General features: G+C 37.1%; 60 protein-coding genes and 4 pseudogenes (1 of these 64 running past the window's edge). 60 read left to right on the forward strand and 4 right to left on the reverse strand.

Annotated elements, in window-relative coordinates; translation table 11 throughout:
- Positions 1-112 precede the first annotated feature (112 nt).
- The 58 genes and pseudogenes from H8700_RS02980 (at position 113) to H8700_RS03265 (ending at position 50969) form a co-directional block, all read left to right on the forward strand.
- The gene (locus H8700_RS02980) at positions 113-388 is read left to right on the forward strand and encodes an SIMPL domain-containing protein (protein WP_249302999.1); all 276 of its coding nucleotides are present in this window, start codon (positions 113-115) and stop codon (positions 386-388) included.
- A gap of 114 nt (positions 389-502) precedes the next feature.
- Positions 503-1339: a PAS domain-containing protein gene (locus tag H8700_RS02985; protein WP_330606276.1), complete on the forward strand. Its 837-nt coding sequence runs from the start codon at positions 503-505 to the stop codon at positions 1337-1339.
- Positions 1340-1343: 4 nt separating this feature from the next.
- Positions 1344-1694, forward strand: a complete 351-nt coding sequence (locus H8700_RS02990; protein WP_249303001.1) for a DUF4186 domain-containing protein — start codon at positions 1344-1346, stop codon at positions 1692-1694.
- Between the two features lie 26 nt (positions 1695-1720).
- Entirely contained in the window at positions 1721-2092 is a 372-nt protein-coding gene (locus H8700_RS02995; protein WP_249303003.1) for a VOC family protein, read from the forward strand.
- Positions 2093-2115: 23 nt separating this feature from the next.
- The gene (locus H8700_RS03000; RefSeq protein WP_249303005.1) at positions 2116-2589 is read left to right on the forward strand and encodes a YaiI/YqxD family protein; all 474 of its coding nucleotides are present in this window, start codon (positions 2116-2118) and stop codon (positions 2587-2589) included.
- Positions 2576-2794 (forward strand): aspartate dehydrogenase, encoded by a 219-nt coding sequence (locus H8700_RS03005; RefSeq protein WP_249303009.1) that lies wholly within the window; start codon positions 2576-2578, stop codon positions 2792-2794. Before H8700_RS03000 ends, H8700_RS03005 begins: the two co-directional genes overlap by 14 nt.
- 1 nt (position 2795) lies before the next feature.
- Positions 2796-3137, forward strand: a complete 342-nt coding sequence (locus H8700_RS03010; protein ID WP_015521632.1) for an arsenate reductase family protein — start codon at positions 2796-2798, stop codon at positions 3135-3137.
- Complete coding sequence (locus tag H8700_RS03015) at positions 3138-3662, forward strand: O-acetyl-ADP-ribose deacetylase (RefSeq protein ID WP_249303010.1); 525 nt, start codon at positions 3138-3140, stop codon at positions 3660-3662. It abuts the gene before it with no gap.
- A 63-nt stretch (positions 3663-3725) separates the two neighbouring features.
- Complete coding sequence (locus H8700_RS03020) at positions 3726-5627, forward strand: P-loop NTPase fold protein (RefSeq protein WP_249303012.1); 1902 nt, start codon at positions 3726-3728, stop codon at positions 5625-5627.
- A 27-nt stretch (positions 5628-5654) separates the two neighbouring features.
- Positions 5655-5858, forward strand: a pseudogene (locus tag H8700_RS12385) (hypothetical protein); the annotation flags it as partial.
- A 107-nt stretch (positions 5859-5965) separates the two neighbouring features.
- On the forward strand, positions 5966-6490 hold the full coding sequence (locus H8700_RS03030) for a flavodoxin family protein (RefSeq protein ID WP_249303014.1): 525 nt from the start codon (positions 5966-5968) through the stop codon (positions 6488-6490).
- A gap of 40 nt (positions 6491-6530) precedes the next feature.
- The gene (locus tag H8700_RS03035) at positions 6531-7340 is read left to right on the forward strand and encodes a hypothetical protein (RefSeq protein WP_249303016.1); all 810 of its coding nucleotides are present in this window, start codon (positions 6531-6533) and stop codon (positions 7338-7340) included.
- A gap of 54 nt (positions 7341-7394) precedes the next feature.
- Positions 7395-7562, forward strand: a pseudogene (locus tag H8700_RS03040) (winged helix-turn-helix transcriptional regulator); the annotation flags it as partial.
- Between the two features lie 64 nt (positions 7563-7626).
- A complete protein-coding gene (locus H8700_RS03045; protein ID WP_249303018.1) occupies positions 7627-8067 on the forward strand; it encodes a hypothetical protein in 441 nt (146 codons plus the stop codon).
- A 176-nt stretch (positions 8068-8243) separates the two neighbouring features.
- Positions 8244-8717, forward strand: a complete 474-nt coding sequence (locus tag H8700_RS03050) for a GNAT family N-acetyltransferase (protein WP_249303020.1) — start codon at positions 8244-8246, stop codon at positions 8715-8717.
- Positions 8718-8773: 56 nt separating this feature from the next.
- Entirely contained in the window at positions 8774-9073 is a 300-nt protein-coding gene (locus tag H8700_RS03055) for a GNAT family N-acetyltransferase (RefSeq protein WP_249303026.1), read from the forward strand.
- A gap of 229 nt (positions 9074-9302) precedes the next feature.
- Positions 9303-9710 (forward strand): Fur family transcriptional regulator, encoded by a 408-nt coding sequence (locus tag H8700_RS03060; protein ID WP_249303028.1) that lies wholly within the window; start codon positions 9303-9305, stop codon positions 9708-9710.
- Positions 9711-9764: 54 nt separating this feature from the next.
- Positions 9765-9956, forward strand: a pseudogene (locus tag H8700_RS03065) (rubrerythrin family protein); the annotation flags it as partial.
- A gap of 27 nt (positions 9957-9983) precedes the next feature.
- Positions 9984-10928, forward strand: coding sequence for an L-lactate dehydrogenase (locus H8700_RS03070; RefSeq protein WP_330606279.1), 945 nt, complete (start codon positions 9984-9986; stop codon positions 10926-10928).
- Positions 10929-10955: 27 nt separating this feature from the next.
- Complete coding sequence (locus tag H8700_RS03075) at positions 10956-11330, forward strand: desulfoferrodoxin family protein (protein ID WP_022216261.1); 375 nt, start codon at positions 10956-10958, stop codon at positions 11328-11330.
- Between the two features lie 90 nt (positions 11331-11420).
- Complete coding sequence (locus H8700_RS03080; RefSeq protein WP_012740305.1) at positions 11421-11576, forward strand: rubredoxin; 156 nt, start codon at positions 11421-11423, stop codon at positions 11574-11576.
- A 24-nt stretch (positions 11577-11600) separates the two neighbouring features.
- Complete coding sequence (locus H8700_RS03085) at positions 11601-12833, forward strand: HD-GYP domain-containing protein (protein ID WP_249303030.1); 1233 nt, start codon at positions 11601-11603, stop codon at positions 12831-12833.
- Between the two features lie 106 nt (positions 12834-12939).
- The gene (locus tag H8700_RS03090; protein ID WP_249303032.1) at positions 12940-13338 is read left to right on the forward strand and encodes a bacteriohemerythrin; all 399 of its coding nucleotides are present in this window, start codon (positions 12940-12942) and stop codon (positions 13336-13338) included.
- 165 nt (positions 13339-13503) lie between these two features.
- Positions 13504-13770 (forward strand): annotated as a pseudogene (locus tag H8700_RS03095) (lysine--tRNA ligase); the annotation flags it as partial.
- A gap of 208 nt (positions 13771-13978) precedes the next feature.
- Positions 13979-14188 (forward strand): hypothetical protein, encoded by a 210-nt coding sequence (locus H8700_RS03100; RefSeq protein ID WP_249303034.1) that lies wholly within the window; start codon positions 13979-13981, stop codon positions 14186-14188.
- Positions 14189-14199: 11 nt separating this feature from the next.
- Complete coding sequence (locus H8700_RS03105) at positions 14200-14361, forward strand: hypothetical protein (RefSeq protein WP_249303036.1); 162 nt, start codon at positions 14200-14202, stop codon at positions 14359-14361.
- Positions 14362-14479: 118 nt separating this feature from the next.
- Complete coding sequence (locus tag H8700_RS03110; RefSeq protein ID WP_249303038.1) at positions 14480-15166, forward strand: helix-turn-helix transcriptional regulator; 687 nt, start codon at positions 14480-14482, stop codon at positions 15164-15166.
- A gap of 249 nt (positions 15167-15415) precedes the next feature.
- Positions 15416-16705, forward strand: coding sequence for a hypothetical protein (locus tag H8700_RS03115; RefSeq protein WP_249303040.1), 1290 nt, complete (start codon positions 15416-15418; stop codon positions 16703-16705).
- Between the two features lie 20 nt (positions 16706-16725).
- The gene (locus tag H8700_RS03120; protein ID WP_249303042.1) at positions 16726-16992 is read left to right on the forward strand and encodes a hypothetical protein; all 267 of its coding nucleotides are present in this window, start codon (positions 16726-16728) and stop codon (positions 16990-16992) included.
- Positions 16982-17347: a hypothetical protein gene (locus tag H8700_RS03125; RefSeq protein WP_249303044.1), complete on the forward strand. Its 366-nt coding sequence runs from the start codon at positions 16982-16984 to the stop codon at positions 17345-17347. The genes H8700_RS03120 and H8700_RS03125 overlap by 11 nt, the downstream gene beginning before the upstream one ends.
- Positions 17348-17379: 32 nt before the next feature.
- On the forward strand, positions 17380-17709 hold the full coding sequence (locus H8700_RS03130; RefSeq protein ID WP_249303046.1) for an HIRAN domain-containing protein: 330 nt from the start codon (positions 17380-17382) through the stop codon (positions 17707-17709).
- A 439-nt stretch (positions 17710-18148) separates the two neighbouring features.
- Positions 18149-19516 (forward strand): MATE family efflux transporter, encoded by a 1368-nt coding sequence (locus H8700_RS03135; RefSeq protein ID WP_249303048.1) that lies wholly within the window; start codon positions 18149-18151, stop codon positions 19514-19516.
- Positions 19517-19528: 12 nt separating this feature from the next.
- Positions 19529-20137 carry a cytidylate kinase-like family protein gene (locus H8700_RS03140; RefSeq protein ID WP_249303050.1) on the forward strand — a complete coding sequence of 203 codons (609 nt, stop codon included), beginning with the start codon at positions 19529-19531 and terminating at the stop codon, positions 20135-20137.
- A gap of 102 nt (positions 20138-20239) precedes the next feature.
- Entirely contained in the window at positions 20240-21217 is a 978-nt protein-coding gene (gene holA, locus H8700_RS03145; protein WP_249303052.1) for a DNA polymerase III subunit delta, read from the forward strand.
- Between the two features lie 370 nt (positions 21218-21587).
- Positions 21588-21746 carry a hypothetical protein gene (locus H8700_RS03150; protein ID WP_249303053.1) on the forward strand — a complete coding sequence of 53 codons (159 nt, stop codon included), beginning with the start codon at positions 21588-21590 and terminating at the stop codon, positions 21744-21746.
- 141 nt (positions 21747-21887) lie between these two features.
- Positions 21888-22781, forward strand: coding sequence for a hypothetical protein (locus H8700_RS03155; RefSeq protein WP_249303054.1), 894 nt, complete (start codon positions 21888-21890; stop codon positions 22779-22781).
- A 379-nt stretch (positions 22782-23160) separates the two neighbouring features.
- Positions 23161-27747 (forward strand): glutamate synthase large subunit, encoded by a 4587-nt coding sequence (gene gltB / locus H8700_RS03160; protein ID WP_249303055.1) that lies wholly within the window; start codon positions 23161-23163, stop codon positions 27745-27747.
- A 122-nt stretch (positions 27748-27869) separates the two neighbouring features.
- A complete protein-coding gene (locus H8700_RS03165) occupies positions 27870-29351 on the forward strand; it encodes a glutamate synthase subunit beta (RefSeq protein ID WP_022141267.1) in 1482 nt (493 codons plus the stop codon).
- A gap of 324 nt (positions 29352-29675) precedes the next feature.
- The gene (locus H8700_RS03170) at positions 29676-29831 is read left to right on the forward strand and encodes a hypothetical protein (RefSeq protein ID WP_249303056.1); all 156 of its coding nucleotides are present in this window, start codon (positions 29676-29678) and stop codon (positions 29829-29831) included.
- A gap of 173 nt (positions 29832-30004) precedes the next feature.
- Positions 30005-30697 carry a F0F1 ATP synthase subunit A gene (locus H8700_RS03175; RefSeq protein WP_249303057.1) on the forward strand — a complete coding sequence of 231 codons (693 nt, stop codon included), beginning with the start codon at positions 30005-30007 and terminating at the stop codon, positions 30695-30697.
- 23 nt (positions 30698-30720) lie between these two features.
- Entirely contained in the window at positions 30721-30945 is a 225-nt protein-coding gene (gene atpE, locus H8700_RS03180; RefSeq protein WP_022141265.1) for an ATP synthase F0 subunit C, read from the forward strand.
- Positions 30946-30994: 49 nt separating this feature from the next.
- The gene (atpF, locus tag H8700_RS03185; RefSeq protein WP_249303059.1) at positions 30995-31492 is read left to right on the forward strand and encodes a F0F1 ATP synthase subunit B; all 498 of its coding nucleotides are present in this window, start codon (positions 30995-30997) and stop codon (positions 31490-31492) included.
- Positions 31473-31976, forward strand: coding sequence for an ATP synthase F1 subunit delta (gene atpH, locus H8700_RS03190; protein ID WP_249303062.1), 504 nt, complete (start codon positions 31473-31475; stop codon positions 31974-31976). The genes atpF and atpH overlap by 20 nt, the downstream gene beginning before the upstream one ends.
- A 4-nt stretch (positions 31977-31980) precedes the next feature.
- On the forward strand, positions 31981-33489 hold the full coding sequence (gene atpA / locus H8700_RS03195; RefSeq protein ID WP_249303065.1) for a F0F1 ATP synthase subunit alpha: 1509 nt from the start codon (positions 31981-31983) through the stop codon (positions 33487-33489).
- 66 nt (positions 33490-33555) lie between these two features.
- Positions 33556-34449, forward strand: a complete 894-nt coding sequence (gene atpG / locus H8700_RS03200; protein ID WP_249303070.1) for an ATP synthase F1 subunit gamma — start codon at positions 33556-33558, stop codon at positions 34447-34449.
- A 100-nt stretch (positions 34450-34549) separates the two neighbouring features.
- On the forward strand, positions 34550-35947 hold the full coding sequence (atpD, locus tag H8700_RS03205; protein WP_022141260.1) for a F0F1 ATP synthase subunit beta: 1398 nt from the start codon (positions 34550-34552) through the stop codon (positions 35945-35947).
- A 53-nt stretch (positions 35948-36000) separates the two neighbouring features.
- The gene (gene atpC, locus H8700_RS03210; RefSeq protein WP_249303073.1) at positions 36001-36417 is read left to right on the forward strand and encodes an ATP synthase F1 subunit epsilon; all 417 of its coding nucleotides are present in this window, start codon (positions 36001-36003) and stop codon (positions 36415-36417) included.
- A gap of 284 nt (positions 36418-36701) precedes the next feature.
- Entirely contained in the window at positions 36702-38012 is a 1311-nt protein-coding gene (locus tag H8700_RS03215) for a glutamine synthetase family protein (RefSeq protein ID WP_249303120.1), read from the forward strand.
- A gap of 34 nt (positions 38013-38046) precedes the next feature.
- Positions 38047-38607 carry an ANTAR domain-containing response regulator gene (locus H8700_RS03220; RefSeq protein ID WP_022141257.1) on the forward strand — a complete coding sequence of 187 codons (561 nt, stop codon included), beginning with the start codon at positions 38047-38049 and terminating at the stop codon, positions 38605-38607.
- A gap of 1 nt (position 38608) precedes the next feature.
- A complete protein-coding gene (locus H8700_RS03225; protein ID WP_249303075.1) occupies positions 38609-39709 on the forward strand; it encodes a carbamoyl phosphate synthase small subunit in 1101 nt (366 codons plus the stop codon).
- The gene (carB, locus tag H8700_RS03230) at positions 39709-42933 is read left to right on the forward strand and encodes a carbamoyl-phosphate synthase large subunit (protein ID WP_249303080.1); all 3225 of its coding nucleotides are present in this window, start codon (positions 39709-39711) and stop codon (positions 42931-42933) included. The genes H8700_RS03225 and carB overlap by 1 nt, the downstream gene beginning before the upstream one ends.
- A 346-nt stretch (positions 42934-43279) precedes the next feature.
- Entirely contained in the window at positions 43280-43678 is a 399-nt protein-coding gene (locus tag H8700_RS03235) for a hypothetical protein (protein ID WP_249303082.1), read from the forward strand.
- Between the two features lie 79 nt (positions 43679-43757).
- Positions 43758-45209, forward strand: a complete 1452-nt coding sequence (locus tag H8700_RS03240; protein ID WP_249303084.1) for a hypothetical protein — start codon at positions 43758-43760, stop codon at positions 45207-45209.
- 12 nt (positions 45210-45221) lie between these two features.
- Complete coding sequence (locus H8700_RS03245; RefSeq protein WP_249303086.1) at positions 45222-46370, forward strand: hypothetical protein; 1149 nt, start codon at positions 45222-45224, stop codon at positions 46368-46370.
- Position 46371: 1 nt separating this feature from the next.
- A complete protein-coding gene (locus tag H8700_RS03250) occupies positions 46372-48426 on the forward strand; it encodes a hypothetical protein (RefSeq protein ID WP_249303088.1) in 2055 nt (684 codons plus the stop codon).
- A 118-nt stretch (positions 48427-48544) separates the two neighbouring features.
- On the forward strand, positions 48545-49414 hold the full coding sequence (locus H8700_RS03255; protein ID WP_249303089.1) for an ATP-binding cassette domain-containing protein: 870 nt from the start codon (positions 48545-48547) through the stop codon (positions 49412-49414).
- 155 nt (positions 49415-49569) lie between these two features.
- The gene (locus H8700_RS03260) at positions 49570-50541 is read left to right on the forward strand and encodes a 4-alpha-glucanotransferase (protein WP_249303090.1); all 972 of its coding nucleotides are present in this window, start codon (positions 49570-49572) and stop codon (positions 50539-50541) included.
- Positions 50542-50588: 47 nt separating this feature from the next.
- Positions 50589-50969, forward strand: coding sequence for a type 2 periplasmic-binding domain-containing protein (locus H8700_RS03265; RefSeq protein WP_249303091.1), 381 nt, complete (start codon positions 50589-50591; stop codon positions 50967-50969).
- 250 nt (positions 50970-51219) lie between these two features.
- On the opposite strand, the gene arcC is transcribed toward H8700_RS03265, so the two are convergent.
- From arcC to H8700_RS03280, 4 genes are all read right to left on the reverse strand, one after another.
- Complete coding sequence (arcC, locus tag H8700_RS03270; protein ID WP_249303094.1) at positions 51220-52155, reverse strand: carbamate kinase; 936 nt, start codon at positions 52153-52155, stop codon at positions 51220-51222.
- A gap of 82 nt (positions 52156-52237) precedes the next feature.
- Positions 52238-52612, reverse strand: a complete 375-nt coding sequence (locus H8700_RS12525; RefSeq protein WP_408610843.1) for a DUF2752 domain-containing protein — start codon at positions 52610-52612, stop codon at positions 52238-52240.
- Positions 52613-52616: 4 nt separating this feature from the next.
- Positions 52617-52973, reverse strand: coding sequence for a DUF4234 domain-containing protein (locus H8700_RS03275; protein WP_022141246.1), 357 nt, complete (start codon positions 52971-52973; stop codon positions 52617-52619).
- 348 nt (positions 52974-53321) lie between these two features.
- Complete coding sequence (locus tag H8700_RS03280) at positions 53322-55430, reverse strand: glutamine synthetase III family protein (protein ID WP_249303099.1); 2109 nt, start codon at positions 55428-55430, stop codon at positions 53322-53324.
- 505 nt (positions 55431-55935) lie between these two features.
- On the opposite strand from H8700_RS03280, the gene H8700_RS03285 reads away from it, so the two are divergent.
- The gene (locus H8700_RS03285) at positions 55936-57348 is read left to right on the forward strand and encodes an AI-2E family transporter (protein WP_249303101.1); all 1413 of its coding nucleotides are present in this window, start codon (positions 55936-55938) and stop codon (positions 57346-57348) included.
- Positions 57349-57356: 8 nt separating this feature from the next.
- On the forward strand, positions 57357-57671 hold the beginning of the coding sequence (locus H8700_RS03290) for a YicC/YloC family endoribonuclease (RefSeq protein ID WP_249303102.1). Its footprint extends 564 nt past the window's final position; only the first 315 of its 879 coding nucleotides appear in the window; it begins with the start codon at positions 57357-57359; the stop codon falls past the right edge of the window.

Consider the following 57671-nt stretch of genomic DNA (forward strand, 5'->3'; position numbering starts at 1 on the left):
GTAAACGGACGTTTCCAACACTTTGCTTCTGATTACGGATTTGCAGTAAAACCCTGTATTGCCGGGCGTCCACAAACAAAAGCGAAAGTAGAAGCTCCGATGAAGCTTTTAGATGAAATGTAAAAATGAGCTGTTACATAAAGCAATTGAGGATTCCATTCAAAAGGCACAGGTACTTACAACAGCAGCGAATGTGAAACTGGGTGAAATACAGGCGATTGATTATTCCTGGGGAGAGATAGATTTTGTAACAAAGCCAATGAATGAAATGAGATTAATGGAGTGTACGGAATGTGAAATGAGTGCACCGGCAGCATATGACATAGATATTGAAGCAGACGATATAGATGTTACTGATACAGTAACTGTAGTCTGGGAAATATTTTAGGTCTGAGAAAATCTATGGCATTGTGTTTGTTGAAGAGGGGTAAATGGTGGTATAATTCTATTGTTGATAGATAGCAATAACAGGTGATTTTTTGAAACAACGGAGGCGATTAAGATGAAGTTTGGAATGAGAACACCGGGTATAAAGAAATCAATAAAGGCAAGAACAACAGGAAAAGCCAAGCGAGCTGTTAAGAAAGTTTTAATTCCAGGGTACGGAAAAAAAGGTGCAGGATGGATTAAGAATCCAAAGAAAGCAGCTTACAATAAGGTTTATAAGAAGACAAAAATCCATAAAAAGATAGATGGACAGCTTTTACAGATGAACAAGAAGTTTAGTGATCTCAAGATGAAACAGAAGGATAAGATTACAGGCTGGGTGTATGAAGAATACAAAAAATATGTAACAGAACATGAAAAAGCACCTGATTCATTAGCTGATGAACAGATTGTTGAAGCTGTACTTGATAAGATAAATGAGGCACAAATCTGGATACCAGATGGAGAGATATACGATTATTATCGGAGAAAGAAACCACAACTTCAGAAGAGGCTTGATAATGAAAAGTTGATTGAGTTTAAATCATATGTCAGTTTTTATAAGAGCATTGTTGATCAGGACAGGGCATCCGTTGTTATATGCAATCTCAAACATGAGATTATCTACATGAATCCGGCAGCTGTTACCAGCTATGCGAAGCGAGGCGGCGACAAACTTATCGGAAGAAGCCTGTTAGACTGCCATAATCCGGAATCAAGAGATAGAATACAGCAGGTAGTGGACTGGTTTGCAGCAGATGAAAGCCATAATATCGTTTATACTTTTCATAATGAGAAACAGAATAAAGATGTTTACATGGTGGCACTCAGAGATGAGGGTAAGCTGATAGGATATTATGAGAAACATGAATATCGAAATTCAGAAACCATGAAACCATACGATTTGTGGTGATGATATGACGAAGGATGAATGGTACAGGCAGTTATTTGAGCGGCTGGATAATTCCAAGTTCCGAAGCAGTTTTCACTTGAAACAGAAAGATATTGATTACATAAATGAGAAGGGACTTGATACCATCAGACAACACGCTATGGACTTTATTGCAAAGAGGGAAGCTCCGGCATATATAGCGAATGATGGCAAGCAGACACCAATGCGTGGTCATCCGGTATTTATTGCCCAGCACGCAACGGCAACATGCTGCAGAGAGTGCATCCGGAAGTGGCATAAAATGCAGCCAGGCAAGGAATTGAGTCAGGTACAGCAGGATTACCTTGTAGATGTAATTATGACATGGATTCAATGAGAAATGGAGAGGCAGGAGCATATAATATGAGTTTGAAAAATGTATTGATTATTGTTGATAACATTGACGAATCAATTGATTTTTATGAAGAATTGTTTGGATTGCGTGTGATTACAAGGATGGAAGGCAATGTGATAATGTCAGAGGGGCTTGTATTACAGGATGTAGATGTATGGTATGACAGTACAAAAATACCTACAACTCCACATAACAATATGACAGAACTATATTTTGAAGATAATGATATAGAAGGTATTATTGAAAAACTGGAGTCCGGCAAGTATGTTGTAAGTTATGTTACGGATTTAATGGAACTTGAAGGTGGACAGAAGCTTGTAAGATTTTATGATCCATCAGGAAATCTTATAGAAGCACGAACACCAATTAACTATAACTGATATGAAATGGATTTAAGGAGAAAATGCAGATATTTGTAGATGCAGATGCGTGTCCGGCAGTGGGCATTGTAGAAGAAATAGCAGAGAAATATAACATTTCAGCCACCTTGTTATGTGATACGAATCATATTTTGTATTCTGATTACAGCGAGGTGATTGTGGTAGGTGCAGGAGCAGATGCAGTAGATTATAAACTGATCAGCATTTGTCATAAAGGGGATGTAGTAGTATCTCAGGATTATGGCGTCGCTGCTATGGCACTTGGGAAGGGTGCATATGCTATTCACCAATCCGGCAAGTGGTACACGAATGAGAACATAGATCAGATGCTTATGGAGCGGCATCTTAACAAGAAGGCAAGACGCAGCTCTCATAAAAATCACATAAAGGGACCAAGGAAGCGTACAGAAGATGATGATGTACGCTTCGCACAGTCCTTTGAAAAACTAATACTGATGGCAAAGTCAAAAGAAGGTGCTCAGAGTGGGACTATTTAAGAAAAAGAAAGTTACAAAGACATATGATAAAGAAAATAAGAAACCGGTAATCAAAGCGAGCATATGTAATGGTGAACAGGTTGCAGGCTTTAAGGACATTCATACAGGTAAAATAGAAGAGGTTATGCTGATTAAGAACCAGGCAGACCTTGATGCATTCAAGAAAATGTATGGAATAGACGGAGAGATAGAGAAGGAATATTGATATGAACATACAGATATTTGGAACAAAGAAATGCAATGATACTAAGAAGGCGGAGCGTTTTTTCAAGGAGCGGGGCATAAAGTATCAGTTCATTGATATGAAAGAAAAAGGTATGAGCAAAGGAGAATTTAATTCGGTAGCTCAGGCAAATGGTGGATTAGAAAATATGGTTAACTGGGATGGCAAGGACAAGGATTTACTTGCTCTTATTAAGTATATCGCAGATGAAGATAAGCTTGAAAAGGTGCTTGAGAATCCACAAGTAATTAAAACACCAGTAGTAAGAAACGGAAAGCAATCAACACTTGGTTATCAGCCGGATATCTGGAAAGGATGGAACTAAATGTACTTAATTAAGACTTTAATGGGAGATATAACAAAAGTAACAGATGTGCAGGCAATTGTGAATGCAGCAAACAACTCTCTTCTTGGCGGAGGCGGTGTAGATGGTGCAATTCATAAAGCAGCAGGATCGGAGCTCCTGGCGGAGTGCAGGACACTTCATGGATGTGAGACTGGAGGAGCAAAGATAACAAAAGCCTATAATCTGCCATGTGATTATGTGATACATACTGTAGGACCGATATGGAATGGTGGAAGGAATAGAGAAGAGGAACTTCTTGCTAACTGCTATTTTAATTCCATGAAGCTGGCAATGGATAATGGAATCAGGTCTATTGCATTTCCTTCTATATCAACGGGAGTATATAGTTTTCCGGTTGAGTTGGCGGCAAAGATTGCGGTACATACAGTAAACAGATTCTTGCAGGATAATCTGGACAGCTTTGATCTGGTGGAGTGGGTGCTATTTGATACTCATACTGAATCAGTGTATGAAGCTGAGGTTGATAAGATGTATGAGAGATAGAAAATATGGAAAGTTCCAATGATGCGTAAATAAAGAATTATCTTGGTATAGTTGGAGGCAAGAATGAATCTGATTGAAGAATTAAAAAGTTATTGTGATATAAATAATCCTGTTGGGGCTTTGATGTTATCAGGAGAGTGGGGATGTGGTAAAACATATTTTATAAAAAAATTCATAAAATCAGTGAAAGATAAATATGTTTTTGTGTGCATTAGTTTATTTGGTATAGACTCTTTGGATAAACTAAGAGTTGAGGTGAAGAAAAAATGGTTAGAGAAAGCAAGTGAATTGGACAAACTGAATGGAACTAAGGTCTCAAAGATTGCAGATTTATATAAAAAAGTATTTGGTACGATTAAGGAGGTTTTGCCTGAAAATTGGCAAAAAAAAGGAGAAGTAGTTTCATCTATTATGGATTTAGTTAATTTTGTGCCTATAAGTAACAGAATGTCTGATAAGAAAGTTATACTTGTTTTTGATGATTTAGAGAGGTCAAACATTTCTTGTACAGATCTTCTGGGATGTATTAATGATTACTGTGAAAATCAGGACTTTAATACTATTATTATTGCAAATGAAGGAAAAATAAAAGATAGTTCAAAAAATGAATTATCATATCATGAAATAAAAGAAAAAATTGTGCAAAGAGTTATTCACTTTGTCCCTGATTATGAAGAGATTGTCTCTGATACTATAGAATTAATGCCTTTGGGGATAGAATATAAGGGGATTCTCAGAAAAAACAAGCAATCATTGGTTAAAATTTTATCAGGCGATTTTAATGATAATGCAATCATTGAACAGTATAGGACTGAAAATTACAAGTTTGATGGTAATAAGAAAAGAGAAGAATATCAAAAGGAAGAGGAAAAACTTCGAGAATTGTTAGCACAAAGACCACATAATGTACGAAGTTTTAAATGTGCTATTCAAGACTTTGAACGTGTATATAATAAACTGGTTAACGCTGGTATTCAAGATTGTAGTAATTGGCTTCTTTCTTTTACATGCTTTATGATGGCAAATAAGGCAGGATTGATTTGGAAAAATTCTAAATACGGAAATTTGTTTTTATACATTGATGTAGAAAAGCTTTATCCGGATGTATTTAACAGTAATTTTATTGTTAATGGATTTTCTGAGTGGATTATTCACGGTGAATGGAATGATGAAGTTATCACGAAAGAAATACAGTTGTTTTTGAAAAAAAAGAATGCAGCTACTCCGCTTGAAATTCTTAAAACGCATAATCTACCTGAAGTTAATGAAGAAGTAATTGATGAAGGATTTAAGGATTTATTAGTAGAAGCATATGAAGGAAAAATGTCGTTAGATGAGTATATTCTGTTCCTTAATAATTGTTGTTATTCTAGAAGATATGACATTGATTTACCTGCAATTGATTGGGAAAATGTGCGAGAAGGTATTAACAAGCAAATAAAATATTTAATTAATTCTGAGGTAAAAGATAGTCATTCTCACATGATGATTGGGGATGACAGTAAGGAATATTTTACAGAAGATGAATGGTCAGCATATCAGATTATAAAAGAGTTTAGAGATAATGATGTGTGGATTTATGAAAAGAATAAAAGGCTCTATATTGATTTGATTAGTTCAGACTTAAATGAGGCTTTCAGAAATTTGAGTAATAAGAGATACAATGCGTTTTCTGTTGAGATGGAGTCCGCAACTATTAATGCATTTAAGAATGCTGATAATATGGATAAAAATCATTTTTCTGGGTGGTTTGTTGGAATTTGGGGACATTATAGTGATATAGAAGAGATTGATGGACAAATCACAACAATGGCACTTAAAAAGTTAAGAGAAGATTTGAATTCTGTAATGCAGGATTATAAAGAAAAAAATAAGAATATAGCTGCGAAACATACTCAAAAATTCATTAAAAAACTTGATGATATTATAACACCAGAAAGTAAAGATGTACCCATAGAGCAGTAACGGTCTCTCTGTGACAAATATGAGAGTAAGCCTGTAAGGAATCCTGAGAGGGAAAAGCCTAAGTGGGAGGATACTATCACAAACCGAATGTTGCATTGGTCATATACGCTGGAGCAGAAAGAGGAAGTGAAGAAAGCTCTTGCTGCAGGCGTTCCCAAAGCAACGATTCTTACTTACTTCTATCCAGAGGTAACTGTGGAGAAGATGAGTTCATATCGGAAGAAGCAGTAAATGTTATCGCATAGGCATGTTTACTATGGTATAATGTGCCTATGTGAGAAAAATTATTATTTAGAACTTATTTGCTTATATGATAAGCAGAATGGAGGCTTTGCGAGATGAAAGTAATCATTATAAATGGAAGTGCAAGAAAAGGAAACACTCTTACAGCGATTGAGGCTTTTGTAAAAGGAGCATCTGAAAAAAACGAAATTGAAATCATTGAACCTGACAAACTTAATATTGCACCATGCAAGGGCTGTGGTGCCTGTCAATGTTTTAAGGGATGTGTAGATAAGGATGATACAAATCCTACAATTGATAAAATTGCTGCCGCAGATATGATCCTTTTTGCAACACCGGTTTATTGGTGGGGAATGTCAGCACAATTGAAACTTATCATTGATAAGTGTTATTGTCGGGGAATGCAGTTAAAAAATAAAAAAGTTGGCACGATTGTTGTAGGCGGTTCTCCAGTTGACAGTATCCAGTATGAGTTGATTGATAAGCAGTTTGACTGTATGGCAAAATATCTTTCATGGGATTTGCTTTTCCAGAAGTCATATTATGCAACAGCAAAGGATGAGCTTTCTAAAAATCAGGATGCTATGAAAGAGCTTGAGAATATTGGAAAAGATTTATAAAGCTTGTGATGAAAATCAGGAATTGAAGGAGAATTATTTTTTGAAAATTAATAAAAATGTATTAAAAAAAGATCTCAAAGAGATTAATGCAATCGAAAAATTATTCCAGTATTTTATATCAGAACAAGTTGAAGTCGAAAATGGAAAAAGTGCAAAGATATTATATGAAGAATTAGGGTGGAACCATAATGTAAGTTATGATGTAATTAATTCATTTTGGATAACTTTTTCAAATGTAATGAGATTAAAATATCCGGGCAAATATCGTATAGCAAAAGCAGGGAATGTAAAAATTTATAAACATCATAATACTGATTGGGGATATGATTCGTTTCCAGAAAAATACTTCAAAGAAAACTCAGAGGAAAGAGGTCAAGTAAATGATTTATGTAAAGAATATCCAGATATTTTAAAATTGGCAGATATGTGTCATACTGTAGCGAATTTTATGCCTTGTCCAGAAAGGTTTAATTCTGTAAAAGGACTATTAGGTGATGTAAGAGATTACTTACCGTTGATGATTGATAAGATACAACTATGTGTTGATGCTGGAAAAGACCTAGAGTATTATCACTTAGGTAGTTTACAAAAAGTAGACAATAAAATCGTTAAAGATTGGCATAGCTTTTTTATTAAAAACCAAGAAAAATATTGTTTGAGTATGTATTACCAAGTCAAAAAAAACAGAATTAGTGGAATTACGTTTTTTAAAGGTCAATCTTTATCTTATCCATGTCCACTAGAAAAAGAAGAGGTAGAAGAATGCTTGAAAACCATGTTGGACAAAATAAACAAAAGAGCAGATCTAATACTTAAGAGATATAATGAAGAACATAAATCAAATAGTTAAATTTCTGTTTGTCTGACTCACAACAATTTAATATCAAACTAATACAAGCACTTTAGTTTAAGACAAATGATGAGTGATGGACTGGCATATCGCCACGATTACCATGAGCAGCCACCGAGAGTTGAATACGGATTAACGGAACTCGGAACAAAAATGCTTCCAATTGTTAATTCACTTGCTGACTTTGGTAACTACTATAAATCACTTATTGAACAGAATTAAGTACGTTAGTATTTGAAAAGCTCGAACAATCGGGATTTTAAGAATTGTCTAGGAGATATGATTTATGAAAAAAACACATTTAATAATTGTAAATATAATTCTTTTAATGTGGTATTTTCTTTCAATGATAGGATTGAAGATTGGAGACAAATACTTGATAACAGGTGCATTTGAGGAAGAATGGCTATTTATGCTTATTCCGACAATTACATTCGTTTTAATGTTAGTTACAAAAAATGTTGGAAGGAATATACATTTGATATGGTTGGCAGGGTGGTTTGTCACTCAGTTCTTAAGCCATGAATGGTATACTTTATTTGGAAGAGGATTTATGGGAGAAATGGACAAGAAGATTGCCTATTTTTCAGAATGCATTCAATTAATAAATGTGGATGGAAGATATGTTCCTGATGTATATCATATTGTATTACATATTTTGATAATTATTGCATTTGTTGTGACCTTGCTTTATAGAGAAGAAAAAACATTAGTTGACGAAGTGTGAAAATTCCAGTTTACAGAACTGAATCAAAAGAGCTCGAAGGAGCTCTTTTTCCTTTTTTATAATAGTATCATTATGGTATAATAGAGACATTAAAATCGAAGTTTGTAAGGAACAGAAACTTTGAATTTGTAGAGCTTGTAAGTTTTTATTTACTTAACGTAGGAGGACGGCTGAATATGGCTGATTTAGAATTTATTAGATGTTCTGGCATAAATGAAGACTTTATTATGAACTGTCAGCTATTAGATATGGATTTAGATAGGCGTGTAGGAAGAGTGATTAGGAGAGACAAATACAAACAGTACAATCAGCTCGATGAAATTAAAGAGGCTATAGTTGTATATGTTGATGGCAGAGCCGCTGGTGCAGGAGCAATTAGAGAATATCAGTATGATGATATTGATGATGCAACCGAACTGAAAAGAGTATTTGTCAGAGATGAATTTCAGGGAAAAGGAATAGGAACCAAGCTGGTTCTTGAATTAATTGAGTGGGCAAAAGAGCTGGGTTACAAGAGGTTGATTCTTGAAACTGGAGAACTGCTACAAGAATCATGTCATGTATATCGAAAAGTAGGATTTGAAAAAATGGATAATTATGGTCCCTACATTTCGATGCCAGAATCATTGTGTATGATGAAAGAATTGTAGTTGATAACTTCCAGTTTGCCTGGGAGTTGTTGTAAGTAGATATAAGAGAGCTAACAATGTTTATAAAGATTTATGATGAGATATCACAGGAAGCGAAGGCGATACGGAAATCAGTATTCATGAAAGAGCAGGGATTTAAGTATGAATTTGATGAGACAGATCATCTGGCGAAACATATGCTGCTTTTCGAGGACGATATTCCAGTAGCTACTTGCAGATTCTTTTTCTCTGTTGAAAGAGATTGCTATGTGATTGGCAGGATTGCGGTTAGTAAAGAATTTCGAGGGAAGCAATATGGTGAAAAGATGTTGCAGGGTGCGGAAAAACAGTTAGTGATCTCGGGGGTAAAAGAATAGAATTGTTTGCACAGTGTCGTGTGGCAGAGTTTTACAAGAAACAAGGATATATGGAGCTGAATGATATTCAGGTGGACGAAGATTGTCCACATACTTGGATGCGGAAGGAGGTGTAATTATTGTCAGAGACGGCAAATAGTAATAATGAGAATTATTACTATTTTTATTGACAACAGGATGATAGTGGTATATAATCCTTATTAAGAACTAATCCTAATAAGGAGGACTGATGACAAGTAGGAGAAATACCATTCAAAAAGATCTTGTAAGAAATACCGTATACGAAATGAGAAGACACGTTACGGCAAATGAAGTGTATGAATTTATAAAAGAAGCATATCCAACAATTGGAAAAGGAACTGTATATAGAAATCTTGATATATTGGTAGAGGAAGGTGCATTAAGAAAGGTTGAAGTTCCGGATGGACCGAACCGATTTGATTTTACATTGAAAAATCACTACCATGTAAGATGTATAAAGTGCGGTGAAATTTTTGATGTGGATATGGATCCAATACCGGATTTGCTGGAAAGAATTCATAACACTCATGGAATTGAATTTGTGGATTATGATATTTCATTTAAAGGCATTTGCCCAAAATGCAGGGAGAAGGTAAAGGAGGAACAGCATGGATAGGAAAGCAATGTATAAGTTGAGTTATGGACTGAGGAAGAGATACCAATAAGTTTGAAGCACCATGAGGAAAGATATCGCGCACTTCTTAAGAATATTGAAACTGCACAGGTATTTGAAAAGAGCGAAGTTAAGGTATGGGAATGCCGTAACTGTGGACATATTGTGGTAGGAACAAAAGCCCCTGAGGTATGTCCGGTATGTAATCATCCACAGAGTTATTTTGAAGTACATGAAGAGAATTATTAAGGAGATGAGATTATTACGAAGAAGAAAGTGATTAATTCAAAAAAAGCAGTAATGATAGGCTGTGGCTTTGTTGGTTCTGCATCGGTATTTGCTCTGATGCAGAGTGGCTTGTTTACAGAGATTGTCCTTATCGATGCAGATAAGAACAAGGCAGAAGGAGAAGCGATGGATATCAGTCATGGTATTCCATTTGCAAGTCCGATGAAAATATATGCCGGAGATTATGATGATGTGGCTGATGCTGCAATTGTTGTCATATCTGCCGGAGCGGGACAGAAACCGGGAGAGACAAGGCTTGATCTCGTAAATAAAAATGTAGCAATATTTAAGTCAATCATTCCTGAAATAGCAAAGAGAAATTTTGCAGGTATCATGCTTGTAGTTGCGAATCCGGTAGATATCCTTACTCAGGTGGCCATAAAGTTATCAGGACTTCCAGAAAACAGGGTTATTGGATCGGGTACTGTGTTAGATAGTGCCAGATTAAGATATAAGCTTGGTGAGCATTTATCTGTAGACAGCAGGAGTGTTCATGCATTTATAGTAGGTGAGCATGGAGACAGCGAAGTTGTAGCATGGTCATCAGCCAATGTATCTGGTGTTCCATTAAGTGAAATGTGTGAAATGCGTGGACATTACAAGCACAAGGAAAACACGGCAGAAATAGCTACAGCAGTCAAGAACAGTGCTTATGAGATTATAAACAAAAAGCACGCTACATATTATGGAATTGCAATGTCTGTAAAAAGAATCTGCGAAGTGATTATGAGAGATGAAAAATCAATACTTCCTGTATCACACATGATTCATGGAGTATATGATATTGACGGAGTATCGTTAAGTATGCCAGCTATTGTAGGTGCAGATGGTATTGAGTCTGATATACCTATTAATTTAAGTGGCGAGGAAGCGTTAAAGCTTAAGGAATCTACAGATTCATTGAAAAAGATTATGGAGACAATTGAATTATAAATTTTACACATGGAAGGAGAAAAAGACATGGAAGTAAAGTATTATATTTGTAAGCATTGTGGAAACATTGTTGAAAAGGTAAAGGATAAGGGTGTACCTGTAATTTGTTGCGGAGAACCTATGCAGGAATTAAAAGCTGGAGTGACAGATGCTGCTGTCGAGAAGCATGTACCTGTATATACGATAGAAGGCAGTCATGTTCATGTCGTGGTCGGAGAGACAAAACATCCAATGCTTGAAGAGCATTTCATTGAGTGGATTACATTAAATACAAACCAGGGAATATACAGAAAACAGTTAAATCCAGGGCAGGAGCCGGTAGCAGATTTTTGTCTTTGCGATGGCGAACAGGTAGAAGAAGTATATGCATATTGTAACCTGCATGGATTATGGAAATGCTAAAAGCATTTATACATATTAAGGTTACAGAACAACACAAATATAACAGTAATATAGGCTGTGTATTAATATATTTACAAGGAGGAACAACGAATGAAATACGTATGTGATGTTTGTGGATGGGAATACGATGAGGAGAAGGGCTATCCAGAAGGTGGTATTGCACCTGGTACAAAGTGGGAGGATATTCCAGAAGATTTTGAATGTCCGTTATGCTCTGTAGGAAAAGACCAGTTCTCAGAAGCATAAATGTATTAGGATAGGATTATACCAATGAAAGAAGAATTAAGTATAGATATCATCGGACTTGCAGGAGCCTGTTCTTATGCTTTGGACTGTATAGAAGCAGAGTTGGTAAATATCAAAAACAAACATGGAAAAAGAGTGGCTTATATAAGTATACGTATGGCTGAATATTGGAAAATTCAAGGTGATGAATTACAAGATTTAGCCATGTGTGCTTTACTGCATGATAATGCTTTGACACAATATATTTCGGAAGAACTGAAAAAGGATTCCGTCATTAATTGTAAAAAAGATTTATCCGAGAAAAAAACAAATCTTCATTGTATTTATGGTGAAAAAAATATTACTAAAATTCCATTTAAAACAGATGTGTCAAATGTGATTTTGTATCATCATGAACATGCCGATGGAACTGGTCCTTTTCAAAAAAAGTGGAATGAAATTCCATTGTTTGCAAGGATTATTCATCTTGCAGATACCATTGATATTATAGGAAATAACACGGGATCTGGAAATAACAGTTGGAATTTTATATGTCAGTACCTTTTAAAAAATAGGGATGGATTATTCGATTCAGAATGTGTGAATGCCTTTTTTCATGCATTCACACATTCTGAATCTTTTATATGTTTAAGTGATAATTCTTTTGAAATGAAGCTATGGGAGATTATCCCAAGACAAAAACAGGTTTTTGATTGGAAAACGTGTAAAAATGTCGCAGATTTTTTTGCAAAGATTGTAGATTATAAATCTTCTTTTACAAGCAGACATTCTATAGGAGTGGCTGAAAAAGCAGCTTTTTTTGCTCAATATATCGGATATGATTCTATTAATGTGCAAAAAATTTATCTGGCTGGTGCACTGCATGATATTGGGAAGATGGCAGTAGGCAATGAAATTTTGGAAAAACCGGATAAGCTTACGGATGATGAATTTTCAAAAATGAAGAATCATGCTGGCTATACATACCTTATATTATCAGAGGTTAATGATTTTGAAGAAATACGAGACTGGGCAGCTTTCCATCATGAAAAATTAAATGGAAAAGGGTATCCTTTTGGAAAAACCGCAGCTGAATTAAATGAGCCGGAACGTATTATGGCATGTATTGATATTTATCAGGCATTAACCGAGGACAGACCATATAAGAAAGGTTTATCGCACGAAAAAACGTGTGAGATGCTCGATGACATGGCGCAGAAAGGTTTTGTTGATTCTGATATTTCCAAGAAAATTAGGGAATGTTTTGGTGGGATCTAACATTAAAAACGAGAAAATATAGGAAATTCATGAGAAATGCATTTGCCTATTATGAATAGTATTGAACAGGTTCATAAAACAAATAAACTGAAAGTGGGATTAATTTATGTATGAAATGAAACCAGAATATTATATCGGTATAGATATGATAGACGAAGAACACAAGCAGTTATTTAAATATGCAGATGAGGCATATAAACTGCTTCATGATGAGTTTACACCGGATAAATATGATAGGATTGATATAATATTAGAAAATCTCCAAAATTATACAGTAAAACACTTTAGTGATGAAGAGCAGTATATGGAATCTATTAATTATAAGAAGATATTTACACAGAAAGTTCAACATCAGGAATTTATACATAAACTCGATGAATTTATGGAACATCACAATGATGAGGTAGAAGATCAAGATGAACAGATTATGGGAATTTTAAAATATCTCACAGAGTGGTTAATTAATCACATTCTGTATGTCGATGGTCAAATTCCAAAAGGCTGATATAGTAAGAAAGGCTGTTATTTTTTAGAGAGTAGCAGCCTTTTTATTTTGAATATAAAATATGACACATACACTTGACAATATGCATACGTAGAGGAAACGCATCAAGTGCTTGCTAAGCGAAACTTTGTGCTGGCAGTAAGAGGAGGTATCTTTGGTGATAAACCAACTTCTTACTATGTTCTAAAGCTCACATTAAATGATGGAACTGACCAGAAACGCACGATTTTAAGCTGTATTCATGAGTACTATGAGCCGGAACAGCTCGTTGGAAAGACATGTGTAGCAATCACAAATCTTCCTACAAGAATGATGATGGGAATCCCATCAGAAGGAATGTTGATTTCAGCAGTGTACGAGTATGACGGACACGAAGGACTGAATCTGCTTATGTTAGATGACGCAATTCCTGCTGGAGCTAAGCTGTATTAAGAGAATAAAATTAAAGATTGTATTACTTAGAGGACATTTTCTAAAAAAATTTAGAAGATGTCCTTTTTGGTGCAATTTAATCACAATACAGAACGTTAATTCGATGCGCAAGAGATGATTATTGGACAGTATAAAGTGTTATAAATAAAGCAGAAAGAAGCTAAAATGAAAAATGAGTTAACAATGAACTTTTACGGAGGTGGCTATTATGCATATACTAGCGTTTATTTTAATATTTGTTGTCGGTTCAATTATTGCTGCTTGTGATGGGGATTATTCAGGAATAGCTGCAATCGGTAAATTTGTAGGATTTTTTGTATTGCTATTCGCAGTATTATGGTTATTTACCCAGCCTGTTTTATTGATAATTGCTATTGTTGTACTGGTTTTAATTGTGATATGTTGTTCTTCAAAGTAGAGGTGGTTTTTATGATTATGTATGCACAATTGATAGGACATAGTCCAAAAGAACGTATGGTATTATCCTACGATGTTGAGAAAGATGTGGCAAATAGCGGAATGTCATTTGATGAATACATTAAAAAAGTATTGGCTATGAATCCTGAATTTGAAAGAGTATATTGCAGATAAAAGTAATAGTGTACCAATAGTTGGACTTGCGGACATGATAGGAACTTCTCTTATATGATTATTTATGGTCTCATATAAGAGAAGTTTTTAGTTTTATCGGGGAGTTAGGAGGTGCGATATGTCTAAATCATCAAATCAGAAATTGAAACTGATATATCTTATGAAAATTCTTCTGGAGTGGACGGATGAAACGCACAGTATTACCATGCCGGAGAGTATTGAAGCACTCGCAGCATATGATATAAGTGCGGAATGCAAAAGTTTGTATAATGATAATGAAAATTTAAGGGTGTATGGTCTGGATGTTATAGGAACGCAGGAAGACAGGACATATTCCTATCATATAGGGAACAGACAGTTTGAACTTGCAAAATTAAAATTATTGGTTGATTCTGTGCAGTCGGCAAAATTTATCACAGCTAAGAAGTCAAATGAACTTATAAAAAAGATAGAAGGACTTGCCAGTAAGTACGAAGCATCACAGCTACATAGGCAGGCATTTAAATCATTTGATATGGTTGCATACGCCAGAAAAATGTTTGGCATGTATGGAGGTAAAGAAGAGTGGGTGTGCATTGAGTGCGACAATTCTTTTGCTGGTGTAATGATAGACCGCTTTGGAAAAGATGTGTCAATGATCAGATTGGATGATAAACGCTTTGTAGTCAATGTTGAGGTTGCAGTCAGCAGGCAGTTTTTAGCGTGGATCATAGGTCTTGGTGAGGGAGTAACGCTTGCTGGACCGGATAGTGTTGTTGAAATGATGAATGCTGAAATTGACAGATTGATAAAACAATATAAATAATAAGAACGTAAATTCGATATGCAAGGTGTGTTTATGGGACACCTTAGTTTTTATAATAAGAATCAGATAAGAGATAAACTCTTACTGGTTCTTATTTTTTTGGGGAGCAGGTGAGGTGGCAGAGTGGCAAGGTTATGGTATTGAATTAGAAAAACAGTATTACATGCTAAGGAATGTAGAGGATGCTGCATTATGTGTGAATATTATGAAGTATGCAGAAATGATGGAACATTAGAATAGGAGGTGCCTATGGGAACGGATTCTTTATATTACATAATGGATTATAGTGGTAACTATTATAGGACTAATAAAGCAGATCAGTTGGTAGCTGTGGCAGGAGAACAGGACGCAACAGTATTTACATTTGCACAGGCGAACAGCCGTATATGTGTAGGAAAGAAAGCATCATTTTATTGTATGGTTCCGGTTGAAGAGACAGGGGAAGATATGAGTGGGGCAGTATCCGGAAGGGATGAAATAGACGACAATTCCGGTGCATTGCCTGTAGAAGAACGGGAAGAAAATGATGATGAATATATTTCACCGATAAAAGAATTAACATATGATGAGGTAACAGAACCGATTGAGAAAAGTGTTGCATCGTATGACCTGTCGGAAATGGACTGGGCAGAATATCTTACTCATTTTACATATCTTGTGGAAGGACTGAAAGATTATAAGGATGAGCTCTCAAAAAAGCATTCGGATATAGACCAGAAGATATGTGATATTCTTCACTATATTGAATTATGTGAGACTGATGAGAATGAAGCTGCTGATCTGGTTGAACTACTGAGGGTGTGCAGGGAAAACAGAAGAGATATCAAGGATGAATTGCAGAGAATCGAGTATTTTCAAACCGGCTTTGGAACGAATGCCAATGTCACTAGGGCGAAGCAGGCATTAAAAAGTATCAAAGGATTGGAAACAAGAAAGTATAAACCTAGAAAATACGAAGAGCTGTTTGAAAATTGCGTGCTTAAAGACAGGCGGTTGCAAAGAGAGGACATACATAGAAAAGCTGATATTAGTTTAGATGCAAAGCAAAGACACAGTGTTGAACCGACATTTAATGAAAAGGATGGTGAAGAAACAATGGCAGAAGAAAGAAGTTACACCCCATTTGATGGAAAAGAGAATGACTGGGTTTCATTTGCAAGGCAGCAGGCGGAGTTCTATAGAAATGCCGGGCAGTATCTAACAAATCTGCAGATAGATATCAAAGAGCTGGATGCTGAGATTGAAAAAATTCTTTTGGAAACAGAAGATGCTAATTGCAATGTGGCTCAGGGATATAAGGTATTTAAGAGACTTAAAGAACTGAGAATTGAGAAGAAAGCAAAATTGAAAGAACTTAATTGTCTATATGTATTAACAGATTATATTGATTGTGAATCCCTGGCTGATACCTGTGAAGATAATCTGGCAGAAATTGAAGATATAATGGAAGTCCCTGAACATAGTGAATTGACAAAAATGCAGTCTGTAGATAACGGACAGGAAGAGAATATGCATATAGTAGAAGATATGGTTGGTTGAAAATAAGGAGGATAATTACCATGACAAATAAGACAATATTAAGAGAAATTCATAGAGAAAATAAATCTATAAATAGAAATTTACAGAGACTGGCAAATATAGGATTGATAGGTCTGCTTGGAAAAAGCGCTGAGGTGGCAAAGAAAACAGATGATTCTGTTGGAAAGACACTGGCAAAGACTGGGTTAATACTAGTGGTAGTGTCAGAGATAGTACTTATGATAGCGGATATTATTGATTACAGAGAAGAGAAAATAGAACAGCAACTTGAAGAAGATGATGAATAAGCAGGCAAGCGGAAGCTGTTATTGTTATCTGCATAAACCATATACGGGAAGTAGTACATCCCATAGCAGTTCATCATATAGCAATAAATCGTCGAGTAGTACTTCTGAGAGTAGTACAAGTAGCTCTGGCTCAAGCAGTGGTTACAATAGTAAATCAAATTCTACAAACAAGCCATCATATAGCAGTGGCACAAAGAAAAGCACAACGGCAAAGAAGAGTACATATGACTCTTATGATGATGGCTATGATGATATCTATATGGATGGCGATTATGACTATGATAGATATGACAGAGACAGCGATTATGCGGATGGTGTAGATGATGCAATGGATGAGTACGGAGAAGACTGGTAAAGCTGATAAAGTTTTGCGGAAAGGAGACTATTATGGAAGAACTTTATTTTACAATAGCAGGTTGCAGCCATTATTTTGGCAGTGATTTTATGGAAAAAGGAATGAAAGTAAAACTTGAAAAAGAGCCGGATAATGAGTACGACAAGGAAGCAATACAGGTAAAGATAAAAGGACTTGGAAAGATAGGATATGTGGCTAACAGCCCTTTTACTGTTAAAGGTGAGTCTATGAGTGCTGGCAGGCTGTATGACAAGATTGGAGATAAGGCGAAAGGAAAGGTTGTGTTTGTAGTTGATGGTGGGGTTGTGTGTATGATTGTCGATACAGGAGTAGATAAAAATTTGAATACCGAATATTATTGATAGTGAGTTACAATAAATTGATGCGGATAGGACAAATATTTGTGTTCTATCCGCATTTTAGCATCAAAAAGAATTGGATAGACTATAGGGGTAGATTGTACAGCGTTAAGTTAAAAAAATAAATGCGAGAAATCGAATTACAAATGTGAGAATTGAGAAAAAATGCAAGAAAATTTTGTTTGACTTTTTCAAAAAAGAAAAATATAATACTTTTAAACGAGTAGCAGACTAGCGTAAATCCAGTCTTGCTACCCTTTTTTGTGTGCACCTGCTGTCACACATTATGAAAATATATCATGCAGTTTAAAGTGTGTAGCTTATCAGCGTAAGTCCGGCTTGTGAGGTAAGTACACATTTTTTTTATGCAGAAAAAGGAGGCTAAATCTTCTCCTCGCCAAAGGGTTCGGATTTTGCTTCACAAAACAAGGAGGATTATAAGATGGCAGAAAGTAACAAGATGAAGGAGATGCCGGTAAATAAGCTCATGGTACAGATGGGAATACCGATGATCTTATCTATGGCATTGCAGGCGGTTTACAACATTGTAGACAGTGCCTTTGTTGGAAACATGAGATCAGGAAGTGATACAGCACTAAATGCGCTGACACTGGTGTTCCCGGTTCAGATGCTCATGGTGGCAGTCGGAATCGGAACAGGTGTGGGAACCAATGCACTTCTTGCAAGAACACTTGGTCAGGGAAATGAGAAAAAAGCTGCAAAAGTTGCGGGAAACAGTTTATTTCTTGGAGTAATTATTTATGTGGTATGTCTATTGTTCGGGATTTTTGGAGTAAAATCATACATCTCATCACAGACCGTTGATCCGGAAGTGATTTCAGTGGGAACAAGCTACTTAAGAATATGCTGTGTGATTTCATTTGGAATTATTTTCTTTTCATTATTTGAAAAACTCTTACAGGCGACAGGGCATTCACTATATTCTACAATCGGTCAGGTTGTGGGTGCAGTGGTAAATATTATCCTTGATCCGATCATGATTTATGGTATTGGACCGGTTCCTGAAATGGGAGTGAGGGGAGCTGCATATGCAACTGTTATTGGACAGGTTGCGTCTGCAATATTATTGTTTGTATTTCATATGAAACTGAATAAGGAAATTGAACATGATGTAAAGTATATGAAGCCGGACAGCGGAATAATCAAGGAAATATATGCAATTGGACTTCCTGCAATTATTGCACAGGCACTTATGTCTATCATGGTATATGTGATGAATCTGATTTTGAAATTCAGTCCTTCCGCACAGACCGCATACGGATTGTTCTATAAAGTACAGCAGTTTGTATTATTCCTCGCCTTTGGGCTTAGAGATGCAATCACTCCGATTATTGCATTTGCTTATGGTATGAGAAGTAAAAAGAGAATGCAGGATGGAATCAGGTATGGACTGCTCTATACCATTGCATTAATGATTCTGGGAATTGCAATTACGGAATTCTTCCCTGGAGCTTTTGCAACTTTGTTCAATGCAGGACAGTCAAGGGAATATTTTATCGGAGCAATGAGGATAATCTCAATAAGTTTTCTGTTTGCCGGAATAAATGTTGCTTATCAGGGGATTTATCAGGCACTGGATGGTGGAATTGAATCATTGGTAATCTCTCTTCTGAGACAGCTTATCATTATTCTGCCACTGGCTGGAATTTTTTCTCTGTTTGTCAGAAATGGTCAGATGGGAGTTTCTCTGATCTGGTGGGCATTCCCAATAACTGAGGTTATTTCATGCCTGGTAGGATACGTATTTTTAAAGAGAATCAGAAAAAATAAAGTAGATGTTTTGAATTAGGAGGAATAAAAAATGACAAAAAGAATTATTACAATCAGCAGGGAATTTGGAAGCGGTGGTCGATTTATCGGTGAAGTAGTGGCAAAGAAACTTAGTGTTGCATATTACGACAAAGATATCATTGGACGGATTGCAGAACAGTCAGGCTTATCACCGGAGTATATTAAGGAAAATGCGGAGTTATCTCCCAAGAAAGGTTTATTTGCATATGCATTTGCCGGACGTGATATTACAGGAAAGTCCATAGAAGATATGGTATATGCGGCACAGAGAAAAGTCATTTTGGAGTTGGCTGGAAAGGAGCCTTGTGTAATCGTTGGAAGAAATGCTGATTACATTCTGAAAGACAGGGATGATGTGTTAAATGTTTTTATTCATGGGGATATGCCGGAAAAAACACAGCGTATCATGGGCTTATATAATGTTGAAGAGAAGGAAGCTGTAAAAATGATGGCAGACACAGATAAAAGGCGTATGACAAATTATAACTTTTACACGGAGCAGAAATGGGGTAAAGCCAGTAATTATACGTTGTGTCTGAACAGTTCACAGCTTGGATATGACAGGTGTGAGAAGATAATTATGGAATGCTGTAAACAGACTTATGGAAAAATCTGTTAGTGAGATAGAAAAGGAGTGCCGGGATGAAATTAAAAGATAATATTCTTTTTTTATCATGTGAATGGGTGTATAATGAAAAAAATATCATTGAGGAGAAAAGGAATGCAGCACCTTAAAGAGGACATTCAAAAGAAAGAATTTCATAACACATATCTTTTATATGGAGAAGAGGAATATCTGGTTCATTTTTACCGGGACAAGTTAAAGGAAACCATTCTGGATGGGGCCGACGAGATGAATTATTCGTATTTTCAGGGTGGTTCGATCGATCTTTTAGAAGTAAAGGAAATTGCACAGACACTTCCGTTTTTTCAAGAACATAGGCTAATCGTAATGGAGGATTCCAAACTTTGTAAAAATGCAAATGATTTTGCAGATGTTATTGAAAGTGTGCCGGACAGTACCATTTTTGTTTTTGTGGAAAAAGAAGTGAATAAAAGAACTAAACTTTATAAGTATATTCAAAAAAATGGCATCGCTGTGGAACTGAATGCAATGAGTGATCAGGAAACATTACAGTTTGTTGCAGTTCATTTAGGCAAAGCCGGCAAGAAGATTCGTCAAAATACTGCGCAATATTTTTTAGAGCAGGTAGATAATTCTCTTTTAAATATTCAGAACGAGTTGGAAAAATTGATTGCTTATACGATGGGGAGAGAAGAAATTACCAAAGAGGATATTGATGCTGTTTGCAGTATACAAGTGACAGGACAGATCTTTAAAATGTTAGATGCAGTTGCCGGTGGAAAAAAAACAGAGGCGATCCGATTATATCATGATCTGTTGGAACTAAAAGAAAATCCGATGTCTATTTTATATTTGCTAACCAGACATTTTAATATTTTGTTGCAGATCAAAAGCTGCAAGCAGTCCGGTAAGGGAGAATTGGCTAAAAAGATTGGCATTCCGCCATTTTCTGTAGGCAAGTACCAAATGCAGGCAAAGCATTTTACACAAGAAAATTTAAAAGAAATGCTGACAGCATGTATTGATACGGAATATGATTTTAAACGCGGAAATATCAATGATCAGATTGGTGTTGAACTTTTGTTGACAAGTTTTGTACAGCAGGCAGGATAGAAATTCCTTTGGGCAGATAAGATGAATTATCAGAATCTGCTCAAAGGAATTTTTGCTTTTATTAAGAAATAACTCTAAAATCCAAGTGTCTTTTGTTTGCAGCATTTTGTACGGTATTTGATACAGTCATGCATGAATTTTACATAAGAGAGTAAGCTTTTTTTGTATGCAAAATTATAACGTTATTGACAAGAAAGATTATAAGAAAAATATGGAAGCAGTTACAAATATTTCTTGCGTTATATAAAGATATAGTTTATAATTTAATAAAGAATTTATCTAAGCTATAGATATGGAGATGTTGTTATATTATCAGAGGAAAGAGGTTATACCAATGGAGAAATAATTCAACTTCCAAGAGTATATAAGGATGAATTTAAAAGTAAAGCTTACCAAAGTAAAGAAAGGAAAATATAAGAACTATTGGAAGTTTACCATTACGAGACAAAAAAAGATAACAAGGTATAAGGTTGTAGCGGTTGATCCATCAGGAAATCAGGCAAAGAGAATCATCTATTTGAAGAAGTAAAACGGAGAAAATGTTTTCTGCAATTATATTTAGCCGTTGTCGGAAAGATTATTTAGGAAAGAAGAGTCTAAAAATGAATAGGAAGTCCGACAGCGTATGGCAACAGATTTATAATAGGATTGTTAGAAAAGGGGGATACATATGAAAATGAAAAAATCAATACTATACACAATACTTGCAACATTAGCAATAGGATGCCTCAGTATAGGTGACAGCTCACAAAGTAAAGCATTGGAAACAGAAAATGTCATTGCACCAAAGACTACACGGGAGGCTAAAGAATATTCATCAACTTCTGAAATAATTACTGTAATACCAAGACCGGAAATGACACCGGCAGCACCGGTCATAATACAGCCGGGGCAATCTATGCCAAGTACAGCACCACAACGAACTGCTTCACCGGATATACCATTAAATCCGGAAGAAAAGGATGAAAATGGAAAGTATGTTGTAAGAATTTATATGAATTATGGCTATGGAAATTTTCAAATATTGTCTGAGACAAGAAGTTGTGATAATGGAGAAATAATCCAACTTCCAAGATTTTATGAAAATGAAATTATAGATTATTGGGTCTGTCAATATCAGGATCAGACAGTACGCAAAGAACTATGGATAAAAGACAATAAGGTGCAGGATAGTAGTATAGAAGTCAATGGAAGTATGAAACTTACAGCATATGTTGAATGTATGTTTCCTGCAATAAATTCATCCTCTCCTATACCAACTAAGTCTTCCAATACCCATAAATCAAATTCAGCTATTGACCGCCAAAAGCCTGTATTCAAAAATCTGATCAACAAAAAGACATATTATAAGAAAAAAGTCATTGCATATGTAAAAGACAACAAAGCGATCAAGAAAGTAACAATCAATGGAAAGAAAGTAAAACTTACCAAAGTAAAGAAAGGAAAATATAAAAACTATTGGAAGTTTACCATTACGAGACAAAAAAAGATAACAAGGTATAAGGTCGTAGCGATTGATCCATCAGGAAATCAGGCAAAGCGAACGATATATCTGAAAAAGTAAGAAAGGTAATCAGACAAGTTCAAAATCCAAGAATTGTATATTTGGTGGAGTTCATGTTAATCAAAGCCGCTTTTTGTAATAAAGTCTCAAAAGACTGAAAATTTCTTAACAAATGGTTATATAAAAGCAGATAGTTACTTCATTGACTTTTATATAATAAAAAATTGCAATAACAAATAGGAACATCTGTTTGCAAAACAGAAGAAAATAAACTGTAAATTGAATATACTTAATTAAATTAAAAAATAATGCATTATGACAAAATAAAACTTGCTTTTTGATGCGAAAAACGTTATAATGCAAACAGTTGATGAACAAAGGGGTTCAGCAAGTCTATTTGCTGAACCCTTTTTTTGTGTTTATAGGAGGTAATGGTAACATGCAGAAAAGAGAAGAGAATGCAAATCGTATTCTGAATGCTTCAGATGTGATCGATCATGCAAAGAAAGGTCTTTATGATCCGCGTTTTGAGCATGACAACTGTGGTATCGGTGCTATCGTAAATATTAAAGGTAACAAGACACACGATACGGTATCCGGTGCATTAGATATTGTAGAAAAGTTAGAGCATCGTGCAGGTAAAGATGCAGAAGGAAAGACCGGTGACGGTGTAGGTATTCTGCTTCAGATCTCGCATAAGTTCTTTAAAAAAGCAGTCAAACCGCTTGGCATCGAATTAGGAGAAGAAAGAGATTATGGTATTGGAATGTTTTTCTTCCCACAGGATGAATTAAAGAAGAACCAGGCAAAGAAGATGTTTGAGGTTATCATTGAGAAAGAAGGCTTGGAATTTCTCGGATGGAGAGAAGTTCCGATCGTGCCTGAGATTCTTGGTCATAAAGCATTAGAATGTATGCCATGCATCATGCAGGCCTTTGTGAAAAGACCGGAAGAAGTAGAGCGTGGTCTTGAATTCGACCGTAAGCTTTATGTAGCACGTCGTGTTTTTGAACAGAGTAACGATGATACTTATGTGGTATCCTTTTCAAGCAGAACGATCGTATATAAAGGTATGTTCTTAGTTGGTCAGCTTCGTCAGTTCTTTGAAGATCTGCGTGATCCGGATTATGTATCTGCGATCGCTATCGTACATTCTCGTTTTAGTACGAACACAAATCCAAGCTGGATGCGTGCTCATCCAAACCGTTTCATCGTGCATAATGGCGAGATCAACACGATCGTTGGTAATGCAGATAAGATGCTTGCCCGTGAAGAGACCATGGAGTCACCGTATCTTTCCAGTGAACTTCATAAGATTCTTCCGGTTGTAAATCCAAACGGTTCCGATTCCGCAAGATTGGATAATACTTTGGAATTCTTAGTGATGAGTGGTATGGATCTTCCGTTAGCTGTTATGATCACTATTCCGGAACCATGGGAAAATGATATGAGTATCAGCCAGAAGAAGCGTGACTTTTATCAGTATTATGCAACAATGATGGAGCCATGGGATGGTCCCGCATCAATCCTTTTCTCGGATGGAGATATCATGGGAGCCGTACTTGACCGTAACGGTCTTCGCCCATCCCGTTATTATATTACAACAGATGACCAGTTGATCTTATCATCTGAAGTCGGTGTGTTTGAGATTCCACCCGAAAAGATCGTAAAGAAAGACCGACTCAGACCGGGACGTATGCTTCTTGTAGATACAGTCAAAGGAGAACTCGTAGATGATGATGTCTTAAAAGAAAGTTATGCATCACGCCAGCCATATGGTGAGTGGTTAAACAGTAACTTAGTTACTTTAAAGGAACTTCATATTCCAAATAAGAAAGTAGAAGAGTTTTCCGATGAAGAGAGAGCCAGATTGCAAAAAGCATTTGGTTATACATTTGAAGAATATAAAACTTCTATCCTTCCGATGGCACAGAATGGAAGTGAGCCGATCGGAGCAATGGGTACGGATTCTCCACTTCCTATGCTTTCTGATAAGCCACAGCCACTCTTTAACTACTTTAAACAGTTGTTTGCCCAGGTAACCAACCCACCGATCGATTCGATCCGTGAAGAGATCGTTACATCGACCAGCGTATATATCGGAGAAGATGGTAACCTTTTAGTAGAAGATGCTGATAATTGTAAAGTATTAAAGATCAGAAATCCAATCTTAACAGATACCGATATGTTAAAGATCAAATATATCAATAAAGAAGGATTTAAGAGTGAAGTTCTTCCGATTACGTATTATAAGAATACTTCTTTGAAAAAAGCATTGGATCATCTTCGTCTTGAAGCCGATCGTGCGTATAAAGAAGGAGTAAACATCCTGATCTTAAGTGACAGGGGAGTCGATGAAAACCATGTTGCGATTCCATCTCTTTTAGCGGTATCGGCAATGCAGCAATATCTTGTCACAACGAAGAAGAGAACACGTGTTGCCATGATCTTAGAGACAGCAGAGCCAAGAGAAGTACATCATTTTGCTACGCTGTTAGGTTATGGCGCCTGTGCGATCAACCCATATCTTGCACATAGTACGATCAAGGAACTGATCGACAATAAGATGCTTGATAAGGATTATTATGCAGCCGTTAATGATTATGATTCTGCGGTATTGCATGGTATTGTAAAGATCGCTTCTAAAATGGGTATTTCAACGATCCAGTCTTATCAGGGTTCTAAGATCTTTGAGGCGATTGGCATTTCGGAAGATGTCATTGAGAAATATTTTACCGATACCGTATGCTGTGTGGGTGGTATCACATTGGAAGATATCGAAAAACAGGTAGATAAACAGCATTCTTCTGCATTTGATCCGTTAGGACTCAGCGTTGACCTGAACTTAGAAAGCCGTGGACAGCATAAAGCAAGAGGTCATCAGGAAGAACATTTGTATAATCCGGAAACGATCCATCTGTTACAGCAGGCTGCATGGACCGGAAGCTATGATCTGTTTAAAATGTATTCAAAGACGATCGATGAGAAAGACAGCAATGTAACATTAAGAAGTTTATTAGACTTTAACTATCCGAAGAAATCCATTCCGATCGAGGAAGTAGAAAGTGTTGATGAGATTGTAAAGCGTTTTAAGACAGGTGCGATGTCTTATGGTTCGATTTCACAGGAAGCACATGAAACACTTGCGATCGCCATGAATCATTTGCATGGTAAGTCAAACAGTGGTGAAGGTGGCGAGAGTTTAGAAAGACTTTTGACTGCAGGAACGGAAACAGACAGATGTTCTGCGATCAAGCAGGTAGCATCCGGTCGTTTTGGTGTAACATCACGCTACTTAGTCAGTGCAAAAGAGATCCAGATCAAGATGGCACAGGGTGCAAAACCGGGTGAAGGTGGTCATCTGCCGGGTGGCAAAGTATATCCGTGGGTTGCTAAGACCAGACATTCTACGCCAGGTGTCAGCCTGATCTCACCACCACCACATCATGATATCTATTCGATCGAAGATCTGGCACAGTTGATCTATGACTTAAAGAACAGCAACAAAGATGCAAGAATCTCTGTTAAGCTTGTATCAGAAGCCGGTGTCGGTACCGTTGCTGCCGGCGTTGCAAAAGCCGGTGCAGCAGTTATCCTGATCTCCGGTTATGATGGCGGTACCGGAGCAGCTCCAAGAAGCTCAATCTATAATGCAGGCCTTCCATGGGAATTAGGTCTTGCAGAGACACATCAGACATTGATCATGAACGGACTTCGTTCTCGTGTCCGTATTGAGACAGATGGTAAGCTTATGACAGGACGTGATGTATTAGTTGCCGCATTGCTTGGTGCGGAAGAATTCGGTTTTGCCACAGCTCCGTTGATCACAATGGGATGTGTAATGATGCGTGTATGTAACTTAGATACCTGTCCGGTTGGTGTGGCAACACAGAATCCGGAGCTTCGTAAGCGTTTCAAGGGTAAACCGGAATATGTAGAAAACTTCATGAAGTTTATTGCACAGGAACTTCGTGAATATATGGCTAAGCTTGGTATCCGTAAAGTGGATGATCTGATCGGACGTACCGATCTTTTGAGGGTCAAGGACGATGAAAATGCGAAAGCGAAGAAAGTTGATCTGAGTGCGATCTTAGATTCTTCTTTTGCCAATGAAAGAAAAGAAAATAAATACATCGAAAAGAACAAATATGATTTTGAATTAGAAAAGACGATCGATGAAAAAGTATTCCTGCCAAAATTCAAGAAAGCATTACAGTCGGGTGAAAAGACAAAGATTTCCGTGGATGTTACAAATATCAACCGAACTCTTGGTACAATCTTAGGATCAGAGATCACAAAGAAATTCTCTGATAAGTTAGAAGAAGATACATTGACAGTAGAATGTCACGGAAGCGGTGGTCAAAGTTTTGGGGCATTCATTCCAAAAGGTCTGACATTAGAGCTTGTCGGTGATTCGAATGATTATCTTGGAAAAGGCTTGTCAGGCGGTAAGATCGTTGTATATCCACCGGCAGGTTCGAACTTCAAAGCAGAGGATAATATTATTATCGGTAATGTTGCATTATATGGTGCGACAAGCGGTAAAGCATTTATCAATGGTATTGCCGGGGAACGTTTCTGTGTCCGCAACTCAGGTGCAACAGCCGTTGTGGAAGGTGTTGGCGATCATGGATGTGAATATATGACCGGAGGACGTGTTGTGGTTCTCGGACCAACCGGTAAGAACTTTGCAGCCGGCATGAGCGGTGGTGTCGCCTATGTACTCGATGAAAACAGTGACCTTTATCTGAAATTAAACAAAGAACTTGTTTCTTCTGAAATCGTTTCTGATAAATACGACGTATTGGAATTAAAGGAAATGATCGAAGAGCATGTTGCAGCAACCGGATCAAAGAGAGGAAAAGAAATCTTAGATAACTTTAGCGAATACCTTCCTAAATTTAAGAAGATCATCTCTTATGATTACAGTAAGATGCTTCAGCTGATCGCAAAGATGGAAGAACATGGTCTTGGTTATGAACAGGCACAGATCGAAGCATTTTATGCACATAAAAAACAGGCATAATATATAGAAGAAACAGATCGAAAATGTCTTAATGCAGGGAATATGCTTGCAAATAAACAGTTTGCATCGCATTTCCCAATGCATCATAAAGCGTAAGGATCGATTCAGAATGGAGGACTATTATGGGTAAACCAACCGGATTTATGGAATATGATAGAAAAGATAATAAAGCAGTAGAACCTCTGGAACGTATTAAGAACTTTAATGAGTTCCATACACCTATGAGTGACAAGGATCGTGCAACACAGGCAGCAAGATGTATGAACTGTGGTGTTCCGTTTTGTCAGTCAGGTATGATGATCAATGGCATGGCATCAGGCTGTCCGTTAAACAATTTAGTACCGGAATGGAATGATCTGTTGTTCCATGGAAACTTAGAAAAAGCACTTCAGATGCTTCGCCAGACAAATAACTTCCCAGAGTTTACATCCAGAGTCTGCCCGGCACTTTGCGAAGCTGCCTGTACCTGCGGACTCAATGGAGAACCGGTCAGTTGTAAAGCAAATGAAAATGCGATCATTGAATATGGTTATGCAAATGGTCTGATGAAAGCAAAGCCGCCAAAGGTCAGAACCGGAAAGAAAGTAGCCATTGTCGGTTCCGGTCCTTCCGGTCTTGCTGCAGCAGATCAGTTAAATAAAAGAGGACATGATGTCACGGTTTATGAAAGAAACGATCATATCGGCGGACTGTTGATGTATGGTATTCCGAACATGAAACTGGAAAAATGGGTGATCGACCGCAAGCAGAAAGTCATGGAAGAAGAAGGCATTCATTTTATTGTGAATACCAATGTAGGAAAAGATGTCAAAGCAGAAACACTGTTAAAAGAATATGATAGTGTGATCTTATGCTGTGGTGCCTCTCATCCGCGTGATATCAAGGCACCGGGAAGAGAAGCGCAGGGAATTTACTTTGCGGTAGATTTCTTAACACGCTCTACGAAGCATGTACTCACGGGCAAGAAAGAAGGATGGGTTGATACCAAAGGCAAAAATGTTGTTGTGATCGGTGGTGGAGATACCGGTAATGACTGTGTTGGTACTGCAGTCCGTCAGGGGGCAAAATCTGTCGTACAGATTGAAATGATGCCAAAGCTGCCGGATCAGAGAGCAGCAAACAATCCTTGGCCGGAATGGCCCAGAGTATGTAAGACAGATTATGGTCAGGAAGAAGCAATCGCTGTCTATGGAAAAGATCCGCGTATTTATCAGGCAACGGTCAAAGAGTTTATCGCTGACAAGAATGGTGTCTTAAAGAAAGTAAAACTTGTAAAGTTAGAACCAAAGAAAGATCCAAAGACCGGTCGTATGAATATGACTGAGATTCAGGGAAGTGAGTTTGAACTTCCGGCAGATTATGTTCTGATCGCAGCAGGATTCCTTGGTACAGAGGACTATATTGCAAAAGCATTTAAAGTAAAACTGAATGCACGTACCAATGTAGAAACGAAACCGGGAAAATATCAGACATCTGTGGATAAAATCTTTACGGCAGGTGATATGCATCGTGGTCAGTCTTTGGTAGTATGGGGCATTAATGAAGGGCGTCATGTAGCCAGAGAAGTCGATGAAAAACTGATGGGGTATACGAATTTACCGTAGACCTTATAATTTGATAGAAAACAATCCTATAAACACACAAAAAGGGCAGCAGAAATGTTGTCTTTTTTGTGTTTACGGAAAAATAGGAAAGAGAGCTTTTTATCAAAAGTATATTGTCAGAACAGATGAATGAAAGAAAGAGGAATAAGAAGACAATGGGAAGGTATATTTTCTTTGCAAACCGAGAAATTGTATAAAAAATAAGAATGATATTATGAAGAAAACAGAAAAGTCAAGAAAAATAGGAAGGAAATGGAAGTAGAATTTAAAAAAGAAAGAAATGACAGATAGGCTGTTTTTTTGTAGGTATTTCATGAAAAAATAATGGGTTTTAGAGAATATCCTTATCAAATATCGCTAAATGCAAAAATAGAACGCAAAGCCAAAAAAAGAAAAGAAGCAAAACAAATAAAAAAAGCAAAAAAATCAGAATATATTTTTATAATCTGCACAAAAAAAACGGTATTTTATGGTGGTTGACATAAAATTGACAAAATGCAAAACATAAATTACAATGCAAACGACTTGTTAAAGGGGACGGGATCAGGGACCTATTTGACAAGTTTTTTATTTTTGCACGAATATTCATTTTTTAATCTAACAAGTCATAAAAAAGAAGATTTTTGCAAAAAAATTGATAAAGAAAGGAAGCGATGATTACGGGAAATCTGGCAGGTGACTTATTAAAGGAATTAAATTGTGATACCGCATTTACCATCCCTGTATTTGGCGGGATTAAAGTTCCGGAGTCAGTTGTCGTTACATGGATCATTATGGCAGTGCTGCTTATAGTATCGTTCTTACTGACGAGAAATTTAAGCGTGGAGAATCCAGGCAGGAGACAAAAGATGATGGAGGCAGCTGTGAGTGCCGGATATGGCTTTTTTGAAGATATTCTTGGAGAAGAAGGGAAAGAATACATACCATATCTGATCTCGGTTATGTTATATATCGGCGTTGCAAATCTGATCGGTCTGGTCGGGCTGAAACCACCGACAAAAGACATGGGTGTAACGGCAGGATTAGCGGTCATGAGTATTATTCTGATCGAAATGGCAGGGATAAGAAAGAAAGGAACAAAAGGCTGGCTTAAAAGTTTTGCACAGCCGGTATGGGTGATCGCTCCCATTAATATATTGGAAGTTTTCATCAGACCATTGTCGCTGTGTATGCGTCTTTTTGGTAATGTATTAGGCGCATTTGTTGTTATGGAACTGATTAAATTAATATTGCCTGTTTTGTTACCGATTCCGTTTAGTTTTTATTTTGATATTTTTGACGGATTGATCCAGGCATATGTGTTTGTATTTTTAACATCATTATTTTTGAAAGAAGCTTTAGAATAAACAAAGAAAAAGGAGATACGATTATGTCAACATTATTAGCAATAGGAGCAGGTGTAGCAGTTTTAACAGGTATTGGAGCAGGTGTAGGTATTGGTATTGCAACTTCAAAAGCAGTCGATGCGATCGCAAGACAGCCGGAAGCTGACGGAAAGATCAGCAAAACATTGATCCTTGGTTGTGCACTTGCAGAAGCAACAGCAATCTATGGTTTTGTTATCGCTTTATTGATAATTTTGTTATTACGATAAACATAGCAAATCCGGGATACCGGAAATCATGGAAAGGATGGAATAGAGGATGTTAAGATTAGATGGCATTGTCTTTACCATGATCAATCTGATCGTTCTGTATTTGATATTGAGACATTTCCTGATCGGCCCGATTCGAAATATTATGCAAAAAAGAGATGAAATGCTTGCAAAGCAGTTTGCGGATGCCAAAGCAAAAGAAGAACAGGCAGCTGAAATGAAAACGCAATATGAAGCATTGATGCATGATGCAAAAGAAGAATCAAACAGAATTTTGGAAAATGCCAAAGCAAGAGCCGACAGTGAATATGAGAAAAGACTGGATCAGGCAAAGAAAGAAGCAGATAAAGTGGTGCAAAGAGCAAATGTGGCTGCAAGTCAGGAAAAAGAAAAAATGCTTGGTGATGTGCAGTCGCAGATCAGTGCATTGGCGTTGACAGCCGCAAGAAAAGTATTGCTTGACGGTGACACAAAAGAACAAAATGCAGCTTTTTACCGGGAATTTACGAAAAAAGCAGGTGAAACATATGACACAGATATCGAATAACTATGGATTGGTTTTGCTGGAGTCTGCTATTTTGGCAAATGAGATTGAAGATACAAAAAAAGTAATCTTTGAGCAGCCGATGCTTTTAGAAGCTCTTAAAAGTCCTATTGTGAGTCTTGCAGAAAAAGAAAAAATCATTGATGCTGTTTTCCCGGAAGGAATCAGAAAATTTCTAAAGGTTGTTGCAGTGCATCATGATTTTAATAAGATTCAGGATATTTTTGCGGCATATGACAAGCATAGAAGAAAAAAAGAGCAGGAGATCCTTGCAACAATCTATTATGTGCAAAAACCCGATACAAGAGAAATAGAACAGATACAGGAAACGTTAGCGAAACGATTTCATGCCCAAAAAGTAACGATCGAATGGATCGAGAAAAAGAAATTGATCGGTGGCTTTATCATACAGGTTGGCGACATCGAAATGGACTGGAGCATGGAAGGTCGTTTGCGGCAATTAGAGAATAAATTAACCAGGAGGTGATACTGTGAGTGCGATCAACTCAGAAGAAGTGATCTCTATTTTGAAAACAGAGATTGAAAATTTTGATCTGGAATTTAAAGAGCATGAAGTTGGTACCGTAATCTGGGTAGGAGACGGAATTGCTACGATTTACGGAATAGAGCATGCAATGTATGGCGAGATCGTTATTTTCGAAAATGGTGTCAAAGGAATGGTACAGGATATTCAAAGAGACCAGATCGGTTGTATCATTTTGGGAAGAGATAACGGGATCAAGGAAGGTACAAAAGTAACAAGAACAAAAAAGATGGCAGGCATTCCGGTAGGAGAGGCTTATCTTGGAAGAATCGTGGATGCTTTGGGTGCACCGATTGATGGAAAAGGTCCGATCGCTGCAAAAGACTATCGTCCGATTGAGCATGAGGCACCGGGAATTGTAGATCGAAAGTCCGTCGACCAGCCGTTAGAAACCGGTATTTTATCAATTGATTCTATGTTCCCGATTGGTCGCGGACAGCGTGAACTTATCATTGGAGATCGACAGACAGGGAAAACATCCATTGCGATCGATACGATATTGAACCAGAAAGGGAAAGATGTTATCTGTATCTATGTTGCAATCGGTCAGAAAGCATCTACAGTTGCAAAAATCGTAAATACATTACAAAAACATGATGCACTGGATTATTCGATCGTGCTTTCTGCGACAGCAAGTGATTCTGCATCCTTAGAATATATTGCACCATATTCCGGCACAGCATTGGCGGAGTATTTCATGTATCAGGGAAAAGATGTACTGATCGTTTATGATGATCTGTCTAAACATGCGGTAGCATATCGAGCATTATCTCTTTTGTTAGAAAGATCACCGGGACGTGAAGCATATCCGGGAGACGTATTTTATTTGCATTCCAGACTGTTGGAGCGTTCAAGCAAATTAAGTGAAGAACTTGGAGGTGGCTCGATCACGGCACTTCCTATTATTGAAACACAGGCTGGCGATGTATCAGCCTATATCCCGACAAATGTGATCTCTATTACGGATGGTCAGATTTTCTTAGAGAGTGATCTGTTCTTTTCCGGTATGCGTCCGGCAGTCAATGTTGGGCTTTCTGTATCACGAGTGGGTGGAGCGGCACAGACAAAAGCCATGAAAAAAGCATCCGGAACAATCCGAATTGATCTGGCACAGTTTCGTGAGATGGAAGTTTTTACGCAGTTTAGCTCTGATTTGGATGATACAACGAAGGCACAGTTACGATATGGCAAAGGGTTGATGGAACTGTTAAAACAGCCATTATGCCAGCCGATGGATTTAGCAAGCCAGGTTATTACATTGGTATCGGCAACACATAAAGTTTTTATGGATGTAGACGAAAAGAAGATCAAAGAATTTCAGCATAAAATGCTTTCATTTTTTGAAACATCTCATTCGGAGATCGTTACACAGATCAATACCCAAAAAGTTCTGACAGATGAATTGACACAGGCGATCGTAACGGCAGCAAAAGAATTTAAAGAGATGGAACCGTAACATAAAAATGTTATGTGAAAAAAACTTTGCCTAAAAAAGACTTTGGCAAAGGAATGGAGGATGAGTATGGCAAATACGAAAGAAATCCAGAAGCGTATGAAAAGTATACAGGATACCATGAAGATCACAAATGCAATGTATATGATCTCTTCTTCCAAACTTCGCAATGCAAAGCAGCGGTTAGAAGATACAGAACCGTATTTTTATTCTTTGCAAATGGCATTTAACCGTTTTCTTCGCCATGTGCCGGATACAGAAAGTGTTTTCTTTGGATATGGCAGAGAACAGGCAGAAGAAAAGAAACGAAAAGGATATTTAGTGATCACGGCAGATAAAGGTCTTGCAGGGGCGTATAATCACAATGTGATCAAGAAAGCACATGAACTTTTTGAGCAGAGTGAGCATAACAGGCTCTTTGTAGTAGGAGAGCTGGGCAGACAATATTTTGCAAGAGAGGGACTGGATGTAGATACTAATTTTCAATATACAGTACAAAATCCCTCTTTGCATCGTGCCAGAGTGATCGTAGAACGTATCATGGAACTGTATATGCAAAATGAAGTAGATGAGATTGACATTGTATATACCAAGATGGAAAATGCTTTTTTAGTAGAGACAGAAGTATTAAAGCTATTGCCTTTGGATAAAGAAGATTTTGAAAGTGCCGTACCGGTAGATGTTTATCAGGAAGAGTTAAAAGCAGAGCCTTCTTTGGAATCTGTTTTGGATCATATGGTTCCTAATTATGTAACCGGTTTTGTATATGGAGCTTTAGTGGAATCGTATGCCAGTGAACAGAATTCGCGGATGATGGCAATGGAAGCAGCATCAAAAAGTGCAAAAGAAATGCTGCAATTACTTCAGGTTGAATATAATCGCGTACGCCAGGCAGCGATCACACAGGAAATTACAGAAGTGATCAGTGGTGCAAAAGCACAAAAACGTAAGAAGAAAAAATAAAGGTACTCATAGAATTTTCTGAACGTAGAATCCAGCCAAAAGGATTCGTTTTGAGAAGATAACGAGAGTACAGAATAACAGGAAAGGAGATCTGCTTGATATGAAAAAAGGAAAGATCGTTCAGGTAATGGGACCTGTTATAGATGTCGAGTTTCCGAATAATGACATTCCATTTATTAAGGATGCCTTAGAAGTAGAAAACCAGGGAAAACGCAGTGTGATGGAAGTGGCACAGCATATAGGAAATAATACGGTACGCTGTATTATGCTCGCTTCGAGTGAAGGTCTTTGCAAGGATATGGAAGTGGTTGCAAACGGTGGAGGAATTCAGGTTCCTGTTGGTGAAAAAACATTAGGAAGATTGTTTAATGTTCTTGGGGATACGATCGATAATGGAGAATCTCTGGCAACAGAAAAGAAGTGGTGTATCCATAGAGAACCACCGACATTTGAAGAACAAAGTCCTGTGGTAGAGATTTTAGAGACAGGTATTAAGGTTATTGATCTGCTCGCACCATATGCCAAAGGAGGAAAGATCGGTCTGTTTGGCGGTGCCGGCGTAGGCAAAACCGTTCTGATCCAGGAATTGATCCGAAATATTGCAACAGAACATGGTGGTTATTCCATTTTTACCGGTGTAGGAGAGCGTTCCCGTGAGGGAAATGATCTCTGGTCAGAAATGAAAGATTCCGGTGTACTTGATAAGACTGCGTTAGTGTTTGGACAGATGAATGAGCCGCCGGGAGCAAGAATGCGTGTTGCAGAGACCGGTCTTACGATGGCTGAATATTTCCGTGATGAAGAAAAACAGAATGTATTGCTTTTTATTGATAATATTTTCCGTTTTGTGCAGGCAGGTTCAGAAGTGTCCGCTCTTCTTGGACGTATGCCTTCTGCTGTAGGATATCAGCCGACACTTGCTACAGAAGTGGGTGAATTGCAAGAGCGTATTGCATCTACAAAGAATGGATCTGTTACATCGGTACAGGCTGTCTACGTGCCTGCGGATGATCTGACGGATCCGGCTCCGGCAACAACATTTGCCCATCTGGATGCAACCACCGTTCTTTCACGAAAGATCGTAGAGCAGGGTATTTATCCTGCAGTCGATCCACTGGAGTCAAATTCGCGTATTCTCGAAGAAGACATCGTTGGAAAAGAGCATTATGAGACAGCAAGACGTGTACAGGAAATCTTACAAAAATATAAAGAATTGCAGGATATTATCGCAATTCTGGGTATGGAAGAACTTTCCAAAGAAGATAAGATCACGGTTTATCGTGCGAGAAAGATCCAGCGTTTCCTGTCACAGCCATTCCATGTTGCTGAAACGTTTACCGGTGTTCCGGGAAAATATGTTCCGTTAAAAGAAACGATACGTGGATTTAAAGCGATCATAGACGGAGAAATGGATGCTTATCCGGAAAGTGCATTCTTTAATGTAGGAACGATTGATGAAGTGATCGAAAAAGCAGCCCGTGAATCACAGTCAGCCTGACAGAAAATGTGAATCAAAGCAGGAAGGAACTTCTTAGGAAGGGAGAACATAAGATGGAAAGTTTTTTGGTAAAAGTGATCGCCTGTGACAGAGTTTTTTATGACGGAAAATGTTATCAGGTGACGATTCCGTTAGAGGATGGTGGAAAAGGTATCATGGCACACCATGAAAATATGGTCTTTTCGATCGAACCGGGACAATTACGGCTTTTGCTGGAAGATGGTATCTGGCAGGAAGGTGTCGTTGGAGCAGGATTTTGTCAGGTAGTCAACAACCGTGTTACGATCATCGTTGATACCGCAGAATATCCCGAAGAAGTAGATATCCGTCGTGCAAACGAAGCCAAAGAAAGAGCAAAAGAACAGCTTCGTCAAAAGCAGAGCATTCAGGAATATTACCGTTCACAGGCATCACTTGCAAGAGCGATGGCAAGACTTCGTTACAGTACAAAAGATGATATCAATGTATGAAAATTTTGAAAGATATATTAACTCAAAAATCCAGGCGTTGCACGCTTGGATTTTTGTTTCTTTTGGATTGTGACAGAAAAAGTATAAATATTAGTGATATTATTATAAATATGCAAAAAAAGCTTTTGACAAAAGCACGAAAAAAAGCTATAATAGATGAAATGTGTAAGCATATATCGAAAAAAGAAAATTTGTGATTTTTTACAAATTTTTTTTGCCCTGCTTTAAGCAGACAGATAAGCACGTTTGGTTAAAAATTTAGGCAGAAAGGAATGGTGTTTAGAATGGCAAAGTATTCCAAACAGGATATTCTTGACCTGATCGAAGAAGAAGATATTGAATTTATTCGTTTACAGTTTACAGACATTGCCGGAAATTTAAAAAATATGGCAGCAACGATCGATCAGATTGATAAGATCTTAAATGGTAAGTGTAAGTTTGACTGTGCTGCGATTGACGGATTTCGTGGAAAAGGATACGAGGAACTGTTTTTAATTCCGGATCTGGATACTTTCGTGATCTTCCCATGGAGACCACAGCATGGAAAAGTAGCACGTTTTATTTGTGACGTGGTAAAACCGGATGGTACTCCTTTTGAAGGAGACAGCAGATATATTTTAAAAAGAGCGATCAATCAGGCAAAAGAGATGGGATTTGAACTTGATGTTGCGATCAAGAGTGAATTCTTTTTGTTTGATTTGGACGAAAACGGAGAGCCGACCAATCATACAACTGAGAAGGGCGGCTATTTTGATATAGGGCCGACAGATGGCGGTGAGAATACGCGACGTGATATGGTTCTTTATCTTGCGGATATGGGAATAGAAGTCGAATCTTCTTATCATTCGGATGAAGCAGCCCAGCATGTACTGGATCTGAGCCATGTAGATGCACTTTCGATGGCAGACGATATTATGACAACACGTCTGGTAGTCAGAACCGTTGCCAGAAGACATGGATGCCATGGAACTTTTATGCCTAAGCCAAAGGAAAATGTAAAAGGTTCCGGAGCACATTATACCTTTTCTGTATGCAAAGATGGTAAGAATATTTTCAGTGATTCATCGGATGAACTTGGTGTCAGCAAAGAAGGATATCAGTTTATGACAGGAATACTCAGACATATTGCAAGTATGACATTAGTCAATAACCCAATCGTAAATTCTTATAAACGTTTGATACCGGGATATTTAGCACCGATCAGTGTAGGCTGGTCTTCAACAAACAGCAGTCCTTTGATCCGCTTAACATCTGTTGGCGGTGATGGTGCAAGAATTGTACTGAGAAGTCCGGATGGCGCAGCAAATCCTTACCTGGTGATCGCAGCCTGCCTGATGGCAGGTCTGGATGGAATCAGAAACCAATACGAAACACCGGTCAGCATGGACGATGGTACCGAAGAAAATGATACGACAGAGCGTTTGCCAAGAACATTGCATGAAGCAGTCAAATATTTCAAGGAAGATGAATTTTTACAGGAAGCACTTGGTAAGCACATTTCACATCATTTGATCGTTACAAAGGATGCGGAATGGGATGAGTATTGCAAACAGGTAACAAAATGGGAAAAAGAGCGTTATCTTGGAACCGTTTAAGGATGCATCATTACAGTAGATAGGAGGTTTTGTCATGGCGGACATCATAGTGGCTTTTCCTAAATTGAATGATGCAAAAAATCTACGAAAACTTCTTATTAGAAATGGTTATGATGTAAATATGGTTTGTGACAGTGGTGCTCAGGTAATTGACGCTGTCAACCGTCTGGATGGCGGTATTGTGATCAGTGGATATCGTTTTTCCGATATGTATTATATGGATCTGAACGAATATCTGCCGAAAGGTTTTCAGCTTTTACTGCTTGCTTCGCCGGCAAAATTAGCAGAGTGTGATGTAAGAGATCTGGTATCACTTTCGATGCCGTTTCGTGTACAGGATCTGTTGAACACATTAGAAATGATGATGGTTCAATATAACCGCTGGAAGAAAAAGCAAAAGAACAAACCAAAAGTCAGATCAGAGAATGACCGAAAAGTGATTACGACAGCCAAGGAACTTCTTATGGAGCGTAATCAGATGACAGAAGATGAAGCACATCATTATATTCAAAAGCTAAGTATGGACAGTGCTACTAATATGGTAGAGACTGCGCAGATGATACTAGAACTCAATGGAAAGGAATGGGATATTTAATATGAAAGCGTTTCTTATTTTAGAAGATGGTACTGTATTTGAAGGGACAAGTATTGGAGCAAAAAAAGAGATCATTAGTGAGATCGTATTCAATACGTCTATGACAGGATATCTTGAAGTATTAACCGATCCTAGTTATGCCGGACAGGCAGTTACAATGACATATCCTTTGATCGGAAATTATGGTATCTGTTATCAGGATATGGAATCAAAGAAAGGATGGCCGGATGGCTTTATTGTCAGAGAGTTATCCCGTATGCCAAGCAACTTCCGCTCAGAAGATACGGTGCAGCATTTCTTAGAAGAAAATGATATTCCGGGAATCTGCGGCATTGATACGCGTGCCCTGACAAAGATTCTTCGTGAGAAAGGTACCATGAATGGAATGATCACAACCAATGAGGATTATAACCTCGATGAGATCCTTCCAAAATTAAAAGCATATATCGTTACCGGAGTGGTAAAGAAAGTAAGCTGTGATAAAAAAGAGGAATATGTACCGGGAGATATCGGATCCAAAGAAGGCAAAGCAGATAAGAATGTAGCTGTGATCGATGTAGGAACAAAGAAAAATATTATTCGCTGTCTGTTAAACAGAGGATGCAATGTAACAGTCTATCCATGTGATTTTGATGCAAAAGAAGTGATCGCATCCAAGCCGGATGGTATCATGATCACAAACGGACCGGGAGATCCTTCTGAATGTACTGATATCATTGAACAGATCAAGATCCTTTCAGAAGCCGGAATCCCAATCTTTGCAATCTGTCTCGGACACCAGCTTATGGCACTTGCACATGGTGCAAAGACATACAAGATGAAATATGGTCATCGTGGTGCAAACCATCCGGTTAAGAACTTAGAGACCGGAAAAGTTTACATTTCATCACAGAACCATGGCTATGTAGTTGATGCGGATTCTATTGATGCTTCTGTAGCAAAACCATGGTTTGTCAATGTTAACGATAAGACAGTAGAAGGTCTTACATACATGGGCAAGAAAGTAAAAACCGTGCAGTTCCATCCCGAAGCAAATGCCGGTCCAAAAGATTCTGAGTTACTGTTTGATGAATTTATGAACATGATAGGAGGAAATAAATAATGCCAAAGCTTGAAGGAATTAAAAAGGTATTAGTAATTGGTTCAGGTCCGATCGTTATCGGTCAGGCTGCTGAGTTTGATTATGCCGGTACACAGGCATGCCGTTCTTTGAAGGAAGAAGGGTTAGAAGTTGTTCTTGTCAATTCCAATCCTGCTACCATTATGACAGATAAAGATATTGCAGATAAAGTGTATATCGAACCGTTGACCGTGGATGTATTGCAAAAGATCATTGAAGTAGAAAAGCCGGACAGTCTGTTACCAAACATGGGTGGACAGGCAGGTTTGAACTTAGGTATGGAACTTGCGGAATCAGGTTTCTTAGATTCACATGGTGTGAAGTTACTCGGTACAACAGCAGAAACAATCCGTAATGCAGAAGGCCGTCAGGAATTCAAAGACATGATGGAGCGTATCGGAGAACCATGTGCACCATCTGAGCTTGTAACGAATGTGGAAGATGGTATTGCATTTGCAGAAAAGATCGGTTATCCGGTTGTTCTTCGTCCTGCCTATACATTAGGTGGTTCCGGTGGCGGTATTGCACATAACCGTGAAGAACTGATTGAAATCATTTCGAATGGACTTCGTCTTTCGCGTACCAGTGAAGTTTTAGTAGAACGCTGCATCGCAGGCTGGAAAGAGATTGAATACGAAGTAATGCGTGACAGCAATGGTACCTGCATTACCGTTTGTAACATGGAAAATTTAGATCCTGTCGGTGTACATACCGGTGACAGTATCGTAGTCGCACCTTCACAGACCTTATCAGATAAAGAATACCAGATGCTTCGTACCTCTGCGTTAAAGATCATTGATGAACTGGGTATTACCGGTGGATGTAACGTACAGTTTGCACTTCATCCGACATCGTTTGAATATATCGTTATCGAAGTGAATCCTCGTGTAAGCCGTTCTTCTGCATTAGCATCAAAAGCAACCGGCTATCCGATCGCGAAAGTATCGGCTAAGATCGCATTAGGATATAATCTTGATGAGATTCCGAATGCAGTTACAGGAAAGACTTATGCAAGTTTTGAGCCTGCATTGGATTATTGTGTTGTAAAGATTCCAAGACTTCCGTTTGATAAGTTCATCAAGGCGAAGAGAACATTAACGACACAGATGAAAGCAACCGGAGAAGTAATGAGTATCTGTACAAACTTCGAAGGCGGCTTAATGAAAGCACTTCGTTCCTTAGAGCAGCATGTGGACTGCCTTGTCAATGATGAATATATCAATATGACAGATGAAGAAGTAGTTGAGCAGTTAGCGGTAGTAGATGATCGAAGAATCTTTGTTGTCGCTGAGGCGATCCGTCGTGGTGTAACATATGATAAGATTCATGAGATTACAATGATCGATGAATGGTTCATTGATAAGATTGCAATCTTAGTAGAAATGGAACAGAAGTTAAAGAAGGCAGATAAATTAGACAAAGAGCTTTTAAAAGAAGCAAAACGCTTAGAATTTCCTGACACTGTTATTGCGAGATTTACCGGAAAGACAGAAGAAGAGATCCGTGATATGCGTTATGAATGGGGCATTACAGCTGCATTTAAGATGGTTGATACCTGTGCTGCCGAGTTTGCTTCAGAGACACCATATTACTACAGCTGCTTTGACAGCATCAATGAAGTAGAAGATAATACGAAAAAGAAAAAGATCATGGTACTTGGTTCCGGACCGATCCGTATCGGTCAGGGTATTGAATTTGACTATTGCTCTGTACACAGCGTATGGGCACTGGAAGAAGAAGGATATGAGACCATTATTGTCAACAATAACCCTGAGACAGTAAGTACAGACTTTGATATTGCAAATAAATTGTACTTTGAACCATTAACACCGGAAGATGTTGAAAACATTGTCCGTTTGGAAAAGCCGGATGGAGCAGTGGTACAGTTTGGTGGACAGACTGCGATCAAACTGACAGAAGCACTTCTTAAGATGGGTGTCAAGATTCTTGGTACCAGTGCAGAAAATGTCGATGCAGCGGAAGACAGAGAGCTTTTTGATGAGATCTTAGAGCGGTGTTGTATTCCAAGACCTTCCGGTAAGACTGTCTTTACAACAGAGGAAGCTTTGGTAGCAGCAAAAGAACTGGGATATCCTGTATTGGTACGTCCTTCATATGTATTAGGTGGTCAGGGCATGCAGATTGCGGTATCGGATGATGATATCAAAGAATATATGGCAGTGATCAACCGTTATCATCAGGATCATCCGATTCTTGTTGATAAATACCTGATGGGTAAAGAAGTCGAAGTCGATGCGGTTTGTGATGGTGAAGATATCCTGATCCCCGGTATCATGGAACATGTCGAGAGAGCCGGTATTCATTCAGGAGACAGTATCTCTGTTTATCCGGCACAGAGCATTACCGAAAAGATCCAGAAAGTAATTGTGGATTATACAAGAAAGCTTGCACGTTCATTACACGTTATCGGCCTGATCAATATTCAGTTTATCGTATATCAGGATGAAGTTTTTGTTATCGAAGTCAATCCACGTTCCAGCCGTACCGTACCTTATATCAGTAAAGTAACCGGTATCCCGATCGTGGATCTTGCATCAAAAGTCATTCTTGGTGCAAAAGTCAGCGATTTCGGTTATGGTACAGGACTTGCAAAGAAGTCTGATTATCTTGCGATCAAGATGCCTGTATTCTCATTCGAAAAGCTTCGTGGTGCTGAGATCAGCTTAGGACCGGAAATGAAATCAACCGGTGAGTGTCTTGGTATTTCGAAATCATTTGATGAAGCATTATACAAAGCATTCTTAGGTGCAGGTGTCGATCTTCCTAAGCATAAAAAGATGATCTTAACAGTAAAAGATTCTGATAAGCTGGAAGCAGTAGACATCGCAAAACGCTTTAAAAAGCTTGGTTATGAAATCTTTGCAACAAGAAATACAGCCAGAGTCTTAAATGATCATGGTGTACTTGCCATTCCGGTTAATAGAATTAACGAAGAAGCACCTACACTTATGGATCTTTTGTTAGAACATCAGATCGATCTTGTTGTTGATACGCCAACATATGGTGATAAGCTTAAAGACGGCTTCCTGATCCGTCGTACAGCGATTGAAACAGGTGTCAACTGTCTGACATCTTTAGATACAGCAGCAGCACTTCTGACAAGTCTGGAAAACTCAGATACGGAACATTTGTCAGTAGTTGATATTGCTACAATTTCTAAAGAAATGTATGGAGATATGAAATAAAATAAAAGCAGACGATACAATAGGTAACCTCTTTTGGAAAAGCAAATGCTTCAAAATGTTAGAATAAAAATCCGACATTTTGAAGCAGATTGCAAACCAAAAGAGGTTTTTTTTGCAAAAAAAAAAACGATAGTATTCCGCATTAGATTATTATTTATAAAAAAGAAGAGAAGCGTTTGTGTCAAAAATATTGCATATGAGAATAAAATATGGTAAAATAATTAAAATTTTGTATATATTATAAACAAAAATGAGGCGAAATGGTATATATATAAAGTAATAGATACAAAACTGAATTATATAGAAAACATGTTTACATAACGATGAAAAAGAAAAGAGGTAAAAAATGAAAAAAAGAATATTAAAAATGAAAAACAAAATAGTAACAGGAATATTGTTATCAGTGATAGTACTATCTTCGTCATCTGTAGTTATGGCAAAATCTTATAATACAGGCAGTGTAGGAAAATTTTCATTTTCTGGTACATCATCTGTTTCGGCAGCAAAAGGTGGTGCAGTAACAGGGTCTGATCCAGCAGTTATTGTAGGAGTAGAAGCAACATATAGAAAGGCATCCACTGCAACTGGTAAGATTAAGTCTTCACAGAAAAATGCAGAATCAAATGGAAGAGCTTCTGTAGCTTTTACTGCCGGTTCAGGATATAAAAGTGTGTCGATTCATACACGGCATTTTGCAAATTATAATGGACATGTTAATTATATTGATACCAGCAATAACTATTAGTAAAAAAGTATCATAGAAAAAGGCAGGAAGAAAAGATTTTCTTTTCTTTCTGTTGAAAATGAAAGAGGGAGTGTTAAAGATGGTGAATAAAAAAAGCAAAAAAATAGTTCTAGTTATTTTGGCTGTTTTAATTTTATTTTGCTGTACGATATTGTTAAAAGCAATTTATAAAGTACAATCTGCAAAAAAAGCAGATATATCCAAAAATGTTCTGACATGGGTGATACCGGAAAGTATTTCTCTGGATCAGAAAAAGATTAAAAAGTTCAATGAAACACTTTATCAGGATGGCTATGACTTTTGTGTAAAATTTGAAACATTAGAAGAAGATGATTTTGACAGAAGTGTTTATAAAAATGAATTAGAAAAAGTCTTAAAAGAAAAGAAAGCAGATATTGTATATGGTGGAACAGAAGATAGTTCCAATTTAGAGTGGGTAGGAGACTTTTGTAAAAAAGGATATTATTATGCATTAGACGATTATTTAAAGACAAAAGAAGGAAAAAGAGTATATCAATTATATCCTCAAGAATATTGGGACAAAGTAAAATATCAGAACAAGCAATATGCATTCCCGAATGTATCTTTAGAATATAAACCTGCAGCAATTCAAATTAATAAAGATTACATAAAAGAACAAGAAGCAAAAGCGTGGGATGGTGAGTATACATCCTTTTTTTCTATGATAGAAGATGCGAATCTTCCCAAAGACGTTTTGCCTATATATCCTCTTTTAGACATGGATACGTTTGCATTACAAAACGGTTATGAATGTATTTATAATATTTTTGTGGATTATACAAAAAAAGAAGCAGTGAATCCTTTTTCGACGGAATGCTTGTATCAGTATTTTCGTTTTTTACATCAGGCATATGAGAAAAAGTTAATTCCCTCTTCTTTGCAAATAAATTCATGTGCTATTGATGAAAAGCTGGAGAAGCAAATTAATATGCAAAAGATTGCTATTGATATGGAAGGCGTATTAGAAAAAATAGACGCTACTGTTACATTTTATTCAAAATTTGCTTTGACGCATAGCCTTTCAGATCTCATGTTTATTTGTACTTCTTCTTCTCAGAAGAAGAAAGCATTACAATTGCTTTCTGTATTGAGAGAAAAAAACAAATATGCGAATCTGCTTTTGTGGGGAGAAAAAGGGACGGATTATACATGTAAGCAGGATGTTGCAGAAGCAAAGAATGGACAAGTTATGGACTATTTCTCATTTCTTGAATTTGGATTAAATGAACATATATATGCTTCTTTGGATGGAACTGCGAATTTGAAAAAGAAAAATAAAAAGTGGTTGGATTCAAAATATTACCAACCATCGAAGCTGTTAAGTTTTCAATTAGATACCGATGGAATAGAAGAGGAAATGAAAGAGTATCGCAATGCTGTAGAAAAGGAGTATAACTGTTGGAAGAAAAAAGATTTTGAAACAGCATATCATTCTGCAAAACAACGAATTGATAAGAAAGGAAGCGAATTATTTCAAGAAGTAAACAGACAAATAAAGCTGCAAGGATGAAAGGAGTTATCTATGAAAAAGTGTCTAAAAAAATTAGTTTGTTTTTGTCTCTGCCTGGCTATATGCATGACAACTACCGGGTGTACAGCAGATGAAAAGAAAGAAAAAAATGTGATAGAAGAAGAATATATTAATTATTGGACAACATATTCTAAAAAAGCAAAAATGACAATAGCCGGTAACTATATCAGCTATATCGATCCGGTTTCTGCAAAAGAAAAATTAATATGTAATGATATGAATTGCTTGCATAAGGATGCTAAGACATGTGGAGCTGTAGTAGATGGTGTTGTATTTGGTGCAATTCATAGAGAAGGTAAAAAAATATATTATATTGCAGATGCAGATACAGAAAAAATTGGAGAATGCAGTTTGTTTGAAGCTGATTTAGATGGAAAAAATAGAAAGAAAATTGCTTCTTTGATGAATGCAAATACAATAATGTCTGCAATATATACAGAGAAATATATATACATTTCTTATGTAAAAGATTCGGAAGAAGATGAGAAAAGCTGTGCAGCAATTTATGCTTTTGATAGAAAGAAAAAAAGTGGAAAAGTAATCTATCAAATCGATAAAGTAAGTGCTCAGATAGGTTATATGATTCTTTCGGATGGGATTTTATATGCAAGTACAGGATATAGTGATGCGTCAGCAAAAGAAATCAAAAAGCATAAAAAGGATATCCGTTTTATAAATAAGCATTTTGAAAGAAATTTGATGGCACTACGACTAAAGGATTCCAAAGTAGTACATACTATTGATAGTACAGGAAGTGGTTTCTTTCAGATTCGAGAACACAAATTATTTTACAGTTCTGCTAAAGCGGTATATTGTTATGATATTTATACTAAAAAGAACTATAAAATTGCAAATGATGATAAAATTTTGATTTTCTCAGATAAAAAAGAATCCAATACACTTTATTTTAGAGACGACAAGAATTATTATCGTTATGATATCAGAAAAAAAACATGGCATATCATTGCTAAAGCAGATGTTTTCTTTGTTGAAGCAATGATAGGGGATTGGGTTTATGGTTTTATAAGCAGCTCTAAAGCAGGTCAGGGATCAGAAAGTGGAATCATAAAACGAAGTGATTTTGAAAAAGGAAATATCACAAAGATGAAAAAAGTTAAAACAGAATTGGAGATGAATTGATTTGAAGATGCTTCATACTCTTTTGTGGCAGGAAGAAAAGAAGTTTTTTATGCGTAAAAAGATGTTTGGAATTCTTTGCCTGATCTGTTTTCTGGTTCTGTGCTATCTGATCTTAGACGTTGATACAAGTTTGATCGGCGAACGATATACAGCAAAAGAATATCATAGTACACTTACTGCATTAAAAAAAGTTCCGGAGAAAAAAAGAGATGATTTTTTTCGAGAGCAGGAACAGATAAATAGTAAGCTTAATAAGCTTGCGTTATGGGATTTAGAAGATGACTGGGAAAATGTAAAAGCATATCCGGACTATTTAAGGAATATCAAAGAAAACCAGGAGCAGAGCAGTTGGTATGGTGAAGAAGATACATATGAAAAGAAAGAAAAAGAATATGTAAAAGCGCAATATCGTCATCTCTCTGATAAAAATGTTACATTTATTGGTGGAAAATGTATTGAAAAAATTGTACAAACTGATTTTTGTGATATTGCTTTTGTATGCATACTTTTTTTTGTTGCACTTGGTCTGGTCAGTATGGAATATGAAGATGGTGTACAGTCACTTTTAAATAGCACAAAAGCAGGAAGAAAGCGAATTGCAATTGGAAAATATCTCGCAGGCTGTATTCTTTTTGTAATCTGCTTTCTTATGATATACGGAGCAAAAACCACTATTTATAAAGAAGCATATGCTTTCCATGACTGGAACAGTACGATACAATCTGTAAATGGATATGCCGGTGCGACTTTTACCGGTACGATCAGAGGATTTATTCTTTTGTTTTTGGGAATAAAGTGTATTGCTGCATTTTTGTTGTATTCCGTTTTTTTCTTCTTTGCATGCATTTGCAAAAGATCGTATAAAATGCTGATAACGACAATGTGCTTTTTAATGTGTGGTATCTGCAATGAACTTTGGATAAAAGATACAAGTTATTTAGTGAATTGGAAAAGATTATATCCGTTAAAGGGAATGGATACGAAGTATCTATTGCAGCGATTTTATACAGTAAATATTTTTGGAAAACCAAAAGCTTATGTTGATACGATGTTAGTGTTAGAAATAGTATTGCTTTTATTGCTGCTGATTAGTGCTTTATTGTGCTACGGAAATGCGGAAAATATAAAAACACGGCTTTTTGTGAAAAATCGTTTTATAAGTTCTTTATGTCAAAGAATAAAGTGCAAAAGACTTTTTGCATGGGAGTTACGAAAAAGCTGGCGAGGACAAGCCGGTGCAATTCTTCTTATTCTGCTTCTGATAGGAACATTTGTATGCTACCGGCCGATTACAGAAACATTAGAGACAGAGACGGATGTACATTACAAAAGTTATGTCTTAAAAGAACAAAAGCAAACGTTAGCTAATGCAAAGATCTTTTGTAAACAAGAGCAAAAAAGAATCAAAGAAGAAGAAACAGACATTCAAAAGAACGGAATAAAGTATACAAACCAGGCGTTTTCCTTGATCAGTAATGATATCAAAAAGAAGCCGGCAGTAAAAAAGATGCTACAATATATCTCTTATTTAGAAAAGAGACCGGCAACAAAAATGGTATATGAAAAAGGATATCAAATGCTTTTTGGAAAAAACATTCCGGGTGGATATTTGTATTTATGCAATGTCATTGCTGTATTTGTGATGGTTATGCTTACAATTCCATTGTGGGGAATGGAAGAGTGGAACGGAATGGAAATAGTGTTATATACTACAAAGGCAGGACGTAGAAAGCTTCAAGGGAAGAAAAAGCTGATTGTAGTACTAGATGCCTTCATTATTTTTTTTATTTTGTATGGCTCGTGGTGTTTTAATGTATCGCATACATATGTTTTGGAAAATATAGATGCTTCGATACAAAGCATCCAATGTTTTTCGATGCTGCCGTCCTGGGTATCGATTCGTATGTTTGGGATATTCTATTACGCATTGCATTTTTTCTATCTTGTTATAGTAGGAATCGGAACGAGGTGGATACAGAAGTATTTGCATAGTTTTGTATTAGCAGGAGCTATATCGTATCTGGTCTTTTTGATCCCATATCTTTTTATTCGATAAGATAGAGAAAATAAGTTTTCTGCCTGAGCAAACATACTTGCAAGCAGAAGCATGATGAGAAAAAAGATACATAATATATATTGGTAACGAAGTTTACAGGAAAATGGAGGGAGATACAGTGGAACTGGAATTGAGTCATATTCGGAAGCAATATGGGAAAAATTATGCATTAGATGATGTTACGATTCCATTTACAGAAAATATATTCGGAATTTTAGGTGCAAATGGTGCAGGAAAATCTACATTATTTAAAATCTTGACAGGAAATATTTCAAAATATTCGGGCGATATATATCTGGATGGAGAAAAAACAGATGTTTGCAAGGAAGCGTTTCGGCGAAATCTGGGTTATATGCCACAGGAAGTGGTAGGATATCCATGGATGAAAGTACAGGATTTTTTGGAATATTTTGCTGTATTAAAAGGAATGCCGGTAAGAAAGAAAAGTACACAATTAGAAATTGACAGGATTTTAGAAAAGACAAATCTAAAAGAACATCGTTATAAACGTTTTTCGGAATTATCCGGTGGAATGAAAAGGAGAGTTCTTTTTGCACAAGCATTATTAGCGGATCCGAGAATATTGATCTTAGACGAGCCGACTGCCGGTTTAGATCCCAAAGAACGAATTTCTATGAGAAATATGATCGCAGAAGAGTCAAAAGGCAGAATTATTCTTTTAGCAACTCACATTGTAAGTGATATTGAATGTATTGCATATCAGGTTGTTTTACTAAAGAAAGGGAAACTGCTAGGCTGTAAAAAGCCACAGGAATGGTTAGAAGAGCTTCATGGACATGTCTATGAACTGATGTGTGATTATAATGAAATGGAAGATCTTCAAAAACGGTATAGGATTAGTAATATCAGACAGGAAATGAACGGTCTTGCAATGCGTGTGGTGACAGATGAAAAATTATCCGGAAAGAATATTAGTATGGTTGAACCGACTATAGAAGATGTATATATATATTATTTAGAAAAATAGAGATAAGATGCCTTATCGTTACTTACAGACACAGATCAAGAAGTAACGATAAGGCATTTTTAAAAATTATAACATAAAACTAAAAAATCTTATATTTACCCTGAAAATGATTCTTGCTACCATATAGTTATCCTATCGTAGAAATGAGGAGCAGTATGGAAAAAGAATTAACAAGAGGAGCCGGGATCTTAATGCCGGTAAGCAGTCTGCCATCAAAATATGGCATTGGTACATTAGGAAAAGCAGCATATGACTTTGTGGATGATCTGGTCCGTGCCGGACAGAAATACTGGCAGGTACTGCCGATCGGTCCGACAAGTTTTGGGGACAGTCCTTATCAGTCCTTTTCAACATATGCGGGCAATCCGTATTTTATTGATCTGGATCTTTTGATCGAAGAAGGGTTGTTGCAAAGACAGGAAGTAGAAACGATCCGATGGTATGAAAAAGAAGATCAGGTTTCTTATGAACTTTTGTGGGAATATCGTTATTCCGTCTTAAAAGCCGCATTTGAACGAAGTGACCATGAAAAAACGAAAGAGTACCGGGATTTTATGGAACGTGAAAAAGACTGGATCTCATCCTACAGCTTGTATATGGCATGCAAAGAACACTTTGGAAACCGGGAATGGCTTTCCTGGAAAAAGGATATCCGGGATCGCCTGCATGCTTATGCGAATGAAAAAGGCATTCAGATCATAGGGGATATTCCGATTTATGTCGCACTTGACAGTTTTGTATCTATGGCAATGGCCACCGGAAATCTGCAGGACGTGATGTTAGTTAGAAGTCATGAGGAATTAGAAGAACTTGTAAAGAAAGATCTGATCGCAGATCTTTCAGAAGTATATGAAAATTGTGCATCAAAGACCATCAAGGAAATTTATCAAAGCTATGATAAAAGCCTGCTTAGTGGTGTACGATTTGAAGGAAAATTAATGGCACTACCGGAGACAAATATTGATGACGGACCGAACCTCTTTTGGGTACGAAAAGACTGGATGGATAAACTTGGCTTACAGGATCCTAGGACAATGCAAGATATCAGGACAAAAGTGCCAATGAGATTGCAAAATATTATCAATGGAATGTCGATCCGACGGCACGCCCTTTGGCTATCAATGTAGATTATAATGATGCATTACAAAGATGTTATCACAATCTCAGGATGGTTATGAATGGAGTAAAAGCCGAGAGCAATCTTGAGGTTTTAGAACGCTCATATTATGACAGTTGTCAGTCATATAAAAACAATCCTAAAGAAGCTTCGGCAGAGGACTGGGCGGCATATGCTTCCAGAATTGAAGCGTGTTCTGTGATTGGAGAGGGAAAGATCAAAAAAATACCATCTCTTTACTTCGGAAAGACAAAAACCATGCAAAAAAACTGGTGGAAACTTCAGGAATTAGAAGAAAAGACTTTTTTAGAGATTGTATCGGGTGCAAAACCGATTTCTTATTTTGATCGGTTTGTTGCAAAATGGAAAAAACAAAAAGGAGATCTGATTACAAATGAAGTGCAACAGGAGTTAAAAGAAGAGAAGATAACGCAATAGAAAAAGTAATATAATGGCGAATTGTAAAGGAGCAGCCAATAACATAACAGAATAATAAATCTACCAATATAGTTAATAACATAACAGAATAATAAGAGATGTCTTATCATACGGCACAGATACAGATCAGAAACCGATAATAAGGCATCTCTTTTTTATTGAATAGGAAACTGCTCGTATAGTAGAGGTGTATCAACAAGAATTACTAAAGCAATTCTTGGAGTGCATAAACGACATCCGGTATTTTTTATTAACAGGTGATCAAAGTACCGGTCTTTCCTGTTAATCCGGCAAGAGCGGTATCAATACTTGTAATGATCGCTTTGCGGTCTTTGTTCGAAGAAGCAAAAGAAACGGCAGCTTCTACTTTAGGAAGCATTGCACCGGATGAAAACTGCTTTTCATCAATGTATCCGGTAGCTTCTTCAACTGTCATGCTGTCAAGTGGTGTCTCAGATGGAGAACCATAGTTTAATGCCACTTTTTCTACTTCGGTCAGAAGTAACAAAACATCTGCGTCTAATTGTTCTGCTAAGCAGGCGCTTGTAATATCTTTTTCGATGACAGCACTTGCACCTTTTAAACGGGTACCCTGCTGTAATACAGGAATACCACCGCCACCGGCAGCAATTACAATCTGCTGGGCATCCATTAAAGCTTTGATCGCATCCAGTTCATAAATTTCCATTGGACGTGGAGAAGCGATGATACGACGATATCCTTTCCCCTCTGTTTTTATAACATGATTGCCTTTTTTCTCTTCTGCTTTAGCTTCTTCTTCTGTCATATAACGTCCAATGACTTTATCAGGATGTGTAAAAGCGGCATCAAAAGGATCAACACGAACCTGGGTGATCAAAGTAGAGACCGGTTTATAAATACCGCGGTTTAAAAGTTCGGTACGAATCTCGTTTTGTAAGTCGTAACCAATGTATCCCTGACTCATTGCACTGCAGATCGACATAGGTGCAACAGTATTCGAAGGTTCTAAACGGCTGTATTCTGTCATAGCAGAATGAATCATACCAATCTGTGGACCATTACTGTGTGTGATAACAATTTCATATTTTGCTTCAACTAGATCTGCAATCGCATTCGCAGCTTTTTTCACATTTTCCTTTTGCTCAGGAAATGTTTTTCCGAGTGCACTATGGCCAAGTGCAACAACAATTCTTTTTGTATTCATAATTTCCTTCCTTTCTCGAAAGAGTTGTAAACTAAAAAATATATCTTATATTTTATCATGGGAAGAATAGAAAAGCAATCTTTTATAGGAAGGTTACCAGATTGCGATAGACTGTATATAGGATCAAAACGAAGATCAAAAGGATTATACCTGCATTTTCTATCCGGCTCCAATGGATCGTTTTGCAAAAAAGATAACCATATAACATCTTTACAATCAGATACGTCAGAAAGGGCAGGCTGACAAAAATGACCGGATGGTAGAAAAAAGCTTTTCTGTAGTTTCCCTGTAGGAGAGAGAGCAGCATGTGGCTGATGCCACATCCCGGACACTGGATATGAAAAAAATACCGGATCAGGCAGGGAATGCCCAATCCGGTATGCTTCATGAATAGGTAATATCCGAAAAGAAGCATGAAAAATATAATGGTTTTAAATGTTCTTTTTTTATCTGGCATGGCATTACATCATATTAACCGGTGCAAACTTATTTAATTCATCCTGCATTAAAGCATAAGCAACGATTCCAAGACCAACAACAGAAAGAATTAAATATAAAATTCCTGTATTGCTCGAAGGAATGCCTCTTTGCATTTTGGCATAATCAATTTTCTGCCCACATTTGTATGCCCAGTACAGTCCGTAAATACCACATGTTATTAAAGTAAGTAAAAACGCAACACCTCCGGATGTGCCATCCGGATCGTTAGAAACCGCATTACAATCATTCGTCAGACAGATAAACCAGTAAATGCCATAAATGCCACATGTTACTAATGACAGAACAATGCACATAGCAATACTTCTTCTTTGAATCATTTCAATTCCCCTCCTTTGTGTAAATATATCATTAATAGAATAGCAGATAAGACAGAAGCATGCAATATAAAAATGAATTTTTTGTGTATTTTTGTTTAGGAAATATTTATAAATGATTGAAACAACATGTTTGTAAGTAACAGACCGGGCTTTAAAGATTCAATCTATGAAAAAAGTAAAAGAAAAGAGGAGACCACAAAACGTAGTCTCCTCTTTTCTTTTCATGTATTAATTGGGAATATTAATATGAAAGCAAATTTTATTACCAATCTGTATCACATTGTGATAACATCTGTTATCTTTTTATGAACTAGTAAATGTAATTTATTCGTTTACAATATGCTGTAATTATACTTCGAACAACAGATCACCATAAGTCGGTACCGGCCAGAAGTCCTGATCAACAATCATTTCTAATTCGTCAATCGGTGCACGTAACTCGTTCATTGCTGCGAATACAACATCTTTAAAGAATGTAGCCTGTTCCTGACCTTCTTCTTTTGTAGCAGCTTCTTCTGTAACATCTTCTAAGTGAAGCAACGCTTTCTGAGCTGCTGCAAGAAGGGAAGAACATTTTGTTAAAAGCTCTGTCTGAACAGAAACATCTGCAGCGGCGCAAGCAGCTGTGACACTGTTAATAGAGTCAGCAAGGCTTGTAACGTATTCGATCACAGCAGGAATATACTGCTTACCGGCCATATCGATCATTGTTTTTGCTTCAATATTGATCGTCTTAGAGTAAGTTTCATAATTGATCTCGGCTCTTGACTCTAATTCTGCTTTTGTTAAAACATTCTGTCTTTCGAATAATTTTACTGTCTTTTCTTTTGTCAGATAAGGAACAGCTTCTACCATTGATTTTACGTTAGGAAGTCCGCGTTTTTCAGCTTCAGCTATCCATTCATCAGAATATCCGTCACCATTAAAGATTACTTTCTGGTGTTCTGTTACAGTTTTCTTGATCAGTTCCTTTACAGCAGTATCAAAGTTATCAGCAGCTTCCAGTTCATCAGCAAAATCCTGTAATACATCTGCTACGATAGAGTTTAATGTAAAGTTTGCTCCGGCAATTGACATAGAAGAACCAAGCATTCTGAATTCGAACTTGTTACCTGTAAAGGCAAATGGTGAAGTACGGTTTCTGTCAGTAGCATCCTTCTTTAAGACAGGAAGTACATGAACACCGGTATCTAACTTAGAACCCTGAATAGAAGAGCTTACGTCACCTTTTACGATCTGTTCGATGATATCTTCTAACTGTTCACCAAGGAAAATAGAAATGATGGCAGGAGGTGCTTCGTTTGCACCAAGTCTGTGATCGTTTCCGGGGTTAGAAGCAGACAGACGGAGTAATTCAGCGTTTTCATCAACTGCTTTGATAACGGCAGCTAAGAAAAGCAGGAATTTCGTATTTGTATGAGGGTTCTTACCCGGATCTAACAAGTTGATTCCGGTATCTGTTACGATAGACCAGTTATTGTGCTTTCCTGAACCATTGACACCGGCAAATGGTTTTTCATGAAGAAGGCATTCTAAGTTATGTCTTTTTGCAACTTTTTTCATGATCTCCATAACTAACTGGTTATGATCCGTTGAAATATTAGCTGTTGTAAAGATTGGTGCCATTTCATGCTGTGCAGGAGCAACTTCGTTATGCTGTGTCTTAGACAGAATTCCTAATTTCCAAAGCTCTTCATTTAAGTCTTTCATGAAAGAAGCGACACGTTCTTTGATCGCACCAAAGTAGTGATCGTCTAATTCCTGACCCTTTGGAGCAGGAGCACCAAAAAGAGTACGGCCAGAGAAGATCAAATCTTTTCTTTGAAGATATTTATCTCTATCTACTAAGAAATATTCCTGTTCCGGTCCAACAGAGCAGGCAACTTTTTTGACATCATCATATCCGAATAACTTCATGATACGGACAGCCTGTTTGCTGATCGCTTCCATAGAACGTAACAGAGGAGTCTTCTTATCAAGAGCTTCTCCTGTGTAAGAACAGAAAGCAGTAGGGATGCAAAGCGTAACACCGGCAGCATCTTCCTGTAAGAATGCAGGTGAGGTACAATCCCAAGCTGTATATCCTCTTGCTTCAAATGTTGCACGAAGTCCGCCGGAAGGGAAAGAAGAGGCATCAGGTTCTCCTTTGATCAGCTCTTTTCCTGAAAATTCAAGAACAGGTTTGCTATTAGAAGCCGGACTTAAGAAGGAATCATGCTTTTCTGCTGTTACACCGGTCAGTGGCTGAAACCAATGTGTATAGTGTGTAGCACCATGCTCTAAAGCCCATTCTTTCATTGCATGTGCAACGACATTAGCAATATCCAGATCAAGATCCGCACCGCTTTCTAAAGTTTTTTTCCACGATTTGTAGACATCCTTTGGCAGTTTAGCCTGCATGACGTCATCGTTGAACACGTCTTTCCCAAATACCTGTTCAATTACATTTGTTTCCATGTTGTTACCATCCTTTCATATTAATATATTTTTCTAAGTAAGACCATAGTATCATACATTTGTATGGTACAGTGATCTTATTGAAAATAACAGATATACAAAATATATGTAAGCTGCTATTTAGAAATGTCCAGACGCTTATCTGTCGTTCCATGCTGTCATGTCTGGACGAAAGCAGGTATACTGTCAGCTTATGTCGTATAAAAACTAGAAAAAAAGGCGAACTCAAATAAATTGAGAACGCCCTTGTCCTGTCCAGTAATAACCAACTGCATATAGTGTATCATATTTTTTTTGATTTGAAAAGTCCTTTTTAAATATTTTTTTGAAAATGTTTTTAAAAATATATGAACTGCTAAAAAAAAGAAAGCATTGCAAAAAAGAAGAAAAGAAAGTATAGTAAAGAGAAGAAATATAATAAGGTAGAAGCTCGGCTAAGAAGAAGGAGATCATTGAAAAAAGAACAGATCACATAGAACGAAGAGGGCTTCAGAATGGAGGAAAAATGGATGACAAAAAGCGGGGAGGCTCTACATTAAAAGAAGCCTTTTACAAATGGTCGGGACTTTTAATCGTCATTTTGGCTGCATTGTTGTTTTATTTTGTTATATCCAACTTTGATCAGATAGGATCAGTCATAAAGGATTACATAAGCATTTTAAGACCGGTTGTTTATGGATGTGTGATTGCATACATTCTAAATCCTTTAATGAAAACATACAATGAATTCTTTTTATCTCTTTTAGAAAAAAAAGGAGCAGTTTCAGAAAAAAAGAAATCAATGCTGACCGGTTTATCAATTACACTTGCTCTTTTAAGTGGAATTTTTATCATTGTCGTTTTGTGCTGGATGATCATTCCACAGTTGATCATTAGTGCAACTTCTTTGATCAATACGATGCCGGATAAAGTGAATGATCTGTATCAGTATATTTATGACAAAATCCAAAATAACAAATTCCTGGCAGAGCAGACACAGAAATTCGCGTTAAATCTGACCGATTATCTGGATAAGGTCGTAAACGATGAATTACTTCCATGGCTCCGGTCAGATTTTTTAAGCAGTGTTAATCAGGTTGCTACACAATTTGCAAATGGATTGATGAGCGTATTAAGTACATTATATAATCTGTTTATCGGTATCATTGTAGCTATCTATCTCCTTGGCAGTAAATCTACATTTTTAGCCCAGGCAAAGAAAATGATATATGGAATTTTCCGTAAAAAGACAGCGGATGCAGTAATCCATTATGTAAGACTGACAAATGATATGTTTAGCGGCTTTATTGTTGGCAAAATCGTAGATTCTACGATTGTTGGAATCATCTGTTTTGTCTGTATGTCTATCATGAAGCTTCCGTATGCTATGCTGATCAGTGTAATCATTGGTGTAACGAATATTATTCCGGTTTTTGGACCGTATCTTGGACTGATACCTAGTGCTTTACTGATCCTGATTGTTAATCCGATTCAGGCATTGTATTTTGTGATCCTGATCGCTATTTTACAGCAGGTGGACGGAAATCTGCTCGGTCCTGCGATCTTAGGTGAGTCTACCGGACTCTCTGCTTTCTGGGTATTGTTTTCTATCCTCTTGTTTGGAGGAATGTGGGGAATCATCGGTATGATCATCGGAGTACCACTCTTTGCCGTGATCTATCGGATCATTGCTGATTTTATTAATTGGAAATTACAAAAAAAAGAACTTTCTTGTGTGACAGACCAATATCGTAATTTACGAACGATACGTGAGGAGGAAGGAAAGAAAGCAGAATATATTACTTATACAAAAGAAGAACTTATGGCGAAGAAGGCTGCAAAAAAACAGCATTGGGATGAACGCAAAGAAAAACAGAAAGAAAAAATGTTATATTATAAGGAAAAGATATGTTCTTCAGAACAAAATAAAAAGAAATGAGGATTGTTATGATAAAAAGTATGACAGGATTTGGCCGCTATGAAAACGTTACAAACGATTATAAAGTGACAGTAGAGATCAAATCGGTAAATCACAGATATCTGGATGTAAATATCAAGTTGCTAAAGAAATTTGGCATGTTTGAAAGCAGGATCAGAAACCTGTTAAAAGAATATGCCGGAAGAGGAAAGATTGATATTTATATCAATTATGAAGATTATTCAGATCATGGCGTTTCAGTACGTTATCATCCGGAGATTGCCAGAGGATATGTACAGGCAATGATGCAGGCAAAAGATGCATTTTCAATACCGAGTGGATTG

The sequence above is a fragment of the Jutongia hominis genome (assembly GCF_014384965.1).
GTDB lineage: Bacteria > Bacillota > Clostridia > Lachnospirales > Lachnospiraceae > Butyribacter > Butyribacter hominis.

What these genes read in the sequence shown, in the direction of transcription:
- H8700_RS03135 (WP_249303048.1), top strand. Translation starts at nt 18,149, where the DNA reads ATGGCAGAAAGTAACAAGATGAAGGAGATGCCGGTAAATAAGCTCATG.
- atpE (WP_022141265.1), top strand. Translation starts at nt 30,721, where the DNA reads ATGTCAACATTATTAGCAATAGGAGCAGGTGTAGCAGTTTTAACAGGT.
- H8700_RS03215 (WP_249303120.1), top strand. Translation starts at nt 36,702, where the DNA reads ATGGCAAAGTATTCCAAACAGGATATTCTTGACCTGATCGAAGAAGAA.
- H8700_RS02990 (WP_249303001.1), top strand. Translation starts at nt 1,344, where the DNA reads ATGACGAAGGATGAATGGTACAGGCAGTTATTTGAGCGGCTGGATAAT.
- H8700_RS03225 (WP_249303075.1), top strand. Translation starts at nt 38,609, where the DNA reads ATGAAAGCGTTTCTTATTTTAGAAGATGGTACTGTATTTGAAGGGACA.
- H8700_RS03085 (WP_249303030.1), top strand. Translation starts at nt 11,601, where the DNA reads ATGAAAGAAGAATTAAGTATAGATATCATCGGACTTGCAGGAGCCTGT.
- H8700_RS03170 (WP_249303056.1), top strand. Translation starts at nt 29,676, where the DNA reads ATGGGTTTTAGAGAATATCCTTATCAAATATCGCTAAATGCAAAAATA.
- H8700_RS03055 (WP_249303026.1), top strand. Translation starts at nt 8,774, where the DNA reads ATGTTTATAAAGATTTATGATGAGATATCACAGGAAGCGAAGGCGATA.
- H8700_RS03235 (WP_249303082.1), top strand. Translation starts at nt 43,280, where the DNA reads ATGAAAAAAAGAATATTAAAAATGAAAAACAAAATAGTAACAGGAATA.
- arcC (WP_249303094.1), bottom strand. Translation starts at nt 52,155, where the DNA reads ATGAATACAAAAAGAATTGTTGTTGCACTTGGCCATAGTGCACTCGGA.
- H8700_RS03075 (WP_022216261.1), top strand. Translation starts at nt 10,956, where the DNA reads ATGGAAGTAAAGTATTATATTTGTAAGCATTGTGGAAACATTGTTGAA.
- atpG (WP_249303070.1), top strand. Translation starts at nt 33,556, where the DNA reads ATGGCAAATACGAAAGAAATCCAGAAGCGTATGAAAAGTATACAGGAT.
- H8700_RS03010 (WP_015521632.1), top strand. Translation starts at nt 2,796, where the DNA reads ATGAACATACAGATATTTGGAACAAAGAAATGCAATGATACTAAGAAG.
- H8700_RS03265 (WP_249303091.1), top strand. Translation starts at nt 50,589, where the DNA reads ATGAATGGAGTAAAAGCCGAGAGCAATCTTGAGGTTTTAGAACGCTCA.
- H8700_RS03020 (WP_249303012.1), top strand. Translation starts at nt 3,726, where the DNA reads ATGAATCTGATTGAAGAATTAAAAAGTTATTGTGATATAAATAATCCT.
- H8700_RS03155 (WP_249303054.1), top strand. Translation starts at nt 21,888, where the DNA reads ATGAAAATGAAAAAATCAATACTATACACAATACTTGCAACATTAGCA.
- H8700_RS03015 (WP_249303010.1), top strand. Translation starts at nt 3,138, where the DNA reads ATGTACTTAATTAAGACTTTAATGGGAGATATAACAAAAGTAACAGAT.
- H8700_RS03045 (WP_249303018.1), top strand. Translation starts at nt 7,627, where the DNA reads ATGAAAAAAACACATTTAATAATTGTAAATATAATTCTTTTAATGTGG.
- H8700_RS03285 (WP_249303101.1), top strand. Translation starts at nt 55,936, where the DNA reads ATGGATGACAAAAAGCGGGGAGGCTCTACATTAAAAGAAGCCTTTTAC.
- H8700_RS03175 (WP_249303057.1), top strand. Translation starts at nt 30,005, where the DNA reads ATGATTACGGGAAATCTGGCAGGTGACTTATTAAAGGAATTAAATTGT.
- H8700_RS02985 (WP_330606276.1), top strand. Translation starts at nt 503, where the DNA reads ATGAAGTTTGGAATGAGAACACCGGGTATAAAGAAATCAATAAAGGCA.
- H8700_RS02980 (WP_249302999.1), top strand. Translation starts at nt 113, where the DNA reads ATGAAATGTAAAAATGAGCTGTTACATAAAGCAATTGAGGATTCCATT.
- H8700_RS03060 (WP_249303028.1), top strand. Translation starts at nt 9,303, where the DNA reads ATGACAAGTAGGAGAAATACCATTCAAAAAGATCTTGTAAGAAATACC.
- H8700_RS03140 (WP_249303050.1), top strand. Translation starts at nt 19,529, where the DNA reads ATGACAAAAAGAATTATTACAATCAGCAGGGAATTTGGAAGCGGTGGT.
- H8700_RS03105 (WP_249303036.1), top strand. Translation starts at nt 14,200, where the DNA reads ATGATTATGTATGCACAATTGATAGGACATAGTCCAAAAGAACGTATG.
- H8700_RS12525 (WP_408610843.1), bottom strand. Translation starts at nt 52,612, where the DNA reads ATGCCAGATAAAAAAAGAACATTTAAAACCATTATATTTTTCATGCTT.
- H8700_RS03030 (WP_249303014.1), top strand. Translation starts at nt 5,966, where the DNA reads ATGAAAGTAATCATTATAAATGGAAGTGCAAGAAAAGGAAACACTCTT.
- H8700_RS03120 (WP_249303042.1), top strand. Translation starts at nt 16,726, where the DNA reads ATGACAAATAAGACAATATTAAGAGAAATTCATAGAGAAAATAAATCT.
- H8700_RS03220 (WP_022141257.1), top strand. Translation starts at nt 38,047, where the DNA reads ATGGCGGACATCATAGTGGCTTTTCCTAAATTGAATGATGCAAAAAAT.
- atpF (WP_249303059.1), top strand. Translation starts at nt 30,995, where the DNA reads ATGTTAAGATTAGATGGCATTGTCTTTACCATGATCAATCTGATCGTT.
- H8700_RS03130 (WP_249303046.1), top strand. Translation starts at nt 17,380, where the DNA reads ATGGAAGAACTTTATTTTACAATAGCAGGTTGCAGCCATTATTTTGGC.
- H8700_RS03115 (WP_249303040.1), top strand. Translation starts at nt 15,416, where the DNA reads ATGGGAACGGATTCTTTATATTACATAATGGATTATAGTGGTAACTAT.
- H8700_RS02995 (WP_249303003.1), top strand. Translation starts at nt 1,721, where the DNA reads ATGAGTTTGAAAAATGTATTGATTATTGTTGATAACATTGACGAATCA.
- H8700_RS03125 (WP_249303044.1), top strand. Translation starts at nt 16,982, where the DNA reads ATGATGAATAAGCAGGCAAGCGGAAGCTGTTATTGTTATCTGCATAAA.
- atpD (WP_022141260.1), top strand. Translation starts at nt 34,550, where the DNA reads ATGAAAAAAGGAAAGATCGTTCAGGTAATGGGACCTGTTATAGATGTC.
- H8700_RS03000 (WP_249303005.1), top strand. Translation starts at nt 2,116, where the DNA reads ATGCAGATATTTGTAGATGCAGATGCGTGTCCGGCAGTGGGCATTGTA.
- H8700_RS03150 (WP_249303053.1), top strand. Translation starts at nt 21,588, where the DNA reads ATGAATTTAAAAGTAAAGCTTACCAAAGTAAAGAAAGGAAAATATAAG.
- H8700_RS03165 (WP_022141267.1), top strand. Translation starts at nt 27,870, where the DNA reads ATGGGTAAACCAACCGGATTTATGGAATATGATAGAAAAGATAATAAA.
- H8700_RS03275 (WP_022141246.1), bottom strand. Translation starts at nt 52,973, where the DNA reads ATGATTCAAAGAAGAAGTATTGCTATGTGCATTGTTCTGTCATTAGTA.
- holA (WP_249303052.1), top strand. Translation starts at nt 20,240, where the DNA reads ATGCAGCACCTTAAAGAGGACATTCAAAAGAAAGAATTTCATAACACA.
- H8700_RS03260 (WP_249303090.1), top strand. Translation starts at nt 49,570, where the DNA reads ATGGAAAAAGAATTAACAAGAGGAGCCGGGATCTTAATGCCGGTAAGC.
- H8700_RS03280 (WP_249303099.1), bottom strand. Translation starts at nt 55,430, where the DNA reads ATGGAAACAAATGTAATTGAACAGGTATTTGGGAAAGACGTGTTCAAC.
- H8700_RS03050 (WP_249303020.1), top strand. Translation starts at nt 8,244, where the DNA reads ATGGCTGATTTAGAATTTATTAGATGTTCTGGCATAAATGAAGACTTT.
- H8700_RS03080 (WP_012740305.1), top strand. Translation starts at nt 11,421, where the DNA reads ATGAAATACGTATGTGATGTTTGTGGATGGGAATACGATGAGGAGAAG.
- H8700_RS03245 (WP_249303086.1), top strand. Translation starts at nt 45,222, where the DNA reads ATGAAAAAGTGTCTAAAAAAATTAGTTTGTTTTTGTCTCTGCCTGGCT.
- H8700_RS03240 (WP_249303084.1), top strand. Translation starts at nt 43,758, where the DNA reads ATGGTGAATAAAAAAAGCAAAAAAATAGTTCTAGTTATTTTGGCTGTT.
- gltB (WP_249303055.1), top strand. Translation starts at nt 23,161, where the DNA reads ATGCAGAAAAGAGAAGAGAATGCAAATCGTATTCTGAATGCTTCAGAT.
- H8700_RS03100 (WP_249303034.1), top strand. Translation starts at nt 13,979, where the DNA reads ATGCATATACTAGCGTTTATTTTAATATTTGTTGTCGGTTCAATTATT.
- carB (WP_249303080.1), top strand. Translation starts at nt 39,709, where the DNA reads ATGCCAAAGCTTGAAGGAATTAAAAAGGTATTAGTAATTGGTTCAGGT.
- H8700_RS03110 (WP_249303038.1), top strand. Translation starts at nt 14,480, where the DNA reads ATGTCTAAATCATCAAATCAGAAATTGAAACTGATATATCTTATGAAA.
- atpH (WP_249303062.1), top strand. Translation starts at nt 31,473, where the DNA reads ATGACACAGATATCGAATAACTATGGATTGGTTTTGCTGGAGTCTGCT.
- atpC (WP_249303073.1), top strand. Translation starts at nt 36,001, where the DNA reads ATGGAAAGTTTTTTGGTAAAAGTGATCGCCTGTGACAGAGTTTTTTAT.
- H8700_RS03090 (WP_249303032.1), top strand. Translation starts at nt 12,940, where the DNA reads ATGTATGAAATGAAACCAGAATATTATATCGGTATAGATATGATAGAC.